The following is a 56,243-nucleotide window of genomic DNA, read 5'->3' as shown; positions in this document are numbered from 1 at the left end:
ATGGCCAGGATCCACGGAGTGGGGTGGGCCCGACGCCTTCCGCTCGGCGCGGGAGTACGGGCCGGCCGGGAATGGGCGCGGGCGCATCTGGAGGCCCTGGGCTGGAACCGGGACGCGCCGGCGGTCGCGGACGCGGTGGTGCTGGCCGTGTCCGAACTGACCACCAACGCCCACGTCCACGCCGGCAGTGACGCGGAGCTGGTGCTGACGTGGGACGGGCGCTGCCTGCACCTGAGCGTCCACGACCACAGCCCTAGGCTCCCCCGTCCGCGATCGGCCGCCCCCGACGCCGTCGGCGGGCGTGGCCTGAAGCTGGTCGACGCGCTCGCCGACCACTGGCACACCCGCCGGCAGAAGAACGGCAAGACGGTCACCGCCTGTTTCCACCCGCCGGGCGCGGGGCCGTCCCACTGAGCGCCGGCGGGCCAGGTGAGCGCCGGCCGTCCCGGGAGGGTGAATCCCGGACCGGTTCGGGCCATGCGGGTCCGGACACCGGGTAGACGCTGGGGGCCGCGCGGCGGCCCCGAGCCGTTCCCGGCGACCTCACCGACCCGACCGGCCCTCTGGGAGGACACCCGTGACACCCCCCGACAAGCACCCCGCGAGCCGCCACCAGTCGCTGGCCGACCCCGTCGCCGCGCAGGCGGGCTGGGACGCCGTGGACGTCCGGGCCGTGGACACCGCCCGGCTGCTCGCGGCCGACGCCGTGCAGCGCACCGGCAACGGCCACCCCGGGACGGCGATGAGCCTCGCACCGCTGGCCCACCTGCTGTTCCAGAACGTCCTGCGCCACGACCCCGCCGACGACCAGTGGCTGGGACGGGACCGGTTCGTGCTGTCCTGCGGCCACACCAGCCTCACCCTCTACATCCAGCTCTACCTCACCGGCTACGGCCTGGAGCTCGACGACCTGAAGGCCCTTCGGACCTGGGGCTCCGCCACGCCGGGCCACCCCGAGTACCGGCACACCCGAGGGGTGGAGATCACCACCGGTCCGCTCGGCCAGGGCCTGGGCTCGACCGTCGGGATCGCGATGGCGGCCCGCCGTGAACGCGGCCTGCTGGACCCGGACGCCCCGGCCGGCGAGAGCCCCTTCGACCACCACGTCTACGTCCTGGCCTCGGACGGCGACCTGATGGAGGGCGTCACCGCGGAGGCGAGTTCGCTCGCCGGCCACCAGCAGCTGGGCAACCTGATCATGGTCTACGACCAGAACCACATCTCGATCGAGGACGACACCGACGTCTCGTTCAGCGAGGACGTCGCCGCCCGCTACCGCGCGTACGGCTGGCACGTGCAGACCGTCGACTGGACCCGCACCGGCCGCTACGTGGAGGACGTCGACGCCGTCCTCGAAGCGCTCCGGGTCGCCCGCGCGGAGACCACCCGGCCCTCGCTGCTGGTCCTGCGGACGGTCATCGGGTGGCCGGCCCCCAACCTCCAGAACTCCGGCAAGGCCCACGGCTCCGCGCTCGGCGACGACGAAGTCGCCGCCACCAAGGAACTCCTCGGCTTCGACCCCGCAGCCGGCTTCACGGTCGAGGACGAGGTCCTCGCCCGGACCCGCGAGGCACGGGTGCGCGGCCGCGAGCTCCACGAGGCGTGGACCCCGCGCTACGAGCGCTGGCGCGCCGAACACCCCGAGCGTGCCGCGCTGCTGGACCGGCTGACGGAGCGCCGGCTGCCGGACGGCTGGGCGGACCGCCTCCCGGACTTCCCCGCGGACCCGAAGGGGCTGGCCACCCGCGCCGCCTCGGGCCGGGTGCTGACCGCGCTCGCCCCGGTGCTGCCCGAACTGTGGGGCGGCTCCGCCGACCTCGCGGGCAGCAACAACACCACGATGGAGGGCGAGCCCTCGTTCCTCCCCGAAGGCGTGGAGACCGCGCAGTGGAAGGGCGGCCCGTACGGCCGCACCCTCCACTTCGGCATCCGGGAGCACGCCATGGGGGCGATCCTGAACGGGATCGCCCTGCAGAGCCTGACCCGCCCGTACGGCGGCACCTTCCTCGCCTTCAGCGACTACATGAGGCCGGCGGTGCGGCTCGCCGCGCTGATGAAGCTCCCGACGATCTACGTCTGGACCCACGACTCGATCGGCCTCGGCGAGGACGGCCCCACCCACCAGCCGGTGGAGCACCTCGCGGCGCTGCGCGCGATCCCCGGCCTCGACGTGGTGCGCCCCTGCGACGCCAACGAGACGGCCGCCTGCTGGCGGGCGTTGCTGGAGCAGCACGACCGGCCGACCGGCCTCGTCCTCACCCGGCAGAAGGTGCCCGTCCTCGACCGCGGCACGGCCGGGTACGCACCGGCGGACGGCGCCGCCCGCGGCGGCTACGTCCTGCGCGACCCGGCCGACGGCGCCGCGCCGCGGGTGCTGCTCCTCGCCACCGGCTCGGAGGTCCACCTCGCGTCGGCGGCCCAGGACCTGCTGGCCGCCGAGGGCGTGGCGAGCCGGGTGGTGTCGCTGCCGTGCCTGGAGTGGTTCGCCGCCCAGCCCCGGGAGTACCGCGACGAGGTCATCCCGCCCGCGGTGACGGCGCGGGTGAGCGTGGAGGCGGGCGTGGCGCTCGGCTGGCGCGAGCTGGTTGGGCAGCACGGCCGGATCGTCAGCCTCGACCACTTCGGCGCCTCCGCCGACTACGAGCGGCTGTACCGGGAGTTCGGGCTCACCGCCGAGGCCGTGGCCGGGGCCGCCCGGGAGAGCCTCGCCGCCGCGGCCGGCTGACCCGCGGGCCGGCCCGGGCCGACCTTCGCGGTCGTCGAGGGCACGGACCGCCGAGTCGGTCGGGCCCGTTACCGCTCCGACTCCGGGTAGTAGCCATGCTGGTAAGGGGACAGCTGGGAGACGGCGAGCTCCGCCGCGCCCCGGCAGATCACGCAGACACGGCTCCGGTGGCAGGCGGGACAGTTGATCCGCCCGCGGGTCGGGTCGGGCAGTCGGCCGCGCCCCTCGCAGCCATGGCACCAGCCCAGGCCGTCGCACTCGTAGCACAGCACGTACCCGGGTGTGACGGTCTCGGCCGTGCGGACCGGCCGCGGCCGCCGGAACTCCTGTGGCTCGTGCAGGGCCACCGCCGGTGTCCGGCCGGCGAACCGGATGGTGGGCGCGTGGTCGGTCGTACGGATCTCGATGCCGCAGCCGTCGTGGCGGGCGGTGACGACGATGTGGGGCGTCCCGTCGGTGTCCTCGCGGGAGGTCGTGACCTCCCAGCCCGCCGCGTCGAGCAGGTCGGCCGCGCGGGACGCGGTGTCGGCGGCGCTGACGTGGGCGGGGCGCTTCCCCGTGAAGGCGTCGACCGAGTACCGGTGGCGGAGCGGCTCGTGCCCGTGGACGGTCTCCGGCTCGCCGAGCGGCGGCAGGCTCGGATCACTGTCGGGCGCCAAGTCGTCGACCAGGTCGACCAGTTGCCTCCGGAGGGCCCGGCCCAGCCGGTCGAGTTCCTCCCGTGCTCCCGGTACGGCCCCCATGACGCCCCCTGTCCGCCCGGGCCCGACACCGCCGGGCATTCCGTTCGCTGGTGGGGATTCTATTCGGTGCCCCGGTCAGCGGATCCGTGGTCGGCCCGCCTCACCTGCGCGACCACGTGCAACGGCGTGTGCCGGGCGGTGGGCGCCCCGGTCGCGGTGGATGCGCCCCCTCGTGGTGGTCGGCGCGTCGGCGGGAGGGGAGGGGCGGAGGGGGTGTGAGAATCGGCGGGTTCATGCCCATGACGGGACCACGTCCGAAGGAGTGAGCGATGAGTGGCGGCGGGGTGCGGCCGGAGCTGGGGCAGGTGCCGGAGACGGCGCTGTGGACGCTGTGGCACCGGGCTCTGGAGGCGCGGCGGGCGGACACCGTGCTGCCGGACCCGAAGGCGGTCGAGCTGGTGGACCGGATCGACTACCCGTTCGCGGAGCGGTTCGGCCGGAACGCGTTGGTGAGCCAGCTCCAGGCACTGCGGGCGGCCTGCTTCGACCGCGAGGTGGCCGACTTCCTGATCCGCTGCCCGCGCGGCACCGTGGTCGGGCTCGGGGACGGGCTGGAGACCCAGGCCTGGCGGGTGGACAACGGGCGGGCGGACTGGCTGTCGGTGGACCTGCCGGAGACCGCCGCGCTGCGACGGCGGCTGCTGCCGCCGGACGAGCGGCACCGGATCGTCGCGCACTCGGTCACCGACCCGGGCTGGATGGACGAGGTGGACCCGGCGAACGGTGTGCTGCTGAGCGCCGAGGGGCTGCTGATGTACCTGCGGCCGCAGGAGGTCCGCGACCTGATCGCGGCCTGCGCCGAGCGCTTCCCCGGCGGGGCCATGGTGCTGGACGCGGTGCCGCGCTGGTTCAGCCGGCGGGCCGTCGAGGGCAAGCTGCGGGACCGGCAGTACCAGGCCCCGCCGATGCCGTTCGGGATGGACGCGGACGAGCGCGGTCGGCTGGCCACCGCGCACCCCGGGGTCACCGACCTGCGCGAGGTGTACCCGGAGGGCGGACGCTGGCCGGTGAGCGCCCTGCTGCCGCTCGCGCGCCGGATCAAGCAGCGCCCGTCCGTGGTCGCACTGCGTTTTGCCGAATCTTGAAGAAACGCCGGCCGACCTGGAACCATGGCCTCGGGGCGTACGTCGTAACCACGGGTGATCGGCCGGGGGGACAGGCCGCCCGGCACGTTAGGCTCGCTCTGGGGGAGCGGCCTGGGTGCCGCCATCGGACGAACTGCCGGGACGGGCACGCTGCTCCAGGGGGAGCGCTGCCGGTCCCGTCCTGCCACGGAGGGACTGGCCTTGCACATCGACGCCTGGATCGAGGGGATTCCGCCCACGGCGGTGTACGCCGTGGTCGGTCTGATCATCGGCCTGGAATCGCTGGGCATTCCCTTGCCCGGCGAGATCGCCCTGGTCACGGCGTCCCTCATGGCCGTCAAGGGTGTGGTGAGCCCGTGGGGCGTCGCGATCTGTGCGATCGCCGGCGCGATCATCGGTGACTCGATCGGCTACTCGATCGGACGCAAGGGGGGCAAGCCGCTCTTCGAGAAGCTGGGACGCAAGTTCCCCAAGCACTTCGGGCCCTCGCACCTGGCCACCGCCGAGCGCTCGTTCCAGAAGTGGGGCATGTGGGCGGTCTTCTTCGGCCGGTTCATCGCCCTGCTGCGCATCTTCGCCGGTCCGCTGGCGGGCGCGCTGAAGATGCCGTACTGGAAGTTCCTGATCGCCAACGTGCTGGGCGGCATCGTCTGGGCCGGCGGTACGACGCTGCTGGTCTACAAGGTCGGCAAGAGCATCGAGCCCTGGCTGGCCCGGTTCTCCTGGGCGGGTCTGGGAGCGGCGCTGGTGATCGGCCTGCTCTCGGCCTGGTTCATGAAGCGCCGTGCCGCCAAGACCCACGCCAGGATCGAGGCCGAGGAGGCGGCGGAGGCGGCCAGGGCCGGCGCCGCCGCCGAGTAGCGGGTCGGACAGCCGGCCGGGTAGCCGGTCGAGGACCGGTCGCCCGTCCGACCGTTCGTCCGACCGCTCGTCCGACCGCTCGTCCGGTCGGTCGGTCCTCGACCGGTCGTCCACAACCGTCGTCGTGGTGCCCTCGGGCCCTCGGAGTAGCATCGGCCGGGTACCTGCCGATCTTGCACTCCGGAGGGCCCGATGTCTTTGCAGCCGACCTGGGACGCCGTGGACGCGTACTTCACCGAGCAGCTGGTCGGGCCCGACGCGGTGTTGGAGCGGGCCACGGCCGCCGCCGACGCGGCCGGGCTGCCGAAGATCGCGGTGGCCCCCAACCAGGGCAAGCTGCTCCACCTGCTGGCACTGACCCAGGGCGCGAAGCGGATCCTGGAGGTCGGCACGCTCGGCGGCTACAGCGCGATCTGGCTGGCCCGGGCACTGCCCGCGGACGGCACCCTGCTGACCCTGGAGCTGAACCCCCACCACGCCGAGGTCGCCCGGGACAACCTGGCGGCCGCCGGGCTGGCCGGGGTCGCCGAGGTCCGGGCGGGCCGGGCCGCCGACTCGCTGGCCGCGCTGGTGGAACAGGGCGTGGAGCCCTTCGACCTGGTCTTCATCGACGCCGACAAGCCGAGCAACCCGGAGTACTTCCGCCGGGCGCTCCAGCTGACCCGGCCCGGCTCGCTGATCATCGTCGACAACGTGGTGCGCGGCGGCGCGGTCGCCGACCCGGCCAGCACCGACCCGACGGTGCTCGGCACCCGGGCGCTGCACGAGCTGATCGCGGCCGAGCCGACGGTCACCGCGACCTCGGTGCAGACGGTCGGCAGCAAGGGCTACGACGGCTTCACCCTGGCCCGCGTCCTGGGCTGAAGCCTCGCCGGGGGACCCTCAGGTGGGACGCCCGCCAGGAACACGCGGACACGCGGACACGCGAACAGACGAACACGCGGACACTCGAACAACGGAGAACGGAGACATCGTGCGGATCGGACTGCTGGGAACCGGCCCCTGGGCGGAGCGGGTGCACGCGCCCGTCCTGGCCGAGCACCCCGGGCTGGAGTTCACCGGCGTCTGGGGCCGCCGACCGGAGGCGGCCGAGGCGCTGGGCGCCGGGTACGGCGTGCCGGGGTACGCGGACCTCGACCGGCTGCTGGCCGAGGTGGACGCGGTCTCCATCGCGCTGCCCCCGACCGTCCAGGCGGGCCTCGCGGTGCGGGCCGCCGAGGCCGGCTGCCACCTGCTGCTGGACAAGCCGGTCGCGCTGACCGTGCCGGACGCCGAGGCCGTGGCCGCGGCGGTGCGCGAGCACAAGGTCGCCTCGGTGGTCTTCTTCACCGTGCGCTTCGGCGGCGAGCAGATCCCGTGGATCGAGCGGCAGGCGGAGCTCGGCGGCTGGTTCACCGGCCGCTCGGACTGGCTCGGCTCGGTGTTCGCCCCCGGCAGCACCAGCCCGTACGCGGCCTCGCCGTGGCGGGAGGAGAAGGGCGCGCTGTGGGACGTCGGCCCGCACGCGCTGTCCGTGCTGCTGCCGGTGCTGGGCGACGCCACCCGGGTGACGGCGGCGGCCGGACCGCTGGACACCGTGCACCTGGTGGTGCGGCACGCCGGCGGCGCCTCCAGCACGCTCGCGCTCAGCCTGACCGCGCCGCTCGCGGCGGGCGGGACGGGCATGGAGCTGCGCGGCGAGCACGGCGTGGTGCAGCTGCCCGCGCGGGGCGAGGGCCCGGTCGCGGCGCTGCACCGGGCGCTGGACGCCCTGCAGGCCTCGGCGGCCTCCGGCGAGCCGCACCCCTGCGGGGCCGACTTCGGCCTGCGGGTGGTGGAGATCCTGGCCGCCGCCGAGCGTTCGCTGGCGAGCGGCGCCACGGTGGACGTCTGAGCTGCCGAACGGCTGAGCAGCTGAACGGCTGAGCGGCTCACCGATTGAACGGTTGAGCGCCTGAGACGGCGGGGCCCGGTGCGGAGGTGGTCCGCACCGGGCCCCGCCGCGTCCCGCCCCTCAGGACGGCGGCAGCTGCGGCGGAGCCGAGGAGGGCCGGCGGTCCGGGGGCCGGGCCGGAGGGATGACCGGGGCGTGGAAGTCGCGCGGGCCGGTCCACAGCGCGGGGACGGCGTCGCTGCGGCGGGCCAGCTCGTACGCCAGCGCCTCGTAGTTGACCCGCCAGCCGTGGAAGTGCGCCCAGGCGTCCTCGACCGGGCGCTCGCGCGGGAAGCCGGCCGCGGTGATCATCGCGACCGCGCCCAGGTACTCGGCGTAGGTCAGCCGGATCGGGAGGTCCGGGTCCGGGTCCGGGTCGAAGCCGATCCGCAGCGAGCGGGCGATGTCGCGCATCGCGGTGAAGCCGGCCCGGAGCACCAGTCGGGCCTCGGGCGGGGCCGAGCGCGGGCAGAGCGCGAGGTGCAGGGCGGCGGCGTCCATCACGGCGATCAGCCCGACCACCCAGCTGCGGTTGGGCTGCGGGGAGCGGAAGGAGAGCAGCACCGGGTAGTTGGAGTGGCTCTCGCCGATGTCGGCGGCCAGCCGCTCCCAGTCCCGGTAGAGCTGGGGCAGGGCGGTCTCGGTGTCCACCAGGGACTGGCGGGCCAGCAGCTCGGGGCCCCAGGCGGGCTCGCCGGCCCGGGACTGGAGCAGCGTCACCTCGGTCTCGCGGCGCTGGTAGGCGGCGTAGAGGGTCGGCAGGTAGGAGATCTGCAGGGCGATCACCAGCGGACCGCTGGCGGCGGCCAGGAAGTCGATCGCGGAGAGGTGCAGCCGCTCGCCGCTGGCGAAGCCGAGGGTGAACAGGCTGGATCCGGCCTCGCGCACGGCCACCGACCAGCTGAGTTCGGAGGTGCCGTGCAGCAGCAGGGTGTAGGCGGTCAGCATGCAGCCGAGCCACACCCCGAGCATGCCGAGCAGGACCAGCGGCGCCAGCCAGGTGAGCGCCCGGTCCTGGGCGTGGTACCCGCGGGCCGGTACGGCGGACAGCCGAAGCAGGGTGCGCAGCACCCGCCAGAGCCGCATCACCAGCGCCGAGTAGAGCCCGCGCGGAACGACCAGCGTGCGCAGGATGCTGCCGACGACCAGTAGGAGCAGCAGCGCGCCGAGCGCGGTCTGGATCATCCTCATGGCGCCATTCTGGCGGTAGGCCGGGGATGCGGCGGACCGCCTTCCGCAGGGCCGCCCGCCCCGCCGCCGGGCGCCCGGCCGCCGCTGGCCGCCCCGCCGCCGGATGCCCGCCCGCCGTCGGCCAGCCCCGTCCCAGGGCGCCCGTCCGCCACGCGCCCCGCCCGTCCCCCGTGTCAGGGGCTCGGGGTATGACCATGATCACACCGCGGCCAGGCCTACGTACTGATGTTCTCATCGCGTCTTGAGTGCGGAGGATCAGTCCCACGAGCGAATCGGAGACCGGACTGTGCGTGCTCAGCAGGACGACGGGCCCGAGGACGAGAAGCCCGGACGCCGCCGGTGGCGCTTACCGCGGCGACGCAGGCCGCTCCGGGAGGCGCGTCCGCGGAAGGGGCGGCGCCCCTCGCTGCGGATCGACTACCCGCGCCGCGGACGGCGCGGGATCCGCCGCTGGCTCCCGTCCTGGCGGCAGCTGCTGCTGGTGGCCGGGACCGGAACGGCGGCGCTGGTCGGCTGGCTGGTCTGGTTCTACGTGAACACCGCCGTCCCGGAGGACCTGAACTCCTTCGCCACCCAGCAGAACAACGTCTACTACTGGGCGGACGGCACCGAGATGGCGCGGATCGGCCCGACCAACCGGCAGGAGGTGCCGCTCGGCCAGGTGCCGGAGCACGTCCAGTGGGCGGTGCTCGCCGCCGAGAACGAGACCTTCTACACCGACCCGGGCATCTCCCTGACCGGCATCGGCCGCGCCGTCTCCCAGATGGTCATGGGCGGTGACACCCAGGGCGGTTCCACCATCACCCAGCAGTACGTCAAGAACATCTACCTGAACCAGCGGCAGGACATCTCCCGCAAACTCAGCGAGATCGTCATCGCGGTCAAGCTGGACGACCGGATGACCAAGCAGGACATCCTGGCCGGCTACCTCAACACCAGCTGGTTCGGGCGCGGCAGTTACGGCATCGAGCGCGCCGCGGCGGCCTACTACGGCAAGGACGTCTCCCAGCTCGACCCGAGCGAAGGCGCCCTGCTGGCAGCCGTGTTGAAGGGCGCCGGGCAGTACGACCCGGCGGTGGGCCCGCAGAACCACGAGCGGGCCGAGGAGCGCTGGTCCTGGATCCTGGACCGGATGGTGAAGGTCGGAAAGCTGTCCGCGGCCGAGCGCGCCCGGTACACCGTCTTCCCCGAGCCCAGGCCGCAGCCGAAGTCGGCGGGGCTGAGCGGCCAGATCGGGTACCTGGTGGACATGGCCCGCGCCTACGTGGAGAGCCACAGCGACATCACTCCGGCCCAGTTCGACCTCGGCGGCCACCAGATCCGCACCACCTTCGAGAAGCCGAAGGTCGACGCGCTGGCCGCCGCCGTGCGGGACGCCACCGCGGGGATCGACCCGGACAACCGGGAGGCCGACAGGTTCCTCAAGGTCGGCGCCGCTTCGGTGGCCCCGGACGGCAGGATCGTCGCGCTCCACGGCGGCCCCGACTACCTGAAACAGGGCTTCAACAACGCCAACACCACCACCGTGCCCATCGGTTCGGCCTTCACCCCGGTGGTGTACGCGGCCGGTCTCGGCGAGGGGGCGCAGCGTCGGCGGGGCGGCGACCGCACCCCGGTGACGCCCGCCACCCCCTACAACGGCGACGACGGGGTGAACGTGATGACCCCGGAGGGGCCGTACTGGGGGAGGGACGGGAAGATCGTCAAGACCGTCAACGAGGGCAGGCGGAGCTGGGGCACGATCACCCTGCGGAACGCGGTCGAGCAGTCCGTCAACGGGCCGCTGATGCAGCTCGGCATGGACGTCGGCCTGGACCGGGTGCAGCGGACCGCCACCGACCTCGGCCTGCTCCCCACCAGCCTGGGCGAACTCGTCCCGGCCCTCGGCGTCGGCAACTCCACCCCCAGCGCCGTCCGCACCGCCGACGCGTACGCCACCTTCGCGGCGGGCGGCCGGCACACCGACCCGTACTCGGTGCTCAAGGTGTCCCGCAACGGCGTCCAGCTGCCCCTGCGCCTGCCGCCCGCCGTCCAGGTGCTGGCCCCGGCGGTCGCGGCCGAGGTGGACGCGGCGCTCAAGGGCTCGGTCCGCGACGGCGCCGCCAAGGCCGCGGCGGACGCGGGCCCGAACCTGGCCGCCAAGCCGGGCACCATCGCGGACCGTACGGCCGGGTGGTTCGTCGGCTACGACGGGCAGTCGTCGACGGCGGTCACCGTGTTCCGGGCGGACCTGAAGGACATGAAGCTGCTCTCCCTGGAAGGCCTCGGCGGCGCCGCCCCGGACACCTCCGACGCCGCCCTTCCGGCCCGCGTCTGGTCCGCCTACATGAAGGCGACGGCCGCCCGGTAACCCGCTGCGGGGCCCGTGGAGCGGCGGGCCCCGCGGTGTCGGGTCGGCGGGCCGCGGGGTATCGGGCGGCGGGCCGCGCGGTACTAGGCTGAAGCGGATGAAGATGACGTTCGGGCTGTTGGGGCCCCTGACGGTCGCCGTGGACTCGGTGCCGCAGACGCTGCCGCGGGCCACCGTGCTGCGTGGGCTCCTGGGCGCGCTGCTGCTCGCGGAGGGCGAGCGGCTGCCCGTCGGGCGGCTGCTGGACCTCGTCTGGGCGGGGCAGGCGGACCGGGTCGGGCGGGGCGCGGTGCACACCGGGATGTCCCGGCTGCGCACCTGGCTCGGGCGTTTCGGGGACGAGGCGGTGGCGCTGGAGTCCGACGCGCAGGGCTACCGGCTGGTGACCGGGCCGGACGCGGTGGACCTCGGACGGTTCCGCAGGCTCGCCGCCGACGGGGACCCGGCCGGGGCGATCGGCCTGCGGCGCGGCCCGGTGCTGGCCGGGGTGGAGCGGATCAACCGCGAGGACCCGCTGGTGACGTCCGTGGCGGACGAGGTGCGCGCCACCGTCCTGGCGCTGGCCCGCGCCGCACCGGCCGCCGGGGTGGCCCGGACCGCCGTTCCCGCCCTGACGGCGCTCGCCGAGGAGCACCCGTTCGACGAACCCGTGCAGGCCGCCCTGCTGGAGCTGCTGGCGGCGGACGGGCGGGCGGCCGAGGCGCTGCGCCGCTTCCAGGCGCTGCGCCGGCGGCTGTCCGAGGAGCTCGGGATCGAGCCGGGCGAGCAGGTGCAGAACGTCTTCCTGGCGCTGCTGGCGCACGACCGGGAGGGCGCCCGCACGGACCTCGGCCCGGCCCGCGTTCCCTCCCAACTCCCCCGGGACATCCCGGACTTCACCGGGCGCGACGAACAGGTGCGGATCGTCCTGGACGCCCTGGCGGCCGGCCGGGTGCCGGTGATCGCCGGCATGGGCGGCATCGGCAAGACGGCGCTGGCCGTCCACGCCGCGCACCGCGCCGCCGCCGACTACCCCGACGGCCGGCTGTACGCCGACCTGCGCGGGGCCGACGAGACGCCCGCCGACCCGGCCGGCGTCCTAGCCGCCTTCCTGCGCGCCCTCGGCGCCGACCCCCGGGAGATCCCGGCCTCCCTGGAGGAGCGGTCCGCGCTGTACCGCACCCTGCTCGCCGGCCGCCGTACGCTCGTCCTCCTCGACAACGCCGCCGGGGAGCAGCAGATCGGGCCGCTGCTCCCGGGGACCCCGGGGGACGCGGCCGGTACGGCGGACGCGGTGGGCGCGGGCGACCGCCCCGGGCCCCGCCCGGCCGTCCTGGTCACCAGCCGCGCCGCGCTCACGGCCCTGCCCGGCTCCCGGCTCGTCGACCTGCACGAGCTCGACGCCCCCCACGCGCGGACGCTGCTGCGTCGCATCCTCGGGGACCACCGGGTCGCCGCCGAACCGGTGGCCGCCGCCCAGATCGTCGAGCTGTGCGGCGGCATGCCGCTGGCCGTCCGCATCGCCGGGGCCCGGCTGGCCGCCCGGCCGCGCTGGACCCTGGCCCGGCTCACGCACCTGCTGCGCGACGAACGGCGGCGGCTCGACGAGCTGTCGGCCGGGAACCTGGCCGTGCGGGCCGGCTTCGCGGTCGGCTACGCCCGGCTGTCGGAGCCGACCCGGCGGACGTTCCGGCTGCTCGGGCTGCTCGACGCGCCCGACTTCGCGCCGTGGGCCGCGGCCGCGCTGGCCGGCATCCCGCCGGAGCAGGCCGAGCGGCAGCTGGAAGAACTGATCGACGCCCAACTGCTGCAGGAGACCGGCGCGGAGCCGCACCTGCGCTACCGCTTCCACGACCTGGTCCGGCTGTACGCGCGCGAGCACGCCGAGGCCGCGGACGAGCCGGCGGTACGCGCCGCCGCGCTCGAACGGGCCTTCGGCGCCTGGCTCTGGCTGGCCGAGCAGGCCGCCGACCAGGTGCCCGGGCCGTGCTTCGCGCCGATCCACGGCGCCGCGCCGCGCCACCCGATGCCGTCCGGCCTCGCGGCGGCGCTGCTGGACGACCCGATGGCCTGGTTCGACGCCGAGCAGCCGGCCCTGAACGCGAGCGCCCGGCAGGCCGCCGCGCTGCGCATGGTGCCGATGGCCTGGGACCTGGCCGCCTGCCAGGAGAAGTACTGCGACGTGCGCGGCCTGTACGACGAGTGGCGCACCACCCACCTGGCCGTCCTCCAGGCCTGCCGCTCGGCCGGCGACGGCCTGGGCACGGCCGTGCTCACCCGCGGCCTGATCGAGGTGACGACCTGGACCACCCCGGCCGACGGCGCCGGGACGGCCGTCGACCTGGCGGACGGCTCCCAGACGATGGTCGCGCTGGCGGACCGCGCCCGGCAGCTCCAGCACCTGTTCGAGCAGGTGGGCGAACCGCGCGGGACCGCCGACGCCCTGGTGCTGACCGCCTGGAGCCTGGTGGCCCAGGGCCGCGAGCAGGAGGCCCTGGACGCCGGCCGCCGCGCACTGGACCTCGCCGCCGCCCACGACCACCCGGGCGGCGAGGCCCGGGCCCACCAGATCATCGCCATCGCCTACGGGGAGTCGGACCTCGACCGCACGATCGAGCACCTCACCGAGACGCTGCGGCTGGCGCGGCTGATCGGCAACACCCGCTTCGAGGCGACCGCGATCCAGTTCCTGGGAGCCGCCCACGGCCGGGCCGGCCAGGTGGAGCGCGGCGGCGAACTGCTGCTCCGCTCGCTCGCCATGGCCCGTTCCCTCAAGGACCGCTACGTGGAGGCGTTCTCGCTGCTCTACCTGGCCATGCTGTACGCGGCCACCGGCGACGGCCGGGCCCGCGGGACGGCCGAGGCCGCGCTGGCCATCGCCCGCCGCTTCGACCTGGGGCACCACCTCGCCCAGGCGCTCGGCATCCTCGGGGAACTGGACCTGGCGGCGGGGGACCACGCCTCGGCGGTCGCGCACCTGGAGGAGTCGGTCCTGGTGTGGCGGGCCCGCGGCTGGCGCTCCTTCCTCGCGGAGGCGCTGCGCGCGCTCGGCCGGGCGTACGGGGCGGCCGGGCTGCCCGAGTCGGCGGCGCGGGTGCTGGCGGAGGCGCGGGAGCTGAGCGACATCCGGTAGCGGCCGGGGCGCCGGCGGTCCCGCTCACCGTGCTACGGCCTTGCCGCTTCACGGCCTTACCGCCTTACCGTCGTCGTACCGGTCGCCGGGCAATCGGTAAGCATTCGGTAAGACGCCCCTGCCTAGGATCGATCCCCACGGCAAAGGACAGGCACACGAACCAGGCCCCAGGCCCGGTCGACGCGCCCGTCCGGTACCCGCCGCACGAGCAGCCGGTCGGGTCCGCGCAGGGGACGGACCCGGCCGGAGGCGCGTCCAGCGGCCCCGCGAGCGCGGGGCGGATCGGATCCGGATCCGACGGATCGACGGATCGACGGGTCTGCCCCGGAGCGGTCGACCGAAAGCCGTCGGGTCGGCCGTCCGGACCACACCGGCCGGGCTACCCGGCTACGGGCAGGCCTCGCCGAACTTCACGGCCGTGACGCTGACCGGCCGGCCCGTGAGGGCGGCGCCAGGCGCCGGCTCCTGGCCGCACACCTCGTTCGGAGATGGCCGTGGGGGTCGGGGTCCCAGGGTCCAGGGCGCCTGCGGGTCCGCCGTGTCACTTGACCAGGCGGGACCAGTCGGCGGGCTGGGCGGGGTCGAGTTGACGCAGCTTGTCGAGGACCTTCGGGTCCTGGGCGTCCAGCCAGTCGGCGACCTGACGGAAGGAGACGCAGCGGACACCGTCGCGCTTGCAGACGTTCTTCATCACGTCCTCGATGGCCTGCATGTAGATGCCGCCGTTCCAGGACTCGAAGTGGTTGCCGATGAAGAGCGGGGCGCGGCTGCCGTTGTAGACGCGTTCGAAGCCGGCGAGGTAGCTGTCCCGGGTCTCCTTCTCCCAGGTGTCGTACTTCTTGGGGTCGCCGTTGGTGGTGTTCCCGGACTGGTTGGCCAGGAAGTTGAAGTCCATCGAGAGGCTCTGGGTCGACTTGCCGGAGTAGGGGAGCATCTGCAGCGGGAAGTTCCAGACGCCGTCCTTCTTGACGGGCCAGACCTGGAACTCGCCCGGGGAGCTGGCGTCGTACCGGAAGCCGGCCGCCTTCTCGGCCGCCAGCAGGTTCTTCTGGCCCTCCAGGCAGGGGGCGCGGCCGCCGACCAGCTCCTTGGTGTAGTCGAAGGGGAGCGGCGGGAGGTCCTTGAGCCCGGTGTTGGTCTTCCAGTTGGTGACGAAGGAGACCGACTGGTCGAGCTCGCTCTTCCACTCCTCGGTGCTCCAGTCGCCGCCGCCCTTGGGGCCGCAGAAGTGCCCGTTGAAGTGGGTGCCGATCTCGTTGCCGTCCAGCCAGGCGAGGCGCACCTGCTCCAGGGTGTCCTTGATGTGGGGGTCGGTGGCGAAGTCGATGGAGGCTTCGCCGGCCTTGTGCTGCGGTGGTTGGTAGAGCGTGCTCTTGGACTTGGGGAGGGTGTAGAGGCCGGTCAGGAAGAAGGTCATCTGGGCGTCGTTCTCCACACCGAGCTTGCGGAAGCGGGAGAACAGGCGCTCGTCGCCCTCCAGGCCGCCGTCCCAGGAGAAGACGACGAACTGCGGCGGCTTCTCGCCCGGCTTGAGCCGCTCGGGCACGGGTTGCTTGGGCTGCGGGCCGGTGTCGGAGGTGGAGCCGTCGCCGAGGACCTTGACCTGGCCGTCCCAGGTGGGCGTGGGAGCGGGCGGCGGGGGCGGGGCGGGGGCCTCGGTCGTGGTGCTCGCGGCGGGCGTGGAAGGTGTGGTGCCGGTTGCGGCGGAGGAGGGTCTGCTCTGCGTGCCGGAGCATCCCGTCGCGAGGGCGGAGGCCCCGAGGACCCCCATTGCCAGCAGGATGGCCGAGCTGCGAGCAGTCCGCACCGGACCCCATTTCTCTGATCTTCGATCAGGCGGTGTTCTGAAGACGATCGATGGATGTGATCATCAGAACACTTTTGATCGACCTCTGTCGAGGCGGGTCCGGCCCGGTTGCGGAGGGTGCGGGGGAGGAAGCAACTGCTCTACGTCACAAGGCGGATGCTCCGCCGGAACCGCGCCGGCCTGACGGTCCAGGACGCGCTGGAGGGCGGCGCGGAGCACCGGCCGGTGGTCGGGTTCGAGGACGGACGTCTCGTCGTCCAGTTCGGCGACATCCGTCCCCAGGGGGGCGCGCCGCACAGCTTTCCGGCCAAGTTCGTGGCATGGCCACGGCGCTCCGCACCCAATCGTTCCGGTCCCGGCTAGGGTCGCATCAGCCCCATGAACCTCCGTGGACCTTCCCGATTGGACTGGTGTGCCATGAACAGGACGTACTACCGCCCGCTGGACCGTCCGGCGACCACGACCCGCCGGAGTCGGCTCGCCTCCGCCGCAGGAGCCGCCGCGGTGCTCGCCTGCGTCGTCACCGGCATCGCCGTCGGCGCCGCCGGTGCCGCGACCGCCGCTCCCGGTTCGGTCCCCGCGCCCGCCATCACCATCTACGGCGTGGCCGGGGCCACGCAGCCCGCCGAACCCCGCTGAGCCGGGGGCGGCGCCCTCGACGGAGCGGCCCCCTCGACTCACACGTGGCAGCGGACGTTGACCAGCAGGGTGTCGCCGGGAAGGCCGATGAGATAGGCCAGGAGGTCCTGGTGCCTGCCGGCGACCTCCGGCTCGTGGCCGCACGTGGCCCGACTCCGGCAGGCCCCGTGCAGCGGCTCCTCGTCCCCGTCGCACCACCATCCGCCGAGGGTGAGCACACCGCGCGGCGACAGCAGGCTGAGAGCGTAGGCCAGCGTGAACTCCTCGCGGCTGCGCTCACCGATGCCGACCGGGTCCCAGCCGAAGGTGAACTGGTCGCCGAGGTCGCGCCGTTCGAGGGCCGGCGCGACCTCGGCCCAGGCGCGTACGGCCGGCTGCGCCCGGTAGGCGACAGCCTCCCGCGAGCCCGGGTAGGACGCCCGGGTTCCACCGTCAGTGAGGTGGCGCCCGTAGAACACGGACTCGCCGTCCGCGACGGGGTGTTCGGCGGCCACCTCCCGCCAGCGGTCCCACACCAGGCCGGCGTGTTCGGCGGCCTCCGTCCGCTGCCGGTCGCGGAAGTCGATCAGCTCGCGCGGTCCACCCGCGCACAGGCCGGGTTCCGCTCCGTCCGGCGTCCCGTCGGGGAACGGCCGCCCGGCGACCAGGCGCGGGTCGTCCTCGTGGCCGGGCAGGACGGGCAGCCCTCCACCGCCGGTGATCCGGTAGCTGTCCCACACGTCCCGCTCCACGGCGCCCACGCCGTCCGACGCGAAGGGCCGCATCGCCTCCGCGACCGCCTCGTCCACCCTGGTCGCGTCCGCGCCGGGCAGGCACACGATGATCCTCATTCCAGCCACCCCGGCAGGGTAGGGGATGTTCCGCGGATCTCTCAGCGGAAAAATGATCTTCCGGCCTGACCGATTCCGTCGACCTCCACGCGTGAACGGAACAGGCCGGTACCGGTGGCGCACCAGAATCCGAGGCCACCCTCCGTGGTGGGTTCGGGCTCGCGCTGGACGCCGAGGACACCGCCGCGCTCGTCGAGCGGTTCCGGGTACGGCATGGATATGCGGTCTTGAGCGACCTCGGGCGACTTCGACATGTGGCATTGACAGCGGACGCCCGCGGCTGAATGCTAAGCAAGCGCTTAGTCAACGAGACCCCGCCTGGAGGAGCCGCCCGATGGCCGAGACCCCCGCCGACCCGCCCGGCCTGGACCTGGCCCGCCTCCGGTCCCACCTGGAGCGCGAGCTGCCCGGCACCCTCCAGGGGACGCTGCGGGCCGACCTCATCGAGGGGGGCCGCTCCAACCTCACGTACCTCCTGGGCGACGGCGTCTCCCGCTGGGTGCTGCGCCGGCCCCCGCTCGGGCACGTCCTCGCCACCGCCCACGACATGGGCCGCGAGTACCGGGTGATGACCGCGCTGCGCGACACCGGCGTCCCCGTCCCCCGGACGCTCCTGCTCGACCAGGGCGAGGAGGTGCTCGGCGCGCCCTGGTACCTCATGGAGTACGTCCCCGGCACCGCCCACCGCGACGCCGCCCCGCTCGCCGCCCTCGGCGAGCAGCGGGTGCACGCGCTCGGACGCAGGCTGGTCGACACCCTCGCCACCCTGCACCGGATCGACCCCGCCGCCGTCGGCCTCGCCGACTTCGGGCACCCGGACGGCTACCTGGAGCGCCAGCTGCGCCGCTGGGCCAAGCAGCTCGCCGCCTCCCGCAGCCGCGACCTGCCGGACCTGGACCGGCTGGGCGACCTCCTCGGCCGACGGCTGCCGGCCTCACCCGCGCCCGCCCTGGTGCACGGCGACTACCGCCTGGACAACGTGCTGGTCGACGCGGACGACGGCATCGCCGCCGTCCTGGACTGGGAGATGTCCACCCTCGGCGACCCGCTCACCGACGTCGGCCTCCTGGTGATGTACACCGAACTCGCGGGCGTCGGCGGCGGCATCATCCCCTCCGCCATGACCGCCCCCGGCTTCCCCGGGCCGGACGAGATCGTCTCCCGCTACGCCGACGCGACCGGCCGCCGGGCGGAGGACCTCGACTGGTACGTCGCCTTCGCCTCCTTCAAGCTCGCCGCCGTCGCCGAGGGCATCCACTTCCGCTTCCAGCAGGGCCGGACCCTGGGCGCCGGCTTCGAGCGCGCCGGCGAGATGGCCCCGATCCTCGCCCGGCACGGGCTGGGCACCCTCAAGGCCTGATCACCCCTCACCGCCTGAGCTCCCCAAGGCCCGAGCACCCTCAAGGAGAACCGAACACCGATGGACTTCGCCTACGACGCCCGGACGAACGAACTCCGCGAGCAGCTGCTCGCCTTCATGGACGAGCACGTGTACCCCGCCGAGCCCGTCCTCGCCGCCCAACTCGCCGACCGGGACCGCGATCCCTGGGCCGTCCCCCCGGTCGTCGCCGACCTCCAGGCCGAGGCCCGCAAGCAGAACCTCTGGAACCTCTTCCTGCCCGGCGAGCTCGGTGCCGGCCTCAACAACCTCCAGTACGCCCCGCTCGCCGAAATCACCGGCCGCAGCATCCAGCTGGCGCCGCCCGCGCTCAACTGCGCGGCGCCCGACACCGGCAACATGGAACTGCTCGCCCAGTTCGGCAGCCCCGAGCAGCGCGAGCGCTGGCTGCGCCCGCTCCTCGACGGCGGGATCCGCTCCGCCTTCGCGATGACCGAGCCCGAGGTCGCCTCCTCGGACGCCACCAACATCGCCACCCGCATCGAACGGGACGGCGACGAGTACGTGGTCAACGGCCGCAAGTGGTACATCACCGGCGCGATGAACCCCGACTGCCGGATCCTCATCGTGATGGGCAAGACCGACCCGGCCGCCGAGCCGCACCGCCAGCAGAGCATGGTGCTCGTCCCGCGCGACACCCCGGGCGTGACGGTGAAGCGCGGCATGACGGTCTTCGGCTACGACGACGCCGACCACGGCGGCCACGCCGAGGTGCTGTTCGAGGACGTCCGCGTCCCGGCGGAGAACCTGATCGGCGAGGAGGGGACGGGCTTCGCCATCGCCCAGGCCCGGCTCGGCCCCGGCCGGATCCACCACTGCATGCGCGCCATCGGCATCGCCGAGCGGGCGCTGGAGCTGATGTGCCGCCGGGCCGGCGAGCGGGTGGCGTTCGGCAGGCCGCTGGCCGAGCAGGGCGTGGTGCAGGACTGGATCGCCGAGTCCCGGGTGCGGATCGAGCAGTTGCGGCTGCTGGTGCTGAAGACCGCCTGGCTGATGGACACCGTCGGCAACCGGGGTGCGCACACCGAGATCCAGGCGATCAAGATCGCCACCCCGCGCACCGTCGAGTGGATCCTCGACAAGGCCGTCCAGGCCCACGGCGCCGCCGGCGTCAGCCAGGACACCCCGCTCGCCCAGCTCTGGGCCGGCAACCGCACCCTGCGCCTGGCCGACGGCCCGGACGAGGTGCACAAGCGCTCCCTGGCCCGCCGGGAGCTGCGGAAGTACCGCCAGTGACCTGAGCCGGAGATCCGGCGCCGGCCGGGTGCGACCTGGTCCGAAGCTCCCGGCGTCACCGGGACCTGTTCGGCACCCCGACACCCGACCCGGTCACGGCCGACGGCAATCCGGACATCCTGCTCACGTACGACGACCCGTTCTGGTCGCACTGAAGCGCCGTCGGCTGACGGTTCGCCAGGACGGGGCGCTGTGCACCCTGCTGCCGCGCCGCCTGTACGGAAGTGCCGTGGGAGACCGTCGCGGGGGCCCCCGAGTCTGCCCTGGAGGACCTTCCGCCGCGCGGTGGTCGTCGGGTTGAGTGGGAGGTTGCCGACGATCCCAGGAGGGGCTGAGCCCAATGCGCAAGCGGGAGAACGAGGAAGCCACGGGGGCCAGGGCAGGCCAGGAAGCGAGGCGCGCGCCCGCCCGGGCCGGGCAGCCGCGGTCGGGGCTGCTCGCCCTCCAGGGCACCGTGGGCAACGCGGCGGTGGTCCAGATGCTCCGCCGGGCCGGCCACGGCCTGGACGAGGAGCAGCACCGGCACGGTGACGGCTGCGGTCACGAGGGCTTCGACGGCCCCGCCGTCCAGCGTGCCGCGGCCCCGGCCGTTCAGCGTTCCTCCGTCCACGATGTCCTGCGCGGCCCCGGCCGGCCCCTGGACCAGGCCACCCGTGCGGACATGGAGTCCCGCCTCGGCGCCGACTTCTCCGACGTGCGCGTCCACACCGGCGGCGCCGCGAAGGCCTCCGCCGCCGAGGTCGGCGCGCGTGCCTACACCTCCGGCAACCACGTCGTCATCGGCGAGGGCGGGGGCGACGCCCACACCCTCGCCCACGAGCTCACCCATGTCATCCAGCAGCGCCAGGGGCCGGTCAGCGGTACTGACAACGGCGCCGGGCTGAAGGTCTCCGACCCCTCCGACCGCTTCGAACGCGAGGCCGAGGCCAACGCCCGCGCGGTGATGAGCCGTCCGGCCCCGCGCGCCGCCTCCGACGTGCAGCGTTCGGCCGGCCCCGGGACGGGGACGGCCGGTGCGGCGGAGGCACCCGTGCAGCGCACCCTCGCGGAGAAGCTCCCGAAGGGGACCCAGGTCGTCAAGCACACGGACGAGAGGGACATCGAGGGGCAGACGATCCTCGGTTTCAGCCTCGGGTCCTATCTGATCTCCGAAGGCGCGGACGGCAAGAAGGCCCGGGCGTCCCTCAAGGACAAGTCGTGGGGGACGGTCGCCGGTCGGGAGGCGTCCCGCGCGGAGTACGAGGCGGCTCGCGCCCAGGAGTTGGACCCGGCGGTCCTCGCGGCCAAGCAGAAGCAGAAGGACCTCGACCTCGGCGAGAACTACCTCAGCGCCGACTACCGCCGGATCAACCCGCTCCTCGCGGCCCTCGGGCAGGTCGGCTTCTCCCCCGGCGAGATCGCCGCCCCCGGCTTCTCCTACAAGTCGAAGGAGCGCGAGGTGCTGGAGACGTGGCGCAGCGTCGCCATGGCGCGGGGCTACGCGGACGAGCAGACCACGGGGGCGTGGGACGAGCGGAGCCTCGCGGACACCTTCGACATCTTCGCCCGGATCAACGGCGTGTGGGACGACTTCGCGACGCCCCGCGCGAACGCGGACGGCAACGTGGTGCGGGGCGACAGCAAGCACCTGTACGAGTCGTTCGGCGGCATCCTCAAGCAGCAGGAGAGCCACCCGGACGGTGGCTACGTCCCGGTCGACCAGACGATCGAGTGGCCGGCGATCCTGTCGACCACGTACGGCGATCCGTTGACCCACACGTACGTCGCCGGCAAGGAGATCGTCTGGGAGTTCGGCCTCCCGGAGGGCCACCGGGGAAGGGCGCTCGGCAGGAACAACCAGTCCGAGGAGGAGATGACCTTCCCCATCGGTACCAAGATCCACATCAACCGGATCCTGGTGCGCAGCGGCGACTTCCGGGGAGAGCTGACGGCGAAGTACGGCGAGAGCGCGCTCGTGATCGTCTTCGCCGACATCCTGGCGGGACAGGGACCGGACGGCGGAGCCTGAGGTGACACGCCGAGGCCGGTGCCGCGGTGCCGGGAGGCGTGCCGCGGCACCGGCCCGAGGGCGGGGAGCCCGCTGCTACAGGAAGGCGAGGATGTCGATCTGCCCGTCGGGCCGGGTGGTGATGGTGGCCTCACCCGGGCCCTGGGCGGGGTCGGTGTTGAGGTAGGCGGCCGCGGCGTCCGCGTCCGCCCTCACGACGTGATGCCACGTCTTCGTTCCCGCGGCCTCCCGCACCAGCGACTTCTTGTGGTCCGCGTCGGACGCTCCGGCCTGGGTCATGGATCGCTCCTTCGAGTGGCGACTGAGAGTGCCGCCCGACCGGGCGGCAGCTGGAAGCTAGCACCGGCGGTGGCCCGGACCGCCGTGTACCGGCGGTGGTTCGGCGCCGAACCACCGCGCGTTCCCCCGGACGGCCGACGCGGCCCCGGGCGGGTACCCGTAGGGGAGTGATACCCGGGTACTCAGGGGCGGGTTGGCCCCGTGGTATGACGGCCGCGCCCCCTCCCCGACCGTAGTGTCCTGGGTGTTCGATGATCGGAAGACGGAGGAACACCATGGGCATTCCGGGACGGGCCGTGGCAGCGGTGGTACTGGCGGCGGCAGCGGCCGTGGGCACGATCGGCGCGACCGGAGCGGCGGCGGCGGTGCCGGGGGAGGCAGGCACCGGGCGGCAGGCGCGGGCCTGGCTGCCGGAGCCCAGCGGGCCGTACCCGATCGGCACCACCGCGCTGCACCTCACCGACGCCGGACGGGAGGACCCGTGGCACCCCGGGCAGCGGCGCGAGCTGATGATCAGCCTCTGGTACCCGACCTCCCACCCGGCCGCCGGCGACGACCGCGCCCCGTACATGGAGCCCGCCGCCGGCAAGCACTTCGACGGCCCGGACGGCGTCGGCCTGCTCAACTACGGCACCGCGCCCGGCCGCACCGACTGGTCGGCGATCCGCACCCACGCCCGCAGGGACGCCCCGGCGCTGTCCGCCGGCCCGCGCCCGGTGGTGCTGTACTCGCCCGGCCTCGGCGACCCGCGCACCTGGGGGACGGCGCTGGTCGAGGACCTCGCCTCGCGCGGCTACGTGGTGGTCACCGTCGACCACACCTACGAGGCCTCCGAAGTCGCCTTCCCCGGCGGCGACCTGGCCCCCTCGGTGCTCCCCGGCATGCTCGGGCAGCCCGGCCTGGACATCGGCGCGGTGCTGCGCAAGGCCATGGACACCCGGGTCGCCGACACCCGCTTCGTGCTGGACCAGCTCGCCGCGCTGGGCGAACGGCCGGGCCTGCCCGCCGGGGTGGCCGGGGCCCTGGACCTCGGCCGGATCGGCATGGTCGGCCAGTCGGCGGGCGGCTTCACCGCGCTCCAGACCATGCACGACGACCCGCGGATCACGGCCGGCGTCAATATGGACGGCCAGCTGCACTTCCCCGGCCCCGACGGCCACACCGGCGTCGTCCTTCCCAGCGTCGCCGAGGACGGCCTGAACCGGCCGTTCCTGCTGATGGGCACCGGGAGCGACGACTCCGGGAGCTACCGGAACCAGCCCGGCTGGAACGCCCTGTGGCAGCACAGCACCGGCTGGCACGCCGACGTCACCCTCACCGGCTCCCGCCACGGCTCGTACACCGACGCCCAGCCACTGCTGCCGCAGCTCGCCCGGCAGGGCGTGCTCGACGCCGAACAGCTGCGCAAGGACGTCGGCGACATCCGCCCCGGCCGGGCCGAACTCGCCACCCGCTCGTACGTGGCGTCCTTCTTCGACCGCTGGCTGCGCGGCCAGGACGACCACCTGCTGGACGGGCCCTCGGCGCGCTTCCCGGAGATGGCGTACGAGCGGTAGCCGCCCCGGCCGCCCCCGGGCCGCCCCCCGGCTGCCACCTGGCCGCCCCCGGGCCCTCCCCGGCCGCAGCGTGCAGCATCCGCCGGCCGCCCCGGCCGCGAGCCGGCTAGCGACCGCCGGCCGCCCGGACCGCGGCCGTGATCAGCCGGTGGTTCTCCGGCCCCGCGCCGTACCCCGACGGCAGGCCGAAGCGGCGGCGGGTGTACGCGTAGGCGAGGCCGCTGTCCGGGTCGGCGAGGGCGAGGGAGCCCGTCGCCCCGCTGTGGCCGAACGCGGTCGGACCGAGGGCACGGAAGCGGCCGCTCAACTCCTCGAAGCCCAGGCCGAAGACGTCCTGCTGCCCGATGACCAGGTCGGTGCCGCGGGAGTGGACCCGGGAGAACTCGGCGACGGTCTCCGGCTTCAGCAGCGGCGCCCGGCCGCCGACCGCGGAGATCGCCGCGGCGTACATCCCGGCGACGCCCCGGGCGGTGCCGACCCCGCCGGAGGAAGTGGGCCCGAGGGCCCGCACGGCCCGGGTGTTCACGAAGGCCACCATGTCCTGCGGCCCGGGCGCGTTCAGGTTGAACGCGATGCCGGTGATGCTGTCCGGCGCCACCGCGTCGGCGGCGAGCCGCTCGGCCTCCTCCGGCGTCGGCAGCATCGGCAGCACCTCCGCGTAGCGCGGTTCGAGGGCCTCCGGCAGGCCGAGGTGGAAGTCGAGGCCGTACGGCGCCCGGATCCGCTCCTCGAAGACCTCCTGGATCGAACGGCCCGTCACCCGCCGCACCACCTCGCCGGTCAGCGCGCCGATCACGAAGGCGTGGTAGCCGTACGCCGTTCCCGGCTCCCAGAACGGCCGCTGGCCGGCCAGCCGGGCGGCGATCAGCCGGTCGTCGGCCAGCTCGGCGGCGGTGAAGCCGCCGTCGACGCCGACCAGGCCGGCCCGGTGGGCGAGCAGCTCGCGCAGGGTGAGCCGGCCTTTGCCCTCGGCCCCGAACTCCGGCCAGTAGGCGGCCACTTCCCGGTCGAGGTCGAGCACGCCGTCCTGGACCAGCAGCGCCACCACCAGGTGGGCCGCCCCCTTGGTGATGGAGTAGACGGCGGTCAGCGTGTCCGCGGTGGTACCGGGGCCGGCCCACAGGTCGACCACCCGGCGGCCGTCCCGGTGGACCACGAGCTGCGCCTCCGGTGCGACGCGCTGCTCGCCGAGCACCGCGGCGAACTCCTCCCGCACGCCCTCGAACCCCGCCGCCACCGTCCCGTGAACGCCGCTGCCGTCGTGCGCCACCGCCTGCCCCCACCGTCCGTCGTCTGCCGGTCGGAGAGCCACAACAGCCGTACGGGGGCGGTCATTCCCGCGGTCGCCGGAGTCCGCCCGAACGGGTCAGCGGAGCTCCGAGCCCGGGTTGGCCTCGTCCCACGCGCGGCGGGAGGAGACGATCGCGTCGTGATGGTCGTACGACCAGTCCGCCATCGCCCGCACCAGGTGGGTCAGGCTGTGGCCGAGCGCGGTCAGCTCGTACTCCACCTGCGGCGGGACGGTCGGGTGGACGGTCCGCGAGACCACGCCGTCGCGCTCCAGACGGCGCACGGTCAGCGTGAGCATCCGCTGCGAGATGCCCGGCAGGGCGCGCTGCAGCTCGCGGAACCGCCGTACGCCCTGGGCGAGTTCGACGACGGTGAGGACGGACCACTTGTCGCCCAGGCGGTCCAGCAGATCGCGGATCCCGCAGTCCACGCCGTCCTCGCACCAGACCACCGGGCGAGGGGTGGTTACCGCGGTGTGCCCTGCTGACATGAATGTGCCTCCTTACGCCGGACGCCCAGGCTATCGAGGATGGTCGCGTAGCCGACGACCGATCACCCCTGGAGGAACCCCATGCTGCTCGTCACCGGAGTCAACGGAGGCCTGGGCGCGCTGGTACTGGAGCGGCTCGCCGGGCGGGACGGCGTCGCGGCCGGCTCCCGGACGCCGGAGAAGGTGCCCGGAGGCGTTCCGGCCCGGCTGGTGGACTTCGACCGGCCGGACACCCTGGCGCGGGCCTTCGCCGGGGTGCGGACCCTGCTGCTGATCTCGGCCGGCGCCGCCGAGGACGACGTGGTGATCGCCCGGCACGGCGCCGCGATCGAGGCGGCGGAGCGGGCGGGCGTCGAGCACGTGGTCTACACCAGCCTGTCCGGCGACGGCGACCACCTGCCCTACGCCCTCGCCCACCGCTGGACGGAGCGGCGGCTGCGCGCGTCCGCCACGCTGCGCTGGACGGTGCTGCGCAACGGCCTGTACGCCGAGTTCCTGGGGGCGATCGTTGCACCGGGCCCGGACGGGGTGATCGGCGCCCCGCTGGGGGACGGGAAGCTGGCGGCGGTGGCCCGGGCGGACCTGGCGGAGGCGGCGGTGAACGTCACCCTGGCGCCCGCCGGGCACGCGGGCCGGACCTACGAGCTGGTGGGGGAGCGGGCGTTGGGCGGCGCGGAGCTGGCCGAGGCGCTCGGCGCCGAGTACCGGCCGGGACGGCTCGCCGACACCCGGGCGGCGGTGGGGGCCACGGGCGCGCCGGCCTTCCAGGTGCCGATGCTGGTGGGCACCTACTCGGCGATCGCCCACGGCTTCCTCACCGGCCCGGGCGGGCCGGGCGATCTGGCGGCCCTGCTCGGCCGCGAGCCCCGCCCGGCCCTGGAGGTCATCGCCGGGGGCCGGTGAGGCGTCGCACGGTGCGGGCGGGTGGTGCGGGCTCCCGCACCACCCGCCCGCGTACGGGCTACGGGCAGAGGCGGTGCGGGGTCGGGGTGCACTCGGGGTCGGGGTCGACCGGTCCGCTGCCGCCGGGGCGGAAGTTGGACCACCACAGCGGCGTGCTGCCGTAGTAGACGACCATGTTCCCGGAGTTCTGGATGGCGAGGTAGGCGCCCGGGTGGCCCCAGGTCTGGGCGTTCCACACCGCGCGCATGGCGGCGTCGTACGCGACCAGGTTGCCGTCGGCCTGGATGTAGAAGTAGCTGCCGATGCCGTACGTGCCCTGGGCGGTCCAGATCGCGGCCCCGTTGTGGTACAGCACCACGTGCCCGTCCCCCTGCTGGTACAGCACGGTGCCGCCGTCGGGCGAGGACCAGCTCTGCCCCCGGCTCAGGCCCGCGGTGCCCTGGACGACCGTCTGGTCGGCGTCCGACACCGCGGCGGTCGCGCTCACCGCGGGGGCCCCGGCGGCGGTTCCGGCCGGTGCGGCCTGGGCGGCGGTCGCGCCCAGCAGTCCGGCCGCCATCAGCGCGGCGGCCAGCACGGCGCCGGCCCGGGGAGCGAGGGTGCGCGGGTTTCGCATGGGGGTCACTCTCCTGAAATCGCCCGTACCGCGGGCAGGTTGCCGCGGTCCCTGGGAGCCGCGGCGGTGTGACGGCCGCGGCCTGGCCAGTCTCACCGGGAGCGGTGCGTACGGGCCATCCTTTCGATGCACCTCGAAGCCGGGCCCGGCCACCGCCCTCACTGCGCCGGCTCCGGATCGCCGTCGAGGAGCGCGGTGCCGAGCCGGCTGCGCCGGTGGCACACCGCCCTGCCCTCCCGGCAGGTGGTGATCAGCCCGGCGTCGCGGAGGATGGCGGTGTGCCAGCTCGCGGTGGCGGGTGAGACGCCGAGCGCCGCCGCCAGCCGGGAGGTGCTCAGCCCGTCGTCCAGCAGCAGGAGGATCCGCGCCCGGGCGGGGCCGACGAGCTGGGCCAGCGCCGCGCGGGAGCCGTCCGTCGACGGCGGCGCGAGCCAGCTCAGCGGCCGGGCCACCGGGTAGGTGAGGGTCAGCGGCAGGTCCTCGTCGACGACGGCGGCCGGGTGCGCGCTGAAGAACGACGGGACCAGGGTGAGCGGACGCCCGCCGGTGTGCACCTCCCAGTCGACCGCGCAGGAGGCCGAGAGCGTCCCGTCCTGCCAGCGCAGCACGTCCTCGTCGAAGCTGGACAGCAGCCCCTCGGCACCCCCGGAGAGCACGGCCCGGATCCGCTGCCTGCGGTCGGTGTCGGCGGCCTGCTCGGTGCGCGGCCGGTAGGGCGCGATGGCGATCCGGTGGTACTGCCGGATCGCGGCGCCGAGAGCCTTCAGGGCGCCGAGCTCGCCCTCGGCCAACTTCCTCGTCCACAGCGGAACCTGCGGTCGGTGCCCGGCGAACCTGGTCAGCTGGGCGGCGATCTGCCGGCGGGGCGTGGACAGGACCTGGTCGATCCCCTCCTCCAGCGAGGTGCCGCCCTGGCGCGGGATCAGGAAGTCCGGGGCGTAGCCGTCGACGGGGAACAGCCGGGCCAGTGCGGCCACGGTGCGCTCCAGACCGCCGCGCCTGATGCGCTCGGTGACCTGGCGGCGCCACGCGTCGAAGGCGAGGTTCACCCCGCGGTTCTGGTACAGGTACAGGCTGGTGGTGACCTCCCAGAGGGGGTCGAGCCCCTCGGCCATGCGGACGCGGCCGATATCGCCGCTGGAAAGGTGGAAAGTGAGCACGACGCCCCCCCGGGCTTCCGTCGTTCGGTCAAGGTGCGGTGACTACGACGTCCCGGCCTTCCCGCGCGTCGCGGACGCCGGAGCGGGCGCCGGTGCGAACGCCCGAGCGAGCGCCGGAGTGGAGCTCGGAGTCGGCGCCGGAGCGAGCGCCGGTGCAGGCGCCGGTGCGGGCGGCTGAAACGGTGTCATCCCCGCATCCTGACAGTGCTCCCGCCCCCGCCGCAGCCGTATCGGCGACCGGGGCGACGCACCGAAGGCCGCTCCCCGTCACGCGAAATTCACGGACCGGGGTCTACCCGCATAGACGGCGCTGCGCCATCCTGGTGCGGCGCCGGTCCTCGGAGCCTGCTCGGAGAAACGCCATCCTCACCGGGAGATGCAGATGAAGCCACGCACCGCAGCCACCGTCGTCGCCCTGGCCGTGGCCGGCCTCGCCCTCGCGGCGCCCCCGGCCGTCGCCAGCGGTACCAAGCTGTCGCAGGCGACGGCCGCCGCCCAGTTCAGCAGCGCCGGCATCACCTGGAGTTCCAGCGGGGGCTGCACCACCAGGTCCAACTCCACCTGCACCTCGTTCGAGCAGATCAACTCGGGCACGGTCGACGCCGTCATCACCCTCAAGCGCGCCAGCGGCTGCGCCATCAACATCACGGGCGGGACCGAGGTGGGCCACGCCTCCGGCACCTACAGCCACTACAACGGCTACAAGGTGGACATCAGCCGCAACTCCTGCATCGACGGCTACATCCAGAACAGCTTCACCTACATCGGCTACCGGGGCGACGGCTACCCGCAGTGGAAGGCCGCCTCGGGCAACCTGTACTGCAACGAAGGCAGCCACTGGGACATCCTGGTCTACTGACGCCGAGCCGGGGCGGGTGACGCCGAACCGGGGCGGGGCCGTCGCGGCCCCGCCCCGGCCGCGCTCCGGGCGGCGCGGCGGGTCAGTCGCCCAGGACGGCGATCCGGCCGGTGCTGAGCCCGGCGGCGACGCGGTGGACGGCGTCCGCGGCGGCGGCCAGCGGCACCCGGGCGCTGACCAGGGGTCGTACGGCGCCCCCGGCGGCGAGCTCGGTGAGTCCGTCGTGGGCGGCGTGGACGGCGCGCGGGTCACGGGTGTTGTAGAGGCCCCAGTGCAGGCCCAGGATCGAGTAGTTCTTCACCAGGGCGTGGTTGAGCGCCGGGGCGGGGATCTGCCCGGCCGCGAAGCCGACCACCACGATCCGGCCCTCGAAGGCGACGCACCGGGTGGAGCCGGTGTAGGCCTCGCCGCCGACCGGGTCGAAGACCACGTCCGCGCCGCGCCCGTCGGTGGCCTCCTTGACGGCGGCGACGAAGTCCCGTTCCCGGCGGTCCACCACCAGGTCGGCGCCGAGCGCCCGTGCCGCCCGTGCCTTCTCCGGCCCGCCGACCACGGCGATCACCCGCGCCCCGGCGGCCCGGCCGAGCTGGACCGCCGCGCTGCCGACCCCGCCGGCCGCCGCGTGCACCAGCAGGGTCTCGCCGGCCCGCAGCCGGGCCCGCCGGTGCAGCGCGAACCAGGCGGTCTGGTAGCCGATGTGCAGGGCGGCGGCCTCGGCGTCGTCCAGCGCCTCGGGCGCCGGGAACGCGGCGGCGGCGTCCAGCAGCGCGTACTCGGCGAAGGCGCCGTGCGGCAGCACCGGGTTGCCGATCAGCCGTTCGCCGCGCCGGGCGCCGTCCACCACCTCGCCGCACAGTTCCACCCCGGGCGTGAACGGCAGCGGCGGGCGGACCTGGTACTGCCCGCGCACCATCAGCGCGTCCGGGAAGTTGACGGCCGCCGCCCGGACCCGGACCAGCAGCTGCCCCGGGCCGGGCACCGGCCGCGCGACGTCCTCGGCCAGCCGCATCACCTCGGCCGGCTCGCCCAGCTCGCCGACCTGCCAGGCCCTCACAGCGCCTCGCTCCTCTCCAGCTCCCGCTGGAGCCGGTTCATCCCGGCGATCCAGCGGTCCGGGTCGGCGGCCCGCACGCGGTAGTAGTCGGCGACCTCGGGGTGCGGCAGGAGCAGGAAGCGCTCCGCGCGCATCCCCTCCAGCGCCGCCTCGGCGACGTCCGCCGGGTCGAGCGCGGTCGGAGCGAGCAGCGCCTCGCCGACGGCGCCGGTGGAGGCGAGCATGTCGGTGCGCACGCCTTGCGGGCAGAGCGCGTGCACCCGGACGCCGCGGTGCCGGTAGGTCGCGGAGAGCCACTCGGCGAAGGCCAGCGCGCCGTGCTTGCTGACCGCGTACGGGGCCGAGCCGAGCATGGTGAGCAGTCCGGCGGCGGAGACGGTGGCCAGGAAGCGCCCCTCGCCGCGCTCCAGCCAGCGGGGGAGCAGCAGTTCGGCGGCCCGGACGTGGGCGAGGACGTTGACCTCCCAGGCGCTCGCCCAGGCCGCGGCGGGCGCGTCGGCCCCGCCAACCGGGGCGACGCCGGCGTTGGCGCACCAGACGTCGATCTCGCCGAGTTCGGCGCGGGCCCGGCCGACCAGGTCGGCCAGCCCCTCGGCGGAGGCGGCGTCCCCGGGCAGCGCGGCGCCCGCGCACTCCGCCGCCACCGCCCGCGCCGCCGCGGCGTCCAGGTCGTTGACCACCACCCGGGCGCCGGCCGCGGAGAGGGCCCGGGCCAGCGCGGCGCCGATGCCCCGGCCGCCGCCGGTCACCACCACGCCCCGGCCGTCGAACGCCGAGGTGGTCACATCCCACCGCCCAGGGTGACCCCGCCGTCGACGACCAGGGTCTGTCCGGTGATCCAGCCGGCGTCCGCGGAGAGCAGGAAGGCGACCGCGCCGGCGACGTCCTCGGGGACGCCGAGCCGGCCGAGCGGGTAGGCCTGGGCGACCTCCTCCTCGCGGCCCTCGAACAGCGCCTGGGCGAACTTCGTCTTGACCACGGCGGGGGCGACGGCGTTGACCCGGATGCCCTGGGGGCCCAGCTCGGCGGCGAGTTCGGTGGTGAGCCGGATCAGCGCGGCCTTGCTGACGCCGTACATGCCGATCCCGAGCGAGGAGCGGATGCCCGCGATGGAGGCGACGTTGACGACCGAGCCGCCGTGCTCGCCCATCCAGGCGGCGTGGGCCCGGCGGGTCCAGGCCAGCGGGGCCAGCACGTTGACGGCGAGGATCTTGGCGGCGGCGGCCTCGTCGGTGTCGAGGACCGGCCCGTAGACCGGGTTGATGCCGGTGTTGTTGACCAGGTGGTCGAGCCGGCCGAAGGCCTCCAGGGTGCGGGCGACGGCCTCCTCCTGGTGCGCCGGGTCGTCGGCCTTGCCCGCGACGGCGATCGCGTTGTCCGGCCCGCCCAGGTCGCGGACGGCCTCGGCCAGCGGCTCCGGGTTGCGGGCGGTGAGGCAGACCCTGGCCCCGCGGTCGACCAGCTCGCGTGCGATGCCGAGGCCGATGCCCCGGCTCGATCCGGTGACGACGGCCACCCGGCCCTTGAAGGAGTGCACCACGGAGCGTCCTGCCTTTCGTGCGAGGATCTCTACCAGCTGCTGACTAAGCGCTTGCTCAGCATGCTGTCGGTGCGGGAGCCTGTCAACAGCCGGTCGGACGTCCGCCCGCGCCCGGTCCGCACGGCGGTCCGGCAGGGCGGTCGGCGGGAAAGCCTGTACGAGTTCTCTGGGAGGATGACGCCATGACCAGCACCCCGCTCGCCGACCTCTGGCCGCCCCTGCCCGGCGCCGACGCCCGTCCCGAAGCGGCGTACCGGCTGCTCCAGGCCGCCGTCGAGTCGTTCGCGGAGCGCGGCTTCCACGCCACCACGACCCGGGACATCGCCACCGCGGCGGGGATGAGCCCGGCCGCGCTGTACATCCACTACCAGTCCAAGGCCGCGCTGCTGGCCGAGATCAGCCGGGCCGGGCACGCCGCCACGCTGACCCTGGTCCGGGACGCGGTGGCCGGCCCGGGCGGCCCTGCCGAGCGGATGCGGCACCTGGTCGAGCAGTTCACCGCCTGGCACGCCCGGGCCCGGAGGGTCGGCCGGGTGGTCAACTACGAGCTGCACGCGCTGCCCGAGGACGACTACGCGGTGGTCGCCGCACTGCGGCTGGACATCGAGCGCGAGGTCAGCGCGCTGATCGAGGCGGGCGTGGCGGCGGGGGACTTCCAGGTGGCGGAGGTGCGGACGGCGGCCCGCGCGGTCACCTCGCTGGGCATCGACGTCTCCCGCTGGTACACCGACAACTCCTCCGAGGCGCCGGAGGAACTCGGGCGCCGCTACGGGGACCTGGTGCTGCGGATGCTGGGTGCCCGGGTCTGACCGCCGAGGCGGCCGGCGGGCCGCGGGAGGGGTCCGCGCGACCCTTGACCTGCTCACGGAGGGCGAGCAGACTCGTATACGAAGTACGTGTGCCTCGTAGGCGTACAGCGTAGGGCGGACCGGCACGCAGGGTGACACCGCGAGCCCCTCCCCGCGCACTCCCACCGCAGCCCCGACGCTGCGGATCGAAGCAACCACCTCCCGCGGCGACCACGCCTCCGACCGGCGGCGCCGAACGGGAGCGACCCCCGCCCCGGGCCGGACCGGCCGGGTCGTGCCGCCGCCACGGCGCGGCGGCACGGGAACGGCGCGCACCGCGTCGCGCGCGGCCCGGGCGGTCGGAGAGAAGGGGGAGGCGCAGTGATGCCCTTCCGGCAATCGCATCCGGTCCGGCCCCGCTTCTGGCTGGAGACGGCCGTCGGCGGGCTGTCCGGACTGCTGTTCCTACTCACGCTGGTGTGGCCGCAGTGGATCGAGACGCTCCTCGGCATCGACCCGGACGCCGGCAGCGGTGCGGCGGAGTGGCTGGTGGTCGCGCTGGCGGCCGCCGTCACCGCCGCCTGCCTGCTCGGTGCGCGGATCGAGTGGCGTCGGGCGCACCCGTCCTCGGTCCGCGCCGCGCGCTGACGGTGTAAGGAGGACCGTCATGAACGACCCAACACCGGACGTCGGCCGCGAGCGGCTGACCGAACTCGTCCGGCAGGCCCCGCTCAGTTTCCGCGGCACCGTGACCCGGGTCGGCGGCACCTCGCTGGCGGCGGTCCCGGCCGAGGACCGCGACGAACGGACGGCCGTGGTGAAGGTGGACGAGGTGCTGCACGCACCCGACGCCTTCAGACAGCTCGCGGGCAGCGAGGTCACCGTCCAACTGGCCGCCGACGCCGACCTGCTGCAGGTCGGCGACTCGGCGGCGTTCTTCACCCAGGGCCTGGTCTACGGCGAGGGCCTGGGCGTCCGGGAGATCGGCCGGCTGCCCGCCGAGGCCGTCCAGACCCACGTCGCGCTCGCCGCGACCACCGCCGACGAGCTGCCCTTCTCGTCGGTGCAGCGCCGGATCCGCGACCAGGACATCGCCGAGCACGCCGCGACGGCGGACGCCGTGGTGGTGGGCACGGTGGTCGCTCTGGAGGACCTCGGCCTGCCGGCGTACTCCGAGCACGCCCCGCAGTGGTGGCGTGCCGTGATCGACGTCTCGCACGTCGAGTCCGGCCAGGTCGAACCCGGCCGGACCACCGTCGTCTACCCGAGCAGCACGGACATCCGCTGGCGCCAGGTGCCCAAGCCGGTCGCCGGGCAGCTGGGCCTGTGGCTGCTGCACGCCACCCGGGGCGACCTGGCCGAGCGGGCGCCGTTCCAGCTGCTCGACGCCGACGACCACCAGCCGGCGCAGAAGCTCGCCGTGCTGCAGGAACGGAGGTGAGCCGACATGCCCACCATCAAGGTCGTCAACATCACCCCGAAGGCGCTGAGCGGCGACCGGCTCCTGGACAGTGAGCCCAATCTGGCCGTCAACCCGGAGAACCCGGACCAGATGGTCGCGACCGCCTTCACCCCCGATCCGATGGGCGGCCCGCTCGCCCCGGTGTACGTCTCCGCCGACGGAGGGAACACCTGGGTGCTGAACAGCGTCGTCCCGGGCAACGGGAGCCTCGGCACCGGGGACATCAGTATCGGTTTCGGCTCGCGGGGCGGCCGGCTCTACACCGGCATCCTCAACGGCCGGACCGGCGACATGCAGATCCTGCGCGCGCCGAACATCGCCTCGCCCACCCCGATGGGCGTGCTCGTCGACCGGACCGACGAGGACCAGCCGTGGGTCGTCGCCGTCAGCGTCACGGCGGACGGCCACAGCAACGACCGGGTGTACGTCGGCAGCAACGACTTCGCCTCGCCGGCCAACACCGCCACCGTGGACGTCTCGGGCGACGCCGGGACCGGGCCCGCCCCGGCCGGCTTCGCTCCCGTCCGGCTCGACCGGCGGGCCGGGGTGGTCTTCGACGGCCCGCCGGTACGGATCGCCGCGCACCCGGACGGCACGGTCTACATCGTGTTCATGAGCATCACCGCCGAAGCCCCGCTGGACCGGTCCCGCAAGACCTTCGACGTCGTGGTGACCCGCGACGACAAGGGCGGCGTCGGGCCGAGCCCCTTCGAGGACCTCCTGGACTCGGCGGACGGCGAGGTCGGCCAACGCGCGGTCAGCGGCCGCAAGGTGCGGTTCAACCCGCAGCAGCGGACGCTGGGCCAGGAACGCACCGGTGCGGACCTGTCGATCGCGGTGGACCCCACGGACTCCAACAGCGTCTGGGTCGCCTACTGCGACAACCTCGGCGGAGCCGTCCCCACCGACTACGTGCTGCACACCCTGCACTCGGCGGACCGCGGGCAGACCTGGTCCACGGCCCGGGCGGACGTGGTCAACGGCAAGAACCCGTCCTTCGCCGTCAACTCCGACGGCCTGGTCGGGCTGGTCTACCAGCAGCTGGCCCACAACCAGTGGTCGACGGTGCTGGAGCTGAGCGACGACGGCTTCCGGACCGTGGAGAGCCAGGTGCTGCACCAGGCCCCGGGCGACGTCCCGCCGGCCGGGAACCAACTGCCCTACCTCGGCGACTACATCCGGATGGTCACGGTCGGGAAGGACTTCTACGGCATCTTCGCCGGCAACAACACCCCCGACCGGGCCAACTTCCCGGTGGGCGTGACGTACCAGCGCAACGCCAACTTCACCACCCGTCAACTGCTCAGCACGGACGGCGTGACCAGGATCGCGCCGTCGATCGACCCGTTCTTCTTCCACCGGGCCGCGTGAACTCCGCCGGGCGGCCCGAGCACCCGCACGGGCCGCCCGGCACCCGCAAGCCCAGGGCGCCCGCCACGATCGGTCGTGGCGGGCGCCCTGCTGTCGGGCACTGCGGTCCGGGGGCCGGTCAGGTGGTGCCGGCGTCAGGTGGTGGCCAGGCAGAACTGCACCAGCCCGGCGTCCACGTCGCGGATGATCTCCTCCATCTCCGCCCACCGCGGGTGGAACTCGGTGCCCCACTCGACGGTGAAGCCGAGCACCTTGCCCTGGTCGGGCTCGGCGAAGTGGCGGGCGTAGACGTAGTCGTCGCTGGTCCCGCTGGTCGGGTAGAGGTGGAAACCGGTGATCGGCTTGTACGCCAGGCCGCGGACGCCCTTGAGGCCCTGGCAGAAGGCCTCGGCGAGCAGCACGGCGGCGTCCTCGTCCTCCTTGGGGATGTACTCGGCGTACGCGAGGTCGTCGGGCCGGCCGCGCTTGCCGTCGAAGTCGGCGTTGCGGAAGTTCATGTCGGGGTTGTCCGACTGGTTCTCGTCGTCGCCCCAGTTGTAGAGGATGTCCTGCGAGTAGCTGTGCACGTCGACGAACCACGCGGTCCGAGGGAAGTTCTCCAGCAGGGCGAGGACGTTCTGGGTCTCCGGTTCGGAGAACGCGCTCGGGCCGCAGTAGACCTGCGGGTCGCAGGGGTCGTTGGACACCCGGGCGTCGGCGGCCGGGTCGAACGCGGTGACGAAGTCGAAGAGGAAGTCGTAGTTGCGGTTGAGGTCCACGCCCACGCAGTCGGGGTTGTGGCTGCCGCCGGTGTAGGCGGTGTTGCGGTTCTTGCGCCACATCGGCCGGACGGTCTGGCTGTAGTGCCGGCCGTCGGGGTTGACCAGCGGGAAGAGCACCAGGTCGATCCGGTGGAACAGGTCGCTGACCTGGCCCGCGGTGAAGGTGGTGCCGCCGTAGCCGAGGCCGGTGCCGTCGCGGTGGGCCTCCAGCAGGTCGGCGGCGAGGTGGACGAGGATCTCGCAGCTGCCCCACTCACGGGCGTGGACGCCGCCGATCATCATCACGCACGGCTTCGGGAGCGCCGCGGGGGCGCCGATCAGCAGGGCGTGGGAGGTGCGGCCCTCGCACGAGGGCTCGGGCAGGGTCAGGAGCTGGGTGACGTCGGGGTAGGCGGTGGCCAGGCTGGTCACGGCGGACTCGACCTCGGTGACGTTCAGGTACGGCATGGCGGGCCTCCCGGGTCAGCCGGTGGTCTTGGCGGCCAGGCCGTGCGGGACGGCGTCGTCGGGGGCGAACCGGTCGCCGGACCCGATGTCGGCCTGGGCGGCGCGCCCGGCCTCACTGGCGTTGCCGGTCCAGGTGACGGTGACGCCCTCGCGTTCGAGGGCCGGCACCTGGGCGGCCGTGGCATAGACGTCGATGCCGACGCTGCCGTCCGCCTCGACGCGCGGCCGACCGCCGACGTCGGAGCGGGTTTCGCGCAGCAGCGCGCGCAGGGTCTCCGGGTCCTTGGCGGTCACGCGCAGGCGCAGGATGTCTTCGTACGGTTCGTTCGGAACGGCGGACATGGGGAGCTTCTTCCGGGTGCCGTCGGAGCGGGCCGGAACGGTGTCCGGCAAGTGGCCCGGCGGCGCCGATATGAGGGTGTATGTCCGACGTGTACCTCGTATACCTCAGGATGCGTCGCCGCCGTAGAAGTCGTCAAGGGCGGGCTCCGGCATCCCGTCGAGCAGGCTGTCCAGGCCGCTCAGCATCTCCGCCTCGTCGTCGAACTCGGCGAACCGGGGCACCAGGGCGCGCAGTCGCGGGTAGTCGGTGGCGGACAGCCGGTGCAGGCCGAGCCGCAGGGCCGGGTCCGGCTCGCTCGGGTTGTCGACCACCTGGCGCTTGTCCACCAGCAGGCAGCCGAGGTTCCAGGCGACGAAGGTGCGGTAGACGGTCAGCGCGCCGGCGTCGTCGAAACCGGCCCGGCCGAGCACGGCCAGGATGTGCTCGGTGAGCTCCAGCACCGAGACCGGGCGGCGGGTCACCGGGACGGCCAGCGGGCGGGTCGCGACCAGCGGCAGGATCTCCGGGTGGGCGTGCGCGGTGGCGGCGAACGCCCGGGCGATCCGGCGCAGTTCGGTGCGCCAGCCGGCCTCGTGGGAGCCGCGCCCGGCGCCGGCCCGCAGCCGGGCGTTGATCTCGTCGAAGTAGGCCTCGACCAGGCCGTCGATCAGCGCCTCCTTGCCCGGGGTGTAGCGGTACAGCGCCATCGACTCCACGCCGAGGTCGGCCGCCAGCCTGCGCATCGTCAGCGCGGCCAGGCCCTCGCGGTCGACCAGGGCCACGGCTGCGCCCAGCACCAGCGGGCGGCTCAGCCGGCCCCGCTTCTCGGGGGCGTCCTGCTCGACCATCTCCGCACTCCTCCGGGTCGGTGGCAGCGTCGTCGGTCGTGCCCGGGCCGGACGGGCGGCTCGGTGGACCGGCGGTGGCGCGGGGCCGCTGCCGGGGCGGTCTTCGGCGGACGTCACTCAGCGGATACAGACCAGGATACAAGGTAGGAATCAGACGTAAACGGGTGAACCGCTTTTGCCGCCACATTTCGCCGATCCCGCTGGTCAGCCGACCGACGGCGGCTCGGCGCGGGCGGCGGGAACGGCGACCGGGGCGGCGGGGTCGGTGACGGTGAGTGACGGACCGCGCCATGACGGTCGGTCGAGGCGCCGGGCGGCGCGGCGGGAGCGGTGACCGGGACGACCGGACCGGTCGCGGTGCGTAGTCGTCGGCCGTCCGGGGCGGGCGGCCGGGCAGCGCTCAGTCGAGCAGCAGCCGGACGGCGAGGACGGCGACCAGGGCGGCGGAGCCCAGGGCGGTGAGCAGTCGGCCGCGCGGGCCGGTCAGCGCCCGGCCGAGCAGCGCGCCGCCGGAGGCCAGCAGCAGTTGCCAGGCCGCGGAGGCGGCGAAGGCGCCGAGGGTGAAGGCGGCCCGGGCCGTGACGCCGTCCCGGCCGCCGCCACCGAGCACCAGGGCGGCGAAGTAGAGCACGGTGAGCGGGTTCAGCAGGGTGATGCCCAGCAGGGTGAGGAAGGCCCGGGCCGGGGTGGGCGGCGCGGCCCGCGGCCCGGCACCGCCGTCGGGCCGGACGCGCAGCGCGGCGACGGCCGTCCGGGCGGCCAGCGCCAGCAGCACCAGGGCGGAGGCGATCCGCAGCGGGCGGGCGACCGGTTCGAGCAGCGGCGCGAGACCGGCGCCGCCGGCCGCCGCGAGCAGCGCGTACAGCCCGTCCGCGGTGGCCACGCCGAGCGCGGCGCAGGCGCCGGTGCGCAGCGAGGTGCGCGCGGTGAGCGACACCAGGTAGGCCCCGACGGCCCCCACCGGGACGGCCACGCCGAGCCCGGCGAGCAGCCCCGCGGCCAGCGCGGTGCTCATGTGTGCGCGGCGTCGGGCCTCCGGGGGCGGCCGGACCGCTGTCGGACCGCGGCCGGGCGGGCGGCGGAGGTCACGGGCAGCGGGCGGGCGGCGGAGTCGGTCATGGGCCGATGGTGGCGGCCCGGGCCCGGGGGCGGCAAACGGTTTTCCCGGGCCCCGGGGTAGCGTGGGCCCGACCCCGTGATCACCGTCCCGAGGAGAGCCGATGAGAAGTCAGAACGACCCGGTGCGAGCGATGTTGGCGCAGGCCTGGGCCTCCTGGGCGGAGCGGGGAGCGGCCCTGTCCGCCGAGGACTGGGACCGTCCCACCCGGCTGCCCGGGTGGACGGTACGGGAGCTGTTCGCCCATGCCGCGCCGGAGCCGGAGATGTTCGGCGGGCTGCGCGGGGCGCTGCTGGACGGGCCGGCCGGGATCACCACCGGCGCCGGGATCCTGCGCGCCTACAACCGGCCCGGCGGCCTCGCGCACACCGCCGCCGAGCAGATCGCCGAGACGGCCAGGCAGGCCGCCGGGCGGACCGAACCCGCTGTGCTGATCGCCCGGTTCGGGGTCGAGGGGCCGGCCGCCCTGGCCGGGCTCGCGGACCTGCCGCCGGACACCACGGTGGCGCACCCGCTGCTCGGCAGCGTGGCGCTGGGCGCGCTCGGCGAGGTGGCGCTGATGGAGGCGACGGTCCACCTGCTCGACCTGATCGCGGCCGTCGGCGGCCCGCCGCCCGCCGACGGGGCGCTGCGCTTCACCCGTGCGCTGCTGGCGGAGGTCGCCGAGCCGGTGGCCTTCATCGAGGCGGCGACCGGGCGGGACGCGGCGGCGGTGCTGCCGGTGATCCGATGAGGCGGTCGTCGGGTGAGACGGTCGTCGGATGACGCGGTCGTCCGACGAGCCGGTCGCCCGGTGAGGTGGCCGTTCGGCGAGCCGGTCGTCGGATGAGGCGTATGCGTCTCATGTCATGAGCCTTTCAAAGGTGCGGGTTTGCTGTCACGCTGCTGCTCCCGACCCGCTCCCACGAGAGGCTCCGATGAGAAGAATCCTGCCCGCCCTGACCGGCGCCGCCCTGTTCGCGGCGACCGGCCTCGCGGTGCTCGCCACCCCCAATGTGGCGAGCGCCGCGGCCTGCACACCCGCCCAGGTGGTGGCCAACGGCGGCTTCGAGTCCGGCAGTTCACCCTGGACGGCACCGAGCGGCGCGATCACCGGCGACAGCGGCCAGAGCGCGCACTCCGGCAGCTCCTACGCCTGGCTCGACGGCTACGGCTCCAGCCACACCGACACGCTCTCGCAGTCCCTCACCCTCCCCACCGGGTGCGGCACCGCGACGCTCGGGTTCTGGCTGCACGTCGACACCGCCGAGACGACCGGCAGCACCGCCTACGACAAGCTGAGCGTGAAGGTCGGCTCCACCACCGTGGCCACCTACTCCAACCTGGACGCCCAGGCCGGGTACGTGCACCGGACCGTCGACGTCTCCGCCTTCGCCGGCCAGGCCGTGACGCTCGCCTTCACCGGCGTCGAGGACTCCAGCCTGCAGACCAGCTTCGTGCTGGACGACGTCACCCTGGACGTCTCCGGCGGCACCACCCCGCCCCAGCCCGGCGACCCGACCCGCACCCCGGTCGCGCCGGCGTACACCGTCGACCTCAGCAGCGACGCCTCCGGCGGCAGTTGGACCGGGCACGAGAGCGTGACCTTCACCAACGCCTCGCCCACCGCGCTGAACGAGGTGTACCTGCGGCTGTGGGACAACGCCCACGGCAGCTGCCCCAGCACCCCGATCACGGTGACCAACGTGACCGGCGGCACGCCGTCCCCGCTCACCGTGAACTGCACCGCGCTCAGGATCACCCTCCCGGCCCCGCTCGGCCAGGGCCAGAGCGGCACCGTCGGCTTCGACCTCGGCATCACCGTGCCGAGCGGCGCGGACCGCTTCGGCCACGACGGCGCGTACAACTTCCTCGGCAACGCCCTGCCCGTCCTGGCGATACGGGACGCGGCCGGCTGGCACCTCGACCCGTACACCAACAACGGCGAGTCCTTCTACTCGGTGGCCTCGGACTTCACCGTCACCCTGGACCACCCGACCGGCCTGCTGGTCCCCGCGACCGGCACCTCGGTGGACACCCCCGGCACGGCCGGACGGACCGTCACCAAGGCGACCGCGACCAAGGTGCGCGACTTCGCCTGGGGCGCCGGGCCGTTCACCAGGATCTCCGGCACCTCCGCGGCGGGGGTGAAGGTCAACGTCTACTCGGTGGCCGGGATCAGCGCGGCCGACTCCAAGTCGATGCTCTCCACCGCCACTTCGGCGGTCGACGCCCACGCCCAGCGCTTCGGCGCCTATCCGTACGGCGAGCTGGACGCGGTGATCGACAACAACTTCTGGTTCGGCGGCATGGAGTACCCGGGCTTCGTCCTCGACCTGGTCAGCACCACGGCGCTCACCCACGAGATCGGTCACCAGTGGTGGTACGGCATCGTCGGTGACGACGAGTACACCAGCCCCTGGCTGGACGAGTCCTTCACCGACTACGCCACCGACCTCGCCCTCGGCAAGACCGGCAACGGCTGCTGGAACAGCGTCTCCTGGGCCTCGTCGGCGGAGCGGATCACCAACTCGATGGCGTACTGGGACGCCAACTCCTCCCGCTACTCCACCGTCGTCTACGGCTACGGCAAGTGCGCCCTGCACGACCTGCGCCGGACCATCGGCGACACCGCGATGACCACGCTGCTGCGGAACTACGCGCAGGGGCACTGGAACGGCGTCTCCACCACCGCCGAGTTCAAGGCGGCGGCCCAGGCCGCCACCACCGTGGACCTGACCTCCTTCTGGAGCCAGCACCGCATCGACGGCTGAGCCGCGCGGCCCCGCGGCGCCGCCCCGGTCCCGGCCGGGGCGGCGCCCTCCGACTGCGCCCTCCGACTGGCGCTGACGCTGGGTGAAGCGCCACTGTCGACTCCCCTTGACGCCGCCGCAGGCGGGGAGGACGCTGTCCGTATACGACATAAGCGTCTGCCGTATACGGACAGTCGAAAGCGCACGACCAAGAGTCGCGAGCTCCCGGCGCTGACCGACCGCTGGAGCGATCATGTCGACCAACCACTACGTGGCGCTGCCGGACAGCACCCGCGTTCCGCTCGCCGGAGCACGGGTCATCGGACCGGCCCACCCCCAGACACCCCTGACCGTCACCGTCTACCTGCGTCGCGACCCGGCCGCGCAGCCGCGTCCGGACGTCTACGAGCTGGCACTCCAGGCGCCGACCCGGCGCACCCTGCCCAGCGACGACCAGTACGCCGCCACCCACCGGTGGCTGGACACCGACCTCAAGGCGGTCGAGGCCTTCGCCGCCGAGCACGGCCTCAAGGCCGCCAACCCCGACCCGCTCGCCCGCAGCATCCAGCTGACCGGCACCACCCGGGACGTCGCGGACGCCTTCCAGGTGACGCTGGCCCGCTACCGCTACCAGGACGCCAACGGCGCCCCCCAGACCTACCGCGGCCGGGAAGGCCAGATCTACGTACCGGCGGAGCTGGACGGTATCGTCACCGGCGTCTTCGGCCTGGACGACCGCCCGATCGGCACCCGGCTGCTGATCCGCCGGGCCGCCGACAGCGTCCCGGTGACCCGCGCCACCCCGACGGTCCAACCCGGAGCCTTCCTGCCACCGCAGCTCCAGGCGCCGTACGCCTACCCGGCCGGCACCGACGGCAGCGGGCAGTGCATCGCCGTCCTCGCCTTCAACGGCGAGACCCCGCCGGGCGTCCCGTCCGGCGGCTACTCGCTCGAAGCCCTGCGGAACTACTTCGTCAACGTCCTGCACCAGGACATGCCGGAGATCACCAACGTGGTCGTCCCGGGCGTCGGCACCCCCGGAAACGAACCCGGCCAGGACGCCGACTTCGACACGGCCGACACCAGCGGAGAGATCATGCTCGACCTGGCGGTCGTCGGCGGCCTCGCCCCCAAGGCGAGGATCGTCGTCTACTTCAGCAGGTTCACCGAACAGGGCTGGGTCGACGTGATCACCCGGATCGTCAACGACACGGTGAACCGGCCGACGGTGATCTCCTCCAGCTACGGCAACCCCGAGGCCAGCCCCGGCAGCCGGTGGACGGTCGGGGCGATGAAGCGGGTCGACGCCGCGTTCGCCAACGCGGCCGAGAAGAACGTCAGCATCTGCTGCGCCTCGGGCGACGACGGCTCCCGCGACCAGGTCCACGACGAGCGCGCCCACGCCGACTTCCCCGCCGCCAGCCCGCACGTGCTCGGCGTCGGCGGCACCAGGCTGGCGGTCTCCCACGGGCAGGTCGTCAGCGAGGTCTGCTGGGACAACGGCCCGGGCAGCCGGACGGGCGGCGGCATCAGCAAGGTCTTCCCGGTGCCGCCGTACCAGGCCGACGCCCAGGTGCCGCCGTCGGCCAATCCGCCGCACGCCCGCGGGCGCGGGGTGCCGGACGTGTCCGCGCTGGCCGACCCCGACACCGGCGTGGTCGTCCCGAGCGTCGACGGCGTGCACTTCAACCAGATCGGCGGCACCAGCGCCGCCGCCCCGATGTGGTCCGCCCTGCTCGCCCGGGTCAACCAGGCCCTGCCCGGATCCGCCCAGGTCGGCTTCCTCAACCCGCTGCTGTACGCGAAGTTCGCGAGGGGCGTCCTGCGGGACATCACCCAGGGCAGCAACGGCGCGTACGCCTCCGGGCCCGACTGGGACCCGTGCACCGGCCTCGGCAGTCCCGGCGGCCAGCAGCTGCTGGACGGCCTCAGGGCCCTGTAGACCCGGACGTCGGACGTCCGCACCGACGGGCCCCCGCCTCGGCGACGGGGGCCCGACGGACGGCCGGTCAGCCCAGGGCGAGCGCGCGCAGGCGGTCGGTGGCGCCGTTGAAGTAGTTCTGGTCACCGGGGAAGGTGCCGGAGTCGGCGAACTGCCAGAAGGTCTGGTAGCCCCAGCCGTTCGGCAGGGTGCCGACGGAGGTGGAGTAACGGGCTATCCAGAGCGGGTTCGTGGTGCCGAAGCCGCCGTAGTTGCCGGTGCACTGGGTCCACCAGTTGGTGGTGGTGTAGATGGTGGGGTAGCGGCCGGTGCGGGAGCGCACGGTGTTGCTGAAGTCGCGGATCCAGCTGACCATGGCGCTCTGGCTGAGGCCGTAGCAGGTGGCGCCGTAGGGGTTGTACTCGATGTCCAGCGCGGGCGGCAGGGTCTTGCCGTCGGCGGACCAGCCGCCGCCGTGGCTGACGAAGTAGCCGGCCTGGGTGGCGCCGGAGGAGGCGTTCGGCAGCGCGAAGTGGTAGGCGCCGCGGATCAGACCGGCGTTGTACGAGCCGTTGTACTGCTGGGCGAAGTACGGGTTGGTGTAGCCGGTGCCCTCGGTGGCCTTCACGTAGGCGAACTTGGCGCCGTTGGCGGCCACCGAGGACCAGTTGACGTTGCCCTGGTGGCTGGAGACGTCCAGCCCCGGGGTCTGGGTGGCGGCGAGGGAGGCGAACGGGGTTCCACCGTCGCGGCCCTCGTGGGCGGCGACGGTGGAACCGGCGAAGTCCTGCTCGGGGTGGAAGCCGGGGCGGCCTTCGACGACGGGGGCGACAGGGGCGGGGTCGGCCGCGTACGCGGGGGCGGCCACGCCGGCGACCAGGGCGGTCGCGGCGGCGAGGGCGGCCAGCGCGGGCAGGCGGCGGCGGGCCGGTCTGTCGGTGCCGGTCGTGGTGCGGGCGGAGCGGGAAGAGCGGGGCATGAGCACTCCTCTGGTCCGTGCGAGGGGAAGGTCGAGACGACCCGGTACGGCCGGGGTCGGACCGGCCGTACCGCAGAGTAGCCAGGTACCCGCTACCGCCACCAGGCAGCTTTTTTCACAGCGTGAACGCACCTCACACGGGCCGGAACACCGTTGCGGGCAAGGGGTGTTGCCGGTCCTGCCGGTCCGCCGGGAATCAGTGCCGCAGGGTGAGGAGGCCGGGCCGCCAGGGGAGCTGGTCGTACGGGGCGGTCGAGCCGGGAACCATGCCCTGGTAGAGGAGCTGGAGGTTGCAGGGGTCGATGGTCATGGTCTGGTCGGGGTTCTCGCGGACGAGGTCGCCGTGGCTGATGTCGTTGGTCCAGGTGGCGCCGCTGTTGGCCTTGCCGGCGAAGGGGTTGCCCTCGGTGGCGGCCTGCGGGGTCCAGGTGCCGTTCAGGCTGGTGGCGGTGAAGGAGCGGAAGTAGCGCTGCTCGCTCGCGCCGCGGGCCTCGACGATCATCAGGTACTGGTTCTGGCCCTTGACCTTGTAGACCTGCGGGGCCTCGAAGAGGTTCTTGACCGTGTCGGTCATCACGGTGGTGTAGGAGGAGCCGAAGTTGCCGGGGAAGTTCCCGATCGGCATGCTCGCGCGGTAGATGCTGCCGTTGTCACCGGCGAAGAACAGGTACATGTTCCGGTCGTCGGCGATCAGGGTCTGGTCGATCGGGCCGGTGCCGGAGTTGGGGATGCTGCCGGTGAACAGCGGCTGCGGCGCGGACCAGCCGTTGGGGTTGGTCGGGTCGCTCGACGTGCGGTAGACGAACGGCCACGCACCCCACTGGTACGCCAGCACCCAGATGTTCCTGGGCGCGAAGTAGAACAGCGTGGGCGCCACCGCCCGCTCGCTCATCCCGGTCTGCCCGGCCGAGGCCATGTCCGACCAGTTGGTGAAGGGGGCGAAGGCCATCGAGCCGTAGGAGGACCCCGAGACGTTCGAGGCGTAGACCAGATGCTTGCCGTTGTAGACGACGTCGGTGTAGTCCTTCAGCGCGGCCCAGCCGTTGGCCGGCTGCGCCAGCGCGCCGGTCGAGGACCAACGGTAGGTGGACGGCAGGGCGCAGTCGCCGCCCGGCGGGGTGGTCCCGGACAAGCCGGACCACTTCTGGTTGCTGCCGCCGTTGCAGTTCCAGAGCCCCACCGACGTGCCGTTGGCCGTGCCGGCGCCCGTCACGTCCAGGCACAGCCCCGACTCGACGCCGACGATCGTGCCGTCGGAGTTCACCCGCCACTGCTGGTTCGCGCCGCCGCTGCAGCCCCAGATCTGCACCTTGGTGCCGGGCGTGGTGGCGTGGCCCGGCACGTCCAGGCACTTGTCGCCGTACACGGTCAGCTGGCTGCCGGACGTCGACGTCCACAGCTGGTTGGCACCGCCCGAGCAGTCGTAGATCTGCAGGGACGCGCCGTCGGTCCGACTGGCGCCCGTCACGTCGAGGCACCGGCCGGAGCCCGTACCGCGCAGGGCGCCGCTGGTGGCCGCCTGGGCGGGGGCGGCGACGAGCGTCGCCGCGAGCGCCGCCCCGGCCGCGACCACGGCGGTGAGCACCGCCGGCAGCTGCCTGCGGCGGGAACTTCGTTGGTGCATGGGATCTCCCTCTTCATGAATGGAGCTGTCGCCCAGCTCTGTCAACGCCCGCATACCGGGGGCGCGCGCCTGTCGAGCGCGCGCCCGCGCGGCTCAGCTCACTTGAAGGTCCAGTGCTGGTTGGCGCCGCCGTTGGAGTCCCAGATCTGGACGGGCGTGCCGTTGGCGGTCTGACCGCCGGGGGTCTCCAGGGCGCGGCCGCTGGCGACGTTGGTGAGGGTGTAGGAGCCGTCGCTGTTCCGAGCGGCCTTCCAGTGCTGGTTGGCGCCGCCGCTGGGATCCCAGACCTGCATCCTCGTCCCGTTGCCCGTCTGGCCGGCCGGCTCGTCCAGGGCGCGGCCGCTGGCGATGTTGGTCAGCGTGTAGGAGCCGTCCCCGTTCTGGTCGGCCCGCCACTGCTGGTTGGCGGCACCGGCGGCGTCCCACACCTGGAGCGGCGTGCCGTTGCCGTTCTGCCCCGCGGGCTCGTCGAGGACGCGCCCGCCGGCTCCCGCCGCCGAGAGCGTGTAGACGGTGCCGGAGACGATGCCCCCGCTCGGCGTGCCGCTGCCGCCGCCGCCCAGGGTGGTGAGGACCGCTCCGTAGGCGGGCTTCCTGTTGCCGTTGTTGTCGAACAGCAGCGGGTTCTCGCCGGTGCGCCAGGAGTCGCTGTCGCGGATGCCCCACACCGTGATGCCGGTGCAGCGGGCGACGTTGAGGCAGGTCTTGACGGCGGAGGCGTACGCGGTGGGGGAGGCCTGGGCGATGTCGAGCTCGGTGAGCTGGACGTCCACGCCGAGCGCGGCGAAGCTGGAGAGGGTGGTCTGGAAGTTGGACGGCGGTCCGCCGGCGCCGAAGTGGCTCTGGAAGCCGACGCAGTCGATGGGCACGCCGCGGGACTTGAAGTCCTTGACCATGCGGTAGACGCCCTGGGTCTTGGCGTCGGACCAGTTCTCGATGCTGTAGTCGTTGTAGCAGAGCTTGGCCGAGGGGTCGACGTTCCGCGCGGTGCGGAACGCCTCCTCGATGAAGCCGTCGCCCAGCACGTTCTGGAACACCGAGCCGCGGTGCTGGCCGCTGCCGCCGTCGGCGAACGCCTCGTTGACCACGTCCCAGGCATAGATCCTGCCCTTGTAGTGGTTCATCTCGGCGGTGATGTGGTTGTTCATCACGCTGCGCAGCGTGTTCGCGTCGCCGATGGAGCCGACCCAGTTGGGCAGTTGGGAGTGCCAGACCAGGGTGTGGCCGCGCATCCGCTGGCCGTGGGCGTTGGCGTGGTTGACGATCGAGTCCGCGGGGCCGAAGTTGAAGTTGCCGCGGGACGGCTCGACGGTGTCCCACTTCATCTCGTTCTCCGGGGTGACCATGGTGAATTCCCGGTCGAGGACGGCGGAATACGTCGAGTCGCCGAGCCGGCCGGCGGCCACGGCGGTGCCGAAGTAGCGGCCGCTGTCGGCGGCGGCCGCGCCCAGCGTGGTCGCCCCGGCGGCCTGCGCCGTGGGGATCGCGGTGACGGCGCCGGCCGCGCCGACGAGCAGGCACGCGGCCGTCGTCAGGGCCTTGCGGAGGCGGGGTTTCGTGGTGAGTCGTGGCATGACGGATCGTTCTCCTCGGGTGGGGGGATGCCTGCACACCGGACGTGGCGCCCGCCCTGCCGGTCAGCGCATACTGTTAGCGCTAACAATTCGCGGCGACCGCGGGCCCTGTCCGGAATGTTCAGGTGAGGTCTCCGACAGGCGATGTACGGCGTCGACAGGACCGCGCCCGTGGGTGGTCGGCGCGCGGGGCCGGGGAGCCATGGTCTCCTCGGACTTGTCGACGGCGCCAGTGTTGGCCTGAGCCCGTCAAGCTGTCAACGCTTTCGGCAAAAACGGCGACAACTTCGCGCGGCTCTGCGGCCCCTCCCGCCGGAGAGCGGAGCCGGTCAGGCGCTGGGCGGTTGAGCCGACGCGGCGTCAGCAATGCGGAGAAGCGGCGAAACTTTCGAAATGGTTCACGGTCGGCCGGGCGCCACGGCGCTGGAGCGCACCACCAGGGTGGTGGAGAGTTCGAGGCGGGTGGGGGCGGTCGGGGCCTCGCCGGCGCGGAGGGAGAAGATCAGCCGGGTCGCCTGTTCGGCCATCTCGCGCAGCGGCTGGCGGACGGTGGTCAGCGCGGGGCTGGTCCACTGCGCGATGTCCAGGTCGTCGTAGCCGACCACGGACAGGTCCTCGGGGACGCGCAGGCCGCGGACCCGGGCGGCCTCCATGACGCCGAGTGCCTGCAGGTCGCTGCCGGCGAAGATCGCGGTGGGCCGGTCGGGGAGCTCCAACAGCCGCCCGGCCCGGGCGAATCCGCCCTCGGCGTGGAAGTCGCCGAAGGCGGTCAGCGCCGGGTCGACCACCAGGCCGGCCATGGCCAGCGCGGAGCGGTAGCCGTCCAGCCGCGCCAGCGAGCAGAGGGTGTCCTCGGGGCCGGTGACGATGCCGATGCGCCGGTGGCCGAGCTCGATCAGGTGCCGGGTGGCGGCCAGGCCGCCGGCCCAGTTGGCCGAGCCCACCGAGGGCACGTCCGGGTCGGGGTTGCCGGCCGGGTCGACGATGACGAACGGGATGGAGCGCGCGCGCAGTTGGCGCTTGAACTCGGGCGGCAGGCTGGAGAAGACCAGGACGACGCCGAGGGGGCGCCGGCGCAGCACCGCCTCGATCCACTCCGGTCCGGGGGCGTGGCGTGAACCGCTGTGGGTGACCACCACCGCCGCGCCGTGCTCGTTCGCCACCGCCTCGACGCCGCGGAGGAGTTCCATCGCCCAGAGGCTGTCGAGCTCGTGGAAGACGATCTCGACGAGCGGCGCCTCGCCGCCGCCGCGCGCGGTGCGCCGGTAGTCGTGGTCGTTCAGGACCTGCTCGACGCGCACGCGGGTGGCCGCCGCCACGTCGGTACGGCCGTTGAGGACCTTCGAAACCGTCGAAACGGAGACCTCGGCCTCGCGCGCGATGTCCGCGAGGGTCACCCGTCCCAGTTCATCGCCCTTTTCCATGGGGGCAGCATAAGGCACGGGCGGTGCGGGGCAGTTGGCGCGGCAACGCTTCGGCATTCCGTCCGCCCGGGGGCTTGACCCGAAACATGTCCGCAACCTAGCGTCCCCGCCATGCAGTTATTTCGAGAAACCCGTCGAAACTTTAGGGGAGACCCGATGAAGAGACGCGCTTTCGCCGCCGCCCTCGGACTGGCCGCGGTCATGGTCGGGACAGCCGCCTGCGGCAGTGGCGGCTCCTCCGCCGGCGGAGGAGCCGGCACGATCCACGTGCTGGTCTACGGGGACGCCAGCAACAAGGTCGAGAAGCAGCTGGTCGACACCTTCAACAAGACGTCGAAGGTCAAGGCCGTCCTGGACACCATCCCCGGCGCGGACTACCAGGCCAAGCTCAACACCGTCATCAACACCCCCCAGGCCCCGGACGTCTTCTTCAACTGGGGCGGCGGCAGCATCCAGCCCTACGTGAAGTCCGACCTGCTGCTCCCGCTGGACGACATGATCGCCGCGGACCCGGCGCTGAAGAGCAGCTTCCTGCCCTCGGTGTTCAACACCGCGGTGATCGACGGCAAGTCCTACGGCATCCCGATGCGCGGCACCCAGCCCGTGCTGCTGTTCCACAACAAGAAGGTGCTGGCCGACGCCGGCCTGAGCGTCCCGAAGACCTGGGACGACCTGCTGAGCGCCGTTCAGGTGCTCAAGGGCAAGGGCATCACCCCGTTCGCCCTCGGTGGCGGCGACCAGTGGCCGACCCTGATGTGGTACGAGTACGTCTTCGACCGCGTCGCGGGCCCCGAGCTGTTCCAGAAGGCGCTGTCCGGCGACAGGAGCGCCTGGGAGAGCGCGGACGCCAGGAAGGCCCTGGGCATGCTCAAGCAGCTGGTCGACGCCGGGGCGTTCGGCTCGAACTTCGACTCGGTGAAGTTCACCGACGGCGGCTCCCCGGCCCTGCTGGCCAAGGGCAAGGCGGCCTTCGAGCTGATGGGCTCCTGGGAGTACGCCACCCAGCGGGACGCCGACCCCGACTTCACCAGGAACAAGCTCGGGTACAGCAGCTTCCCCGGCGTCGCCGGCGGCAAGGGCGACCCGGCCGACCTGGTCGGCAACACCAACAACTTCTACTCGGTGCTGAAGAAGAGCAAGCACCCCGAGGCGGCGGCCGCCTTCCTGAAGCTCATGTACTCCGACGAGTTCGTGAAGGCGCAGCTGGCGATCGGCAACCTGCCGACCACCACCAACACCGAACAGTTCCTCGCCACCTCGGACAGCCCCGACTACTCGAAGTACCAGTACGACCTGGTCAAGGCCGCCCCGTCGTTCCAGCTGTCCTGGGACCAGGCGTACCCGCCGGCCGCCAACACGCCGATCCACACCGCCGTCCAGCAGTTCTTCGACGGCAAGCTCGACGCGGACGGCTTCATCAAGGCCATGCAGGCCTTGCCCGCCTCCTGAGACGGATCGCCATGAGTGCTACCTCCCTAGACCCTCCGGCGACCGGGGCGCGGCCCCGCCGGACCGGCGTAGGGGTGACCCGCCCGGGCCTCGCCTGGGCGCTGCCCGCGACCGTGTTCTTCCTGGTGTTCGCGGTTCTGCCGCTGGTCCTGGTGGCGGTGCTCTCCTTCACCAGCTGGAACGGCGTCGACGCCCCCCGGTTCAACGGCCTCGCCAACTGGACCGAACTGCTGCACGACCCGGTCATGACGCAGAGCGTCGGTCTGACCCTGGTGCTGACCGTGGCCGGGGTGGTCGTGCAGACCCCGGTGAGCCTCCTGCTGGGCGTGTGGGCGGCCGGGCACCAACGCAACCGGGCCGTGCTGTCCGCGATCTTCTTCGTGCCGCTGCTGCTGTCCGCGACCGCGGTCTCGGTGGTCTGGCGCGCCATCCTCGACCCCAACTTCGGCGTGCCCGCGCAGCTGGAAGAGCTGTTCGGCCGGAGCAATCTGATGGGCAGTCAGAACAGCGCCCTCGCGGTGCTCACCTTCGTCGGCATGTGGCAGTGGACGCCCATGCACGCCCTGCTCTACCAGGGCGGCGCCCGGGCGATCCCGCAGGTGCTCTACCAGGCCGCGTCGATCGACGGCGCGGGCAGGGTGCGGCAGTTCTTCCACATCACCCTGCCGCAGCTGCGCAACACGGTCGTCACGTCGGTGATCCTGATGCTGGTCGGCGGCCTCACCACTTTCGACACCGTCCTCATCCTCACCCAGGGCGGCCCCGGCACCGACACCACCAACAGCGCCTACTACATGTACCAACAGGCCTTCAAGAGCTTCGACTTCGGTGCCGGCTCGGCCATCGCCCTGGTCCTCGTGGTGGTCGCCACCCTGATCTCGCTCGCCGTCGTACGGCTGTCCGGCTACGACAGGATGCGCGGCACCACGGAGGGACTGTGATGCGACGGCGTCCCAACCACCTCGCCGGGCTCGGCTCGCTGGTCTGGCTCGCACTCGTCGGCTTCCCGCTGTACGTGCTGCTGATCGCGACCTTCCGGACCCGGTCCGACTACTCCTCGCGGGGACCGCTCACCTTCCCCGCGCGGCTGACCCTGCAGAACTACGTCGACGACTTCTCCAACGGCTTCGGCCGGGACTTCCTCAACACGCTCCTCGTCACCGTGAGCGTGGTCGCGATCGTGCTGCTCGTGGTGCCACCGCTCGCCTACGCGATCGTCCGGGCGCGGGGCAGGGCCATCGGGACGGTCTTCCGGGTCTTCCTGCTGGGGCTGGCGATTCCGGCCCAGGCCGTGATCGTGCCGATGTTCTACGTCATCAGCAAGGCAGGGCTCTACGACAACCTGCTCGGCGTCATCCTGCCCACCGCGGCGTTCTGCCTGCCGGTCTGCACGCTGGTGCTCACCGGCGCGATGCGGGACATCACCGGCGAGCTCTACGAGGCGATGGCCATGGACGGTGCCACCCCCTGGCGGGTGTTCTGGCAGCTGGTGCTGCCGCTGTCCAGGGGCGGCCTCTCGTCCGTCGTGGTCTTCTCCGCGTTGCAGGCGTGGAACGGCTTCCTGTTCCCCCTGATCCTCACCCAGTCGGAGGGCACCAAGGTCATCACCCTCGGCCTGTACGAGTTCCAGACCGAGCACGGCGTGAACGTGCCCGGCCTGCTCAGCGCCGTCGTGCTGTCGACGCTCCCCGTATTCATCGTCTACCTGTTCGCCCGCCGTGCCTTGGTCCAAGGCCTGATGGGCGTCGGAGGAAAGTGACCGGCACCATGAACCCGGCCGTCCCGTCCGCTGCCCCGACCACCCGCTGGCGCGACCGCGCGCTCAGCCCCGAGGAGCGCGCGGACTCCCTGCTCGCCGAGATGACCCTGCCGGAGAAGCTGGCCCAGCTCGTCGGCGTCTGGGTCGGCGCCTCCGACGAGGGCGGCGACGTCGCCCCGCACCAGCACGACATGGAGGAGCCGCCCGCCCTCGACGACCTGCTCCCCACCGGACTGGGCCAGCTGACCCGGCCCTTCGGCACCGTGCCGGTCGACCCGGCGCTGGGCGCGCTCTCCCTGGCCCGCAGCCAGCAGCGCATCGCCGCCGCGAACCGGTTCGGCATCCCGGCCCTCGCGCACGAGGAGTGCCTGGCCGGCTTCGCCGCCTGGGGCGCCACCGCCTACCCGGTGCCGCTCTCCTGGGGCGCCACCTTCGACCCGGACCTGATCCGGCGGATGGCCGCGGCCATCGGCCGCGACATGCGCGCGGTCGGCGTCCACCAGGGCCTCGCCCCGGTCCTCGATGTCGTCCGCGACGCCCGCTGGGGCCGGGTCGAGGAGACCATCGGCGAGGACCCCTACCTGGTCGGCACGGTGGCCACCGCCTACGTGCAGGGCCTGGAGTCGGCGGGGATCGTCGCCACGCTCAAGCACTTCGCCGGGTACTCGGCCTCGCGCGCCGGACGCAACCTCGCCCCCGTCGGCATGGGTGCGCGGGAGCGGGCCGACGTGATCCTGCCGCCGTTCGAGATGGCGGTGCGCGAGGGCCGGCCCGGTTCGGTCATGCACGCCTACACCGACACCGACGGCGTCCCCTCGGCCGCCGACGAGGCGCTGCTGACCGGGCTGCTGCGCGACACCTGGGGCTTCGAGGGGACGGTGGTCGCCGACTACTTCGGCATCGCCTTCCTCAAGGTGCTGCACGGCGTCGCCGGGGACTGGGCCGAGGCCGCCGCCCTCGCCCTGGCCAGCGGCGTGGACGTGGAACTGCCCACCGTCAAGACCTTCGGGGAGCCGCTGCTGCGCGCCGTCGAGGACGGGACGGTGCCCGAGGCGCTGGTGGACCGGGCGCTGCGCCGGGTGCTGACGCAGAAGGCCCGACTCGGCCTGCTGGACGAGGACTGGGACGCCGTCCCGGCGGCGCTCGCCGGCCGGCCGCTCGACGACCCGGCCGCGCTGCGCGGCTCGGTCGACCTGGACCGCCCGGAGAACCGCGCCCTCGCCCGGGAGATCGCCGAGCAGGCGGTGGTGCTGCTGCGCAACGACGGCACCCTGCCGCTGCGCGGCCCCCGCCGGATCGCGCTGATCGGCCCCAACGCCGACACCCCGACCTCGGTGCTGGGCTGCTACGCCTTCCCGGTGCACGTCGGCAGCCGGCACCCCGAAGTCCCGGTTGGCATCGAACTGCCCACGCTGGGACAGGCGTTGGCGGCCGAGTTCCCCGACAGCGAGATCCGCACGGCGGCCGGGGCGAGCGTCGACGGGCCCGACACGTCCGGCTTCGCCGAGGCCGTCGAGGCGGCCCGGCAGGCCGATGTCGTGATCGTCGCCCTGGGGGACCGGGCCGGCCTGTTCGGGCGCGGCACCAGCGGCGAGGGCTGCGACGTCGAGTCCCTGGAACTGCCCGGGGTGCAAAGGCAGTTGCTCGACGCACTGCTGGACACCGGCAAGCCGGTCGTGCCGGTGCTGCTCGCCGGGCGCCCCTACGCGCTGGGACGCGCGGCGACCGAGGCGGCGGCCCTGGTGCAGACCTTCTTCCCCGGCGAGGCCGGGACCGAGGCGATCGCCGCCGTGCTCAGCGGCCGGACCAACCCCTCGGGCCGGCTGCCGGTCAGCATCCCGGCCCGGCCGGGCGTGCAGCCCTCCACCTACCTCGCCGCCCGGCTGGCCGGGCGCAGCGAGGTGTCCAGCACCGACCCGACCCCCGCGTTCGGGTTCGGGCACGGCATCGGCTACACCACGTTCGCCTGGACCGATCTGGAGGTGGACCGGGCCGCCGCCGCGACCGACGGCGAGCTCGGCCTCGCCTTCACCCTGCGCAACACCGGTGAGCGGAGCGGCAGCGAGACCGTCCAGCTCTACCTGCACGACCCCGTCGCCTCCGTCGTCCAGCCGGTCCTTCGGCTGATCGGCTACCGGCGGATCACCCTCGACGCGGGCGAGCGGACCCGGATCCGCGTCCGCGTCCCCGCCGACCTCGCGTCCTTCACCGGACGCGACGGCCGGCGCGTCGTCGAGCCCGGCGAGCTGGAGCTGCGGATCGCCGCCTCCAGCACGGACGTCCGGCTCACCGCCACCGTCCGACTGGACGGCCCGGTCCGCGTCCTGGACCACACCCGGCGCCTGCACGCGGACTTCCGGTGCACCTGATCCGCCACCGCGCCGGCCGGCACCGGAACCTTCCTCGCACTCATGGCAATCCCGACGGAGAGGTCCCATGTTCCGAAACCGCTCGTTACCGTCCCGTCTCCTGGGCATCGCCGCCGCGCTCGGCCTCGCGGTCGGCCTGAGCCTTCAGGCCGCGCCGCGGGCCGCCGCGGCCCCGGCCGCCGCCACCCAGGCCGCCACCCCGGCCGCAACCCCGCAGACCACCGGCTCGCTGACGCAGATCACGAACTTCGGCGCCAACCCGACCGGTCTGCTGATGCACCTGTACGTGCCGAACAGCGTCCGGGCCCACCCCCCGATCCTGCTGGCCCTGCACGGGTGCCAGGGGACGGGCCCCTACCTGTACTCCAGCACCGACTTCGGCTCGCTCGCCGACCGGTACGGCTTCCTCGTCGTCTACCCGTCGACGAACCCGAGCGGAAGCTGCTGGGACGTCTCCTCCGACCAGGCGCTGACCCGCAACGGCGGCAGTGACCCGGTCGGGCTCAGGTCGATGATCACCTACACCGAGCAGCACTACGGCGGCAACGCCGACGCCGTGTACGTGACCGGCCAGTCGTCGGGCGGGATGATGACGAACGTCATGCTCGCCGACTACCCCGACGTGTTCAAGGCGGGCGCGGCGTTCATGGGCGTGCCCTACCACTGCTTCCACACCGGCTCCGTCCGCGGCTGGAACGCGGACTGCGCCCAGGGCAGGGTGTCGATGACCCCGCAGCAGTGGGGCGGCCTGGTCCGCAACACGGGGTACCCCGGTTACACCGGGCCGCGTCCGCGCGTGCAGCTGTGGCACGGAACCGCCGACACGATCCTGAGCCACAACAACCTCGGTGAGGAGATCAAGGAGTGGACCGACGTCCTCGGCGTGAGCCGGGCGCCGTCGGCCACGGACACCCCCACGGCCAACTGGAACCGGACGCGCTACGACAACGGCGCCGGGACCACCCAGGTCGAGGCGTACAGCATCGCCGGGGCCGGGCACCAACTGCCGGTCCGGGGCACCGCGATGGCCGCCGAGGCCATCCGCTTCATGGGCCTGGACGCGGCGCCCACCGGTGGCGGCACGACCGGCGCGCTGCACGCGGTGGGCGCGGGCAAGTGCCTGACGGCGGTTAACAACGCGACGCCCGGCACCCAGCAGCAGATCCACGGCTGCGACGGCGGAGCCGCCCAGACCTGGACCCGTACGGCGTCGAACCAGCTGACCGTGACCGTCGGCGGCAGCACGCTGTGCCTGGACGCCGGCGGCAAGGGCACCACCGACGGCACCAAGGTGGTCGTCTGGTCGTGCAACGGCCAGGCCAACCAGCAGTGGCGGCTGAACGCGAACGGCACCGTCACCGGCGTGCAGTCGGGGCTCTGCCTGGACGTGGCCGGCCTGGGCACCGCCGACGGCACGCCCGTCCAGCTGTGGAGCTGCAGCGGCGGCCGGAACCAGCAGTGGACGCTCGGATGACCGGATGGCACCGCGGGCACGGCCGGTCGCGGTGACCCGGTCCGGCCGTGACCGCGCGGGCCGCCCCCCCCCCCCGGGCGGGGGGGGGGGGGGGGGGGGGCGGGGGGGGGGCCGGGGGGGGGGGGGCCGGGGGGGGGGGGGGGGGGGGGGGCCGGGGGGGGGGGGGCCCCGCCCGGG

48 protein-coding genes are annotated in these 56,243 nt (G+C 73.6%); 27 read left to right on the top strand and 21 right to left on the bottom strand.

The annotated features are described in order from the left end of the window. Both ACIQI7_RS12560 and tkt read left to right on the top strand, forming a co-directional pair. Positions 1-414, top strand: a complete 414-nt coding sequence (locus ACIQI7_RS12560) for an ATP-binding protein (protein ID WP_401108163.1) — start codon at positions 1-3, stop codon at positions 412-414. Positions 415-577: 163 nt separating this feature from the next. After that, entirely contained in the window at positions 578-2,725 is a 2,148-nt protein-coding gene (gene tkt / locus ACIQI7_RS12555) for a transketolase (protein WP_401108161.1), read from the top strand. Between the two features lie 68 nt (positions 2,726-2,793). Here tkt and ACIQI7_RS12550 read toward each other — a convergent pair whose 3' ends face one another. Next, positions 2,794-3,468, bottom strand: coding sequence for a hypothetical protein (locus ACIQI7_RS12550; protein WP_401108158.1), 675 nt, complete (start codon positions 3,466-3,468; stop codon positions 2,794-2,796). Positions 3,469-3,737: 269 nt separating this feature from the next. On the opposite strand from ACIQI7_RS12550, the gene ACIQI7_RS12545 reads away from it, so the two are divergent. The 4 genes from ACIQI7_RS12545 (at position 3,738) to ACIQI7_RS12530 (ending at position 7,287) form a co-directional block, all read left to right on the top strand. Further along, a complete protein-coding gene (locus ACIQI7_RS12545; RefSeq protein ID WP_401108155.1) occupies positions 3,738-4,553 on the top strand; it encodes a class I SAM-dependent methyltransferase in 816 nt (271 codons plus the stop codon). Positions 4,554-4,754: 201 nt separating this feature from the next. Beyond that, positions 4,755-5,414: a DedA family protein gene (locus ACIQI7_RS12540; RefSeq protein ID WP_401108152.1), complete on the top strand. Its 660-nt coding sequence runs from the start codon at positions 4,755-4,757 to the stop codon at positions 5,412-5,414. 192 nt (positions 5,415-5,606) lie between these two features. Next, positions 5,607-6,278 carry an O-methyltransferase gene (locus tag ACIQI7_RS12535; RefSeq protein ID WP_401108149.1) on the top strand — a complete coding sequence of 224 codons (672 nt, stop codon included), beginning with the start codon at positions 5,607-5,609 and terminating at the stop codon, positions 6,276-6,278. A 109-nt stretch (positions 6,279-6,387) separates the two neighbouring features. Then, a complete protein-coding gene (locus ACIQI7_RS12530; protein ID WP_401108147.1) occupies positions 6,388-7,287 on the top strand; it encodes a Gfo/Idh/MocA family protein in 900 nt (299 codons plus the stop codon). A 120-nt stretch (positions 7,288-7,407) separates the two neighbouring features. On the opposite strand, the gene ACIQI7_RS12525 is transcribed toward ACIQI7_RS12530, so the two are convergent. Beyond that, positions 7,408-8,517: a hypothetical protein gene (locus tag ACIQI7_RS12525; RefSeq protein ID WP_387747881.1), complete on the bottom strand. Its 1,110-nt coding sequence runs from the start codon at positions 8,515-8,517 to the stop codon at positions 7,408-7,410. A gap of 286 nt (positions 8,518-8,803) precedes the next feature. Between ACIQI7_RS12525 and ACIQI7_RS12520 the strand changes: the two genes are divergently transcribed. After that, a complete protein-coding gene (locus ACIQI7_RS12520) occupies positions 8,804-10,867 on the top strand; it encodes a transglycosylase domain-containing protein (RefSeq protein ID WP_401108145.1) in 2,064 nt (687 codons plus the stop codon). A gap of 97 nt (positions 10,868-10,964) precedes the next feature. After that, a complete protein-coding gene (locus ACIQI7_RS12515) occupies positions 10,965-13,979 on the top strand; it encodes an ATP-binding protein (protein WP_401108142.1) in 3,015 nt (1,004 codons plus the stop codon). Positions 13,980-14,520: 541 nt separating this feature from the next. On the opposite strand, the gene ACIQI7_RS12510 is transcribed toward ACIQI7_RS12515, so the two are convergent. Then, a complete protein-coding gene (locus tag ACIQI7_RS12510; RefSeq protein ID WP_401108139.1) occupies positions 14,521-15,750 on the bottom strand; it encodes a hypothetical protein in 1,230 nt (409 codons plus the stop codon). A 453-nt stretch (positions 15,751-16,203) separates the two neighbouring features. Here ACIQI7_RS12510 and ACIQI7_RS12505 point away from each other — a divergent pair, with 453 nt between their 5' ends. Continuing rightward, complete coding sequence (locus tag ACIQI7_RS12505; protein WP_387747890.1) at positions 16,204-16,425, top strand: hypothetical protein; 222 nt, start codon at positions 16,204-16,206, stop codon at positions 16,423-16,425. 38 nt (positions 16,426-16,463) lie between these two features. Here the strand turns inward: ACIQI7_RS12505 and ACIQI7_RS12500 are convergent, their stop codons facing one another. Together ACIQI7_RS12500 and ACIQI7_RS12495 are read right to left on the bottom strand one after the other, a co-directional pair. After that, entirely contained in the window at positions 16,464-17,255 is a 792-nt protein-coding gene (locus ACIQI7_RS12500) for a hypothetical protein (RefSeq protein WP_401108135.1), read from the bottom strand. Positions 17,256-17,296: 41 nt separating this feature from the next. Beyond that, complete coding sequence (locus ACIQI7_RS12495; protein WP_401108133.1) at positions 17,297-17,509, bottom strand: hypothetical protein; 213 nt, start codon at positions 17,507-17,509, stop codon at positions 17,297-17,299. Between the two features lie 80 nt (positions 17,510-17,589). Here ACIQI7_RS12495 and ACIQI7_RS12490 point away from each other — a divergent pair, with 80 nt between their 5' ends. The 3 genes from ACIQI7_RS12490 to ACIQI7_RS12480 all read left to right on the top strand — a co-directional run bounded on the left by ACIQI7_RS12490 (position 17,590) and on the right by ACIQI7_RS12480 (position 21,898). Next, complete coding sequence (locus ACIQI7_RS12490; protein WP_401108130.1) at positions 17,590-18,615, top strand: phosphotransferase family protein; 1,026 nt, start codon at positions 17,590-17,592, stop codon at positions 18,613-18,615. A gap of 60 nt (positions 18,616-18,675) precedes the next feature. Next, positions 18,676-19,890 carry an acyl-CoA dehydrogenase family protein gene (locus tag ACIQI7_RS12485; RefSeq protein ID WP_401108128.1) on the top strand — a complete coding sequence of 405 codons (1,215 nt, stop codon included), beginning with the start codon at positions 18,676-18,678 and terminating at the stop codon, positions 19,888-19,890. Between the two features lie 340 nt (positions 19,891-20,230). Beyond that, positions 20,231-21,898 carry a DUF4157 domain-containing protein gene (locus ACIQI7_RS12480; protein ID WP_401108126.1) on the top strand — a complete coding sequence of 556 codons (1,668 nt, stop codon included), beginning with the start codon at positions 20,231-20,233 and terminating at the stop codon, positions 21,896-21,898. A gap of 75 nt (positions 21,899-21,973) precedes the next feature. On the opposite strand, the gene ACIQI7_RS12475 is transcribed toward ACIQI7_RS12480, so the two are convergent. After that, positions 21,974-22,177, bottom strand: a complete 204-nt coding sequence (locus ACIQI7_RS12475; RefSeq protein WP_401108124.1) for a hypothetical protein — start codon at positions 22,175-22,177, stop codon at positions 21,974-21,976. Positions 22,178-22,452: 275 nt separating this feature from the next. Between ACIQI7_RS12475 and ACIQI7_RS12470 the strand changes: the two genes are divergently transcribed. Next, positions 22,453-23,733 (top strand): alpha/beta hydrolase family protein, encoded by a 1,281-nt coding sequence (locus tag ACIQI7_RS12470; protein ID WP_401108121.1) that lies wholly within the window; start codon positions 22,453-22,455, stop codon positions 23,731-23,733. Positions 23,734-23,839: 106 nt separating this feature from the next. On the opposite strand, the gene ACIQI7_RS12465 is transcribed toward ACIQI7_RS12470, so the two are convergent. Both ACIQI7_RS12465 and ACIQI7_RS12460 read right to left on the bottom strand, forming a co-directional pair. Next, positions 23,840-25,003, bottom strand: coding sequence for a serine hydrolase domain-containing protein (locus tag ACIQI7_RS12465; RefSeq protein ID WP_401108118.1), 1,164 nt, complete (start codon positions 25,001-25,003; stop codon positions 23,840-23,842). Between the two features lie 96 nt (positions 25,004-25,099). Beyond that, positions 25,100-25,513, bottom strand: a complete 414-nt coding sequence (locus tag ACIQI7_RS12460; RefSeq protein WP_387747906.1) for a winged helix-turn-helix transcriptional regulator — start codon at positions 25,511-25,513, stop codon at positions 25,100-25,102. An 81-nt stretch (positions 25,514-25,594) separates the two neighbouring features. Here ACIQI7_RS12460 and ACIQI7_RS12455 point away from each other — a divergent pair, with 81 nt between their 5' ends. Next, positions 25,595-26,416 (top strand): NAD(P)H-binding protein, encoded by an 822-nt coding sequence (locus ACIQI7_RS12455; RefSeq protein ID WP_401108116.1) that lies wholly within the window; start codon positions 25,595-25,597, stop codon positions 26,414-26,416. Between the two features lie 58 nt (positions 26,417-26,474). Here the strand turns inward: ACIQI7_RS12455 and ACIQI7_RS12450 are convergent, their stop codons facing one another. Beyond that, a complete protein-coding gene (locus ACIQI7_RS12450) occupies positions 26,475-27,032 on the bottom strand; it encodes a hypothetical protein (protein WP_401108113.1) in 558 nt (185 codons plus the stop codon). Positions 27,033-27,190: 158 nt separating this feature from the next. Further along, entirely contained in the window at positions 27,191-28,147 is a 957-nt protein-coding gene (locus ACIQI7_RS12445) for an ArsR/SmtB family transcription factor (RefSeq protein WP_401108110.1), read from the bottom strand. Between the two features lie 421 nt (positions 28,148-28,568). On the opposite strand from ACIQI7_RS12445, the gene ACIQI7_RS12440 reads away from it, so the two are divergent. After that, positions 28,569-29,051, top strand: a complete 483-nt coding sequence (locus tag ACIQI7_RS12440; RefSeq protein ID WP_401108107.1) for a hypothetical protein — start codon at positions 28,569-28,571, stop codon at positions 29,049-29,051. A gap of 82 nt (positions 29,052-29,133) precedes the next feature. Here the strand turns inward: ACIQI7_RS12440 and ACIQI7_RS12435 are convergent, their stop codons facing one another. From ACIQI7_RS12435 to ACIQI7_RS12425, 3 genes are read right to left on the bottom strand one after another with little or no spacing between them, the layout of a single operon-like run. After that, a complete protein-coding gene (locus ACIQI7_RS12435; protein ID WP_401108104.1) occupies positions 29,134-30,105 on the bottom strand; it encodes an NADPH:quinone oxidoreductase family protein in 972 nt (323 codons plus the stop codon). Then, positions 30,102-30,890 carry an SDR family NAD(P)-dependent oxidoreductase gene (locus ACIQI7_RS12430; protein WP_401108101.1) on the bottom strand — a complete coding sequence of 263 codons (789 nt, stop codon included), beginning with the start codon at positions 30,888-30,890 and terminating at the stop codon, positions 30,102-30,104. Before ACIQI7_RS12430 ends, ACIQI7_RS12435 begins: the two co-directional genes overlap by 4 nt. Continuing rightward, entirely contained in the window at positions 30,887-31,645 is a 759-nt protein-coding gene (locus tag ACIQI7_RS12425; protein ID WP_387747920.1) for an SDR family oxidoreductase, read from the bottom strand. Before ACIQI7_RS12425 ends, ACIQI7_RS12430 begins: the two co-directional genes overlap by 4 nt. A gap of 182 nt (positions 31,646-31,827) precedes the next feature. Here ACIQI7_RS12425 and ACIQI7_RS12420 point away from each other — a divergent pair, with 182 nt between their 5' ends. The 4 genes from ACIQI7_RS12420 to ACIQI7_RS12405 all read left to right on the top strand — a co-directional run bounded on the left by ACIQI7_RS12420 (position 31,828) and on the right by ACIQI7_RS12405 (position 35,266). Continuing rightward, entirely contained in the window at positions 31,828-32,454 is a 627-nt protein-coding gene (locus ACIQI7_RS12420; protein ID WP_401108098.1) for a TetR/AcrR family transcriptional regulator, read from the top strand. A gap of 363 nt (positions 32,455-32,817) precedes the next feature. Next, the gene (locus tag ACIQI7_RS12415) at positions 32,818-33,081 is read left to right on the top strand and encodes an ABC transporter permease (RefSeq protein ID WP_387747924.1); all 264 of its coding nucleotides are present in this window, start codon (positions 32,818-32,820) and stop codon (positions 33,079-33,081) included. A gap of 19 nt (positions 33,082-33,100) precedes the next feature. Beyond that, a complete protein-coding gene (locus ACIQI7_RS12410) occupies positions 33,101-33,874 on the top strand; it encodes a hypothetical protein (protein WP_401108094.1) in 774 nt (257 codons plus the stop codon). A gap of 6 nt (positions 33,875-33,880) precedes the next feature. Beyond that, positions 33,881-35,266 (top strand): hypothetical protein, encoded by a 1,386-nt coding sequence (locus ACIQI7_RS12405; RefSeq protein ID WP_401108091.1) that lies wholly within the window; start codon positions 33,881-33,883, stop codon positions 35,264-35,266. Between the two features lie 134 nt (positions 35,267-35,400). Here ACIQI7_RS12405 and ACIQI7_RS12400 read toward each other — a convergent pair whose 3' ends face one another. From ACIQI7_RS12400 to ACIQI7_RS12385, 4 genes are all read right to left on the bottom strand, one after another. Continuing rightward, positions 35,401-36,474 carry a M14 family metallopeptidase gene (locus ACIQI7_RS12400; protein ID WP_401108089.1) on the bottom strand — a complete coding sequence of 358 codons (1,074 nt, stop codon included), beginning with the start codon at positions 36,472-36,474 and terminating at the stop codon, positions 35,401-35,403. A 15-nt stretch (positions 36,475-36,489) separates the two neighbouring features. Next, positions 36,490-36,816, bottom strand: a complete 327-nt coding sequence (locus ACIQI7_RS12395) for a hypothetical protein (protein ID WP_401108087.1) — start codon at positions 36,814-36,816, stop codon at positions 36,490-36,492. A gap of 105 nt (positions 36,817-36,921) precedes the next feature. After that, positions 36,922-37,644, bottom strand: a complete 723-nt coding sequence (locus ACIQI7_RS12390) for a TetR/AcrR family transcriptional regulator (RefSeq protein ID WP_401108085.1) — start codon at positions 37,642-37,644, stop codon at positions 36,922-36,924. A 400-nt stretch (positions 37,645-38,044) separates the two neighbouring features. Continuing rightward, entirely contained in the window at positions 38,045-38,659 is a 615-nt protein-coding gene (locus ACIQI7_RS12385) for a LysE family transporter (RefSeq protein ID WP_401108082.1), read from the bottom strand. Positions 38,660-38,864: 205 nt separating this feature from the next. Here ACIQI7_RS12385 and ACIQI7_RS12380 point away from each other — a divergent pair, with 205 nt between their 5' ends. The 3 genes from ACIQI7_RS12380 to ACIQI7_RS12370 all read left to right on the top strand — a co-directional run bounded on the left by ACIQI7_RS12380 (position 38,865) and on the right by ACIQI7_RS12370 (position 43,435). Continuing rightward, positions 38,865-39,494 (top strand): maleylpyruvate isomerase N-terminal domain-containing protein, encoded by a 630-nt coding sequence (locus ACIQI7_RS12380; RefSeq protein ID WP_401108080.1) that lies wholly within the window; start codon positions 38,865-38,867, stop codon positions 39,492-39,494. 184 nt (positions 39,495-39,678) lie between these two features. Beyond that, a complete protein-coding gene (locus ACIQI7_RS12375) occupies positions 39,679-41,514 on the top strand; it encodes a M1 family aminopeptidase (protein WP_401108077.1) in 1,836 nt (611 codons plus the stop codon). 232 nt (positions 41,515-41,746) lie between these two features. Beyond that, positions 41,747-43,435, top strand: a complete 1,689-nt coding sequence (locus ACIQI7_RS12370; protein ID WP_401108074.1) for a protease pro-enzyme activation domain-containing protein — start codon at positions 41,747-41,749, stop codon at positions 43,433-43,435. A 67-nt stretch (positions 43,436-43,502) separates the two neighbouring features. Here the strand turns inward: ACIQI7_RS12370 and ACIQI7_RS12365 are convergent, their stop codons facing one another. The 4 genes from ACIQI7_RS12365 to ACIQI7_RS12350 form a co-directional block, all read right to left on the bottom strand. After that, positions 43,503-44,393, bottom strand: coding sequence for a lysozyme (locus tag ACIQI7_RS12365; protein ID WP_401108072.1), 891 nt, complete (start codon positions 44,391-44,393; stop codon positions 43,503-43,505). Positions 44,394-44,589: 196 nt separating this feature from the next. Continuing rightward, positions 44,590-46,017: a non-reducing end alpha-L-arabinofuranosidase family hydrolase gene (locus ACIQI7_RS12360; RefSeq protein WP_401108069.1), complete on the bottom strand. Its 1,428-nt coding sequence runs from the start codon at positions 46,015-46,017 to the stop codon at positions 44,590-44,592. Between the two features lie 98 nt (positions 46,018-46,115). Continuing rightward, complete coding sequence (locus ACIQI7_RS12355; RefSeq protein WP_401108066.1) at positions 46,116-47,591, bottom strand: endo-1,4-beta-xylanase; 1,476 nt, start codon at positions 47,589-47,591, stop codon at positions 46,116-46,118. 398 nt (positions 47,592-47,989) lie between these two features. Beyond that, positions 47,990-49,015, bottom strand: a complete 1,026-nt coding sequence (locus ACIQI7_RS12350) for a LacI family DNA-binding transcriptional regulator (RefSeq protein ID WP_401108063.1) — start codon at positions 49,013-49,015, stop codon at positions 47,990-47,992. A gap of 156 nt (positions 49,016-49,171) precedes the next feature. Here ACIQI7_RS12350 and ACIQI7_RS12345 point away from each other — a divergent pair, with 156 nt between their 5' ends. The 5 genes from ACIQI7_RS12345 to ACIQI7_RS12325 all read left to right on the top strand — a co-directional run bounded on the left by ACIQI7_RS12345 (position 49,172) and on the right by ACIQI7_RS12325 (position 56,066). Then, positions 49,172-50,464 (top strand): ABC transporter substrate-binding protein, encoded by a 1,293-nt coding sequence (locus tag ACIQI7_RS12345; RefSeq protein ID WP_401108061.1) that lies wholly within the window; start codon positions 49,172-49,174, stop codon positions 50,462-50,464. A gap of 11 nt (positions 50,465-50,475) precedes the next feature. After that, a complete protein-coding gene (locus ACIQI7_RS12340) occupies positions 50,476-51,405 on the top strand; it encodes a carbohydrate ABC transporter permease (RefSeq protein ID WP_401108058.1) in 930 nt (309 codons plus the stop codon). Next, positions 51,405-52,223, top strand: a complete 819-nt coding sequence (locus ACIQI7_RS12335; protein WP_401108055.1) for a carbohydrate ABC transporter permease — start codon at positions 51,405-51,407, stop codon at positions 52,221-52,223. The genes ACIQI7_RS12340 and ACIQI7_RS12335 overlap by 1 nt, the downstream gene beginning before the upstream one ends. 8 nt (positions 52,224-52,231) lie before the next feature. Further along, positions 52,232-54,592, top strand: coding sequence for a glycoside hydrolase family 3 N-terminal domain-containing protein (locus tag ACIQI7_RS12330; RefSeq protein ID WP_401108832.1), 2,361 nt, complete (start codon positions 52,232-52,234; stop codon positions 54,590-54,592). A 67-nt stretch (positions 54,593-54,659) separates the two neighbouring features. Beyond that, positions 54,660-56,066 (top strand): PHB depolymerase family esterase, encoded by a 1,407-nt coding sequence (locus ACIQI7_RS12325; RefSeq protein WP_401108052.1) that lies wholly within the window; start codon positions 54,660-54,662, stop codon positions 56,064-56,066. Positions 56,067-56,243 lie beyond the last annotated feature (177 nt).

This window comes from Kitasatospora sp. NPDC092039 (genome assembly GCF_044756065.1).
In the GTDB taxonomy this organism is placed as follows: Bacteria; Actinomycetota; Actinomycetes; order Streptomycetales; family Streptomycetaceae; genus Kitasatospora.
This window is presented reverse-complemented; position numbering and strand designations above follow the sequence as displayed.

Excerpts from the sequence above, each read along its gene's own strand:
- ACIQI7_RS12560 (WP_401108163.1), top strand. The coding sequence starts at position 1 with ATGGCCAGGATCCACGGAGTGGGGTGGGCCCGACGCCTTCCGCTCGGC.
- ACIQI7_RS12550 (WP_401108158.1), bottom strand. The coding sequence starts at position 3,468 with ATGGGGGCCGTACCGGGAGCACGGGAGGAACTCGACCGGCTGGGCCGG.
- ACIQI7_RS12545 (WP_401108155.1), top strand. The coding sequence starts at position 3,738 with ATGAGTGGCGGCGGGGTGCGGCCGGAGCTGGGGCAGGTGCCGGAGACG.
- ACIQI7_RS12535 (WP_401108149.1), top strand. The coding sequence starts at position 5,607 with ATGTCTTTGCAGCCGACCTGGGACGCCGTGGACGCGTACTTCACCGAG.
- ACIQI7_RS12525 (WP_387747881.1), bottom strand. The coding sequence starts at position 8,517 with ATGAGGATGATCCAGACCGCGCTCGGCGCGCTGCTGCTCCTACTGGTC.
- ACIQI7_RS12515 (WP_401108142.1), top strand. The coding sequence starts at position 10,965 with ATGAAGATGACGTTCGGGCTGTTGGGGCCCCTGACGGTCGCCGTGGAC.
- ACIQI7_RS12510 (WP_401108139.1), bottom strand. The coding sequence starts at position 15,750 with ATGGGGGTCCTCGGGGCCTCCGCCCTCGCGACGGGATGCTCCGGCACG.
- ACIQI7_RS12505 (WP_387747890.1), top strand. The coding sequence starts at position 16,204 with ATGAACAGGACGTACTACCGCCCGCTGGACCGTCCGGCGACCACGACC.
- ACIQI7_RS12500 (WP_401108135.1), bottom strand. The coding sequence starts at position 17,255 with ATGAGGATCATCGTGTGCCTGCCCGGCGCGGACGCGACCAGGGTGGAC.
- ACIQI7_RS12495 (WP_401108133.1), bottom strand. The coding sequence starts at position 17,509 with ATGTCGAAGTCGCCCGAGGTCGCTCAAGACCGCATATCCATGCCGTAC.
- ACIQI7_RS12490 (WP_401108130.1), top strand. The coding sequence starts at position 17,590 with ATGGCCGAGACCCCCGCCGACCCGCCCGGCCTGGACCTGGCCCGCCTC.
- ACIQI7_RS12485 (WP_401108128.1), top strand. The coding sequence starts at position 18,676 with ATGGACTTCGCCTACGACGCCCGGACGAACGAACTCCGCGAGCAGCTG.
- ACIQI7_RS12480 (WP_401108126.1), top strand. The coding sequence starts at position 20,231 with ATGCGCAAGCGGGAGAACGAGGAAGCCACGGGGGCCAGGGCAGGCCAG.
- ACIQI7_RS12475 (WP_401108124.1), bottom strand. The coding sequence starts at position 22,177 with ATGACCCAGGCCGGAGCGTCCGACGCGGACCACAAGAAGTCGCTGGTG.
- ACIQI7_RS12470 (WP_401108121.1), top strand. The coding sequence starts at position 22,453 with ATGGGCATTCCGGGACGGGCCGTGGCAGCGGTGGTACTGGCGGCGGCA.
- ACIQI7_RS12460 (WP_387747906.1), bottom strand. The coding sequence starts at position 25,513 with ATGTCAGCAGGGCACACCGCGGTAACCACCCCTCGCCCGGTGGTCTGG.
- ACIQI7_RS12455 (WP_401108116.1), top strand. The coding sequence starts at position 25,595 with ATGCTGCTCGTCACCGGAGTCAACGGAGGCCTGGGCGCGCTGGTACTG.
- ACIQI7_RS12450 (WP_401108113.1), bottom strand. The coding sequence starts at position 27,032 with ATGCGAAACCCGCGCACCCTCGCTCCCCGGGCCGGCGCCGTGCTGGCC.
- ACIQI7_RS12445 (WP_401108110.1), bottom strand. The coding sequence starts at position 28,147 with ATGGCCGAGGGGCTCGACCCCCTCTGGGAGGTCACCACCAGCCTGTAC.
- ACIQI7_RS12440 (WP_401108107.1), top strand. The coding sequence starts at position 28,569 with ATGCAGATGAAGCCACGCACCGCAGCCACCGTCGTCGCCCTGGCCGTG.
- ACIQI7_RS12420 (WP_401108098.1), top strand. The coding sequence starts at position 31,828 with ATGACCAGCACCCCGCTCGCCGACCTCTGGCCGCCCCTGCCCGGCGCC.
- ACIQI7_RS12415 (WP_387747924.1), top strand. The coding sequence starts at position 32,818 with ATGCCCTTCCGGCAATCGCATCCGGTCCGGCCCCGCTTCTGGCTGGAG.
- ACIQI7_RS12410 (WP_401108094.1), top strand. The coding sequence starts at position 33,101 with ATGAACGACCCAACACCGGACGTCGGCCGCGAGCGGCTGACCGAACTC.
- ACIQI7_RS12405 (WP_401108091.1), top strand. The coding sequence starts at position 33,881 with ATGCCCACCATCAAGGTCGTCAACATCACCCCGAAGGCGCTGAGCGGC.
- ACIQI7_RS12400 (WP_401108089.1), bottom strand. The coding sequence starts at position 36,474 with ATGCCGTACCTGAACGTCACCGAGGTCGAGTCCGCCGTGACCAGCCTG.
- ACIQI7_RS12395 (WP_401108087.1), bottom strand. The coding sequence starts at position 36,816 with ATGTCCGCCGTTCCGAACGAACCGTACGAAGACATCCTGCGCCTGCGC.
- ACIQI7_RS12390 (WP_401108085.1), bottom strand. The coding sequence starts at position 37,644 with ATGGTCGAGCAGGACGCCCCCGAGAAGCGGGGCCGGCTGAGCCGCCCG.
- ACIQI7_RS12385 (WP_401108082.1), bottom strand. The coding sequence starts at position 38,659 with ATGAGCACCGCGCTGGCCGCGGGGCTGCTCGCCGGGCTCGGCGTGGCC.
- ACIQI7_RS12380 (WP_401108080.1), top strand. The coding sequence starts at position 38,865 with ATGAGAAGTCAGAACGACCCGGTGCGAGCGATGTTGGCGCAGGCCTGG.
- ACIQI7_RS12375 (WP_401108077.1), top strand. The coding sequence starts at position 39,679 with ATGAGAAGAATCCTGCCCGCCCTGACCGGCGCCGCCCTGTTCGCGGCG.
- ACIQI7_RS12370 (WP_401108074.1), top strand. The coding sequence starts at position 41,747 with ATGTCGACCAACCACTACGTGGCGCTGCCGGACAGCACCCGCGTTCCG.
- ACIQI7_RS12365 (WP_401108072.1), bottom strand. The coding sequence starts at position 44,393 with ATGCCCCGCTCTTCCCGCTCCGCCCGCACCACGACCGGCACCGACAGA.
- ACIQI7_RS12360 (WP_401108069.1), bottom strand. The coding sequence starts at position 46,017 with ATGCACCAACGAAGTTCCCGCCGCAGGCAGCTGCCGGCGGTGCTCACC.
- ACIQI7_RS12355 (WP_401108066.1), bottom strand. The coding sequence starts at position 47,591 with ATGCCACGACTCACCACGAAACCCCGCCTCCGCAAGGCCCTGACGACG.
- ACIQI7_RS12350 (WP_401108063.1), bottom strand. The coding sequence starts at position 49,015 with ATGGAAAAGGGCGATGAACTGGGACGGGTGACCCTCGCGGACATCGCG.
- ACIQI7_RS12345 (WP_401108061.1), top strand. The coding sequence starts at position 49,172 with ATGAAGAGACGCGCTTTCGCCGCCGCCCTCGGACTGGCCGCGGTCATG.
- ACIQI7_RS12340 (WP_401108058.1), top strand. The coding sequence starts at position 50,476 with ATGAGTGCTACCTCCCTAGACCCTCCGGCGACCGGGGCGCGGCCCCGC.
- ACIQI7_RS12335 (WP_401108055.1), top strand. The coding sequence starts at position 51,405 with ATGCGACGGCGTCCCAACCACCTCGCCGGGCTCGGCTCGCTGGTCTGG.
- ACIQI7_RS12330 (WP_401108832.1), top strand. The coding sequence starts at position 52,232 with ATGAACCCGGCCGTCCCGTCCGCTGCCCCGACCACCCGCTGGCGCGAC.
- ACIQI7_RS12325 (WP_401108052.1), top strand. The coding sequence starts at position 54,660 with ATGTTCCGAAACCGCTCGTTACCGTCCCGTCTCCTGGGCATCGCCGCC.